This window comes from Thermococcus sp. M36 (assembly GCF_012027355.1).
Lineage (GTDB): Archaea > Methanobacteriota_B > Thermococci > Thermococcales > Thermococcaceae > Thermococcus.
In genome coordinates this window covers 986,531-1,044,201 of the sequence record NZ_SNUH01000001.1, presented here as the reverse complement: position 1 = coordinate 1,044,201, position 57,671 = coordinate 986,531, and the positions used below count along the sequence as shown (strand labels likewise).

General features: G+C 55.0%; 51 protein-coding genes, 1 other RNA gene and 2 pseudogenes (2 of these 54 running past the window's edge). 28 read left to right on the top strand and 26 right to left on the bottom strand.

Annotation, left to right across the window (positions count from 1 at the left end; translation table 11 throughout):
* Positions 1–64, top strand: partial view of a ribonuclease P protein component 2 gene (locus tag E3E36_RS05780; protein WP_167894826.1) — the final stretch only. Its footprint begins 299 nt before the window's first position; 64 of the gene's 363 nt are visible here — the last part of the coding sequence; its start codon lies off the left edge, out of view; it ends in the stop codon at positions 62–64.
* Here the strand turns inward: E3E36_RS05780 and E3E36_RS05775 are convergent.
* The 7 genes from E3E36_RS05775 to trmBL1 all read right to left on the bottom strand — a co-directional run bounded on the left by E3E36_RS05775 (position 61) and on the right by trmBL1 (position 8,193).
* On the bottom strand, positions 61–1,413 hold the full coding sequence (locus tag E3E36_RS05775) for a glycogen/starch synthase (protein ID WP_167894328.1): 1,353 nt from the start codon (positions 1,411–1,413) through the stop codon (positions 61–63). The genes E3E36_RS05780 and E3E36_RS05775 overlap by 4 nt on opposite strands.
* Positions 1,414–1,462: 49 nt before the next feature.
* Positions 1,463–2,503, bottom strand: coding sequence for an HTH-type sugar-sensing transcriptional regulator TrmB (gene trmB, locus E3E36_RS05770; protein ID WP_342764380.1), 1,041 nt, complete (start codon positions 2,501–2,503; stop codon positions 1,463–1,465).
* Between the two features lie 19 nt (positions 2,504–2,522).
* On the bottom strand, positions 2,523–3,767 hold the full coding sequence (treT, locus tag E3E36_RS05765) for a trehalose synthase (protein WP_167894327.1): 1,245 nt from the start codon (positions 3,765–3,767) through the stop codon (positions 2,523–2,525).
* A gap of 9 nt (positions 3,768–3,776) precedes the next feature.
* Positions 3,777–4,613: a trehalose/maltose ABC transporter permease MalG gene (gene malG, locus E3E36_RS05760; protein WP_167894326.1), complete on the bottom strand. Its 837-nt coding sequence runs from the start codon at positions 4,611–4,613 to the stop codon at positions 3,777–3,779.
* Positions 4,610–5,488 carry a trehalose/maltose ABC transporter permease MalF gene (gene malF / locus E3E36_RS05755; RefSeq protein WP_167894325.1) on the bottom strand — a complete coding sequence of 293 codons (879 nt, stop codon included), beginning with the start codon at positions 5,486–5,488 and terminating at the stop codon, positions 4,610–4,612. Before malF ends, malG begins: the two co-directional genes overlap by 4 nt.
* A gap of 63 nt (positions 5,489–5,551) precedes the next feature.
* Entirely contained in the window at positions 5,552–6,904 is a 1,353-nt protein-coding gene (locus E3E36_RS05750; RefSeq protein WP_167894324.1) for an ABC transporter substrate-binding protein, read from the bottom strand.
* A 266-nt stretch (positions 6,905–7,170) separates the two neighbouring features.
* Complete coding sequence (trmBL1, locus tag E3E36_RS05745) at positions 7,171–8,193, bottom strand: HTH-type sugar sensing transcriptional regulator TrmBL1 (protein ID WP_167894323.1); 1,023 nt, start codon at positions 8,191–8,193, stop codon at positions 7,171–7,173.
* Positions 8,194–8,266: 73 nt separating this feature from the next.
* On the opposite strand from trmBL1, the gene E3E36_RS05740 reads away from it, so the two are divergent.
* The 8 genes and pseudogenes from E3E36_RS05740 to glmM all read left to right on the top strand — a co-directional run bounded on the left by E3E36_RS05740 (position 8,267) and on the right by glmM (position 20,907).
* Positions 8,267–10,171 carry a glycoside hydrolase family 13 protein gene (locus E3E36_RS05740; RefSeq protein WP_167894322.1) on the top strand — a complete coding sequence of 635 codons (1,905 nt, stop codon included), beginning with the start codon at positions 8,267–8,269 and terminating at the stop codon, positions 10,169–10,171.
* Between the two features lie 149 nt (positions 10,172–10,320).
* Positions 10,321–11,663 (top strand): annotated as a pseudogene (locus E3E36_RS05735) (extracellular solute-binding protein).
* Between the two features lie 39 nt (positions 11,664–11,702).
* Positions 11,703–12,602 carry a carbohydrate ABC transporter permease gene (locus E3E36_RS05730; protein ID WP_167894321.1) on the top strand — a complete coding sequence of 300 codons (900 nt, stop codon included), beginning with the start codon at positions 11,703–11,705 and terminating at the stop codon, positions 12,600–12,602.
* Positions 12,602–13,843 carry an ABC transporter permease subunit gene (locus tag E3E36_RS05725; protein ID WP_394353050.1) on the top strand — a complete coding sequence of 414 codons (1,242 nt, stop codon included), beginning with the start codon at positions 12,602–12,604 and terminating at the stop codon, positions 13,841–13,843. The genes E3E36_RS05730 and E3E36_RS05725 overlap by 1 nt, the downstream gene beginning before the upstream one ends.
* 9 nt (positions 13,844–13,852) lie before the next feature.
* A complete protein-coding gene (locus E3E36_RS05720; protein WP_167894319.1) occupies positions 13,853–17,926 on the top strand; it encodes a glucodextranase DOMON-like domain-containing protein in 4,074 nt (1,357 codons plus the stop codon).
* Positions 17,927–17,957: 31 nt separating this feature from the next.
* The gene (locus tag E3E36_RS05715) at positions 17,958–19,076 is read left to right on the top strand and encodes an ABC transporter ATP-binding protein (protein ID WP_167894318.1); all 1,119 of its coding nucleotides are present in this window, start codon (positions 17,958–17,960) and stop codon (positions 19,074–19,076) included.
* 32 nt (positions 19,077–19,108) lie between these two features.
* Positions 19,109–19,513 (top strand): UPF0146 family protein, encoded by a 405-nt coding sequence (locus tag E3E36_RS05710; protein ID WP_167894317.1) that lies wholly within the window; start codon positions 19,109–19,111, stop codon positions 19,511–19,513.
* A gap of 29 nt (positions 19,514–19,542) precedes the next feature.
* On the top strand, positions 19,543–20,907 hold the full coding sequence (gene glmM / locus E3E36_RS05705; RefSeq protein ID WP_167894316.1) for a phosphoglucosamine mutase: 1,365 nt from the start codon (positions 19,543–19,545) through the stop codon (positions 20,905–20,907).
* A 17-nt stretch (positions 20,908–20,924) separates the two neighbouring features.
* On the opposite strand, the gene E3E36_RS05700 is transcribed toward glmM, so the two are convergent.
* Both E3E36_RS05700 and E3E36_RS05695 read right to left on the bottom strand, forming a co-directional pair.
* A complete protein-coding gene (locus E3E36_RS05700) occupies positions 20,925–21,146 on the bottom strand; it encodes a hypothetical protein (RefSeq protein ID WP_167894315.1) in 222 nt (73 codons plus the stop codon).
* Positions 21,147–21,156: 10 nt separating this feature from the next.
* Positions 21,157–21,972 carry an MBL fold metallo-hydrolase gene (locus E3E36_RS05695; protein WP_167894314.1) on the bottom strand — a complete coding sequence of 272 codons (816 nt, stop codon included), beginning with the start codon at positions 21,970–21,972 and terminating at the stop codon, positions 21,157–21,159.
* 290 nt (positions 21,973–22,262) lie between these two features.
* Here E3E36_RS05695 and E3E36_RS05690 point away from each other — a divergent pair, with 290 nt between their 5' ends.
* The 5 genes from E3E36_RS05690 to E3E36_RS05670 all read left to right on the top strand — a co-directional run bounded on the left by E3E36_RS05690 (position 22,263) and on the right by E3E36_RS05670 (position 27,955).
* Complete coding sequence (locus tag E3E36_RS05690; protein WP_167894313.1) at positions 22,263–24,137, top strand: OPT family oligopeptide transporter; 1,875 nt, start codon at positions 22,263–22,265, stop codon at positions 24,135–24,137.
* Positions 24,138–24,190: 53 nt separating this feature from the next.
* A complete protein-coding gene (locus E3E36_RS05685) occupies positions 24,191–24,526 on the top strand; it encodes a PqqD family protein (RefSeq protein WP_167894312.1) in 336 nt (111 codons plus the stop codon).
* Between the two features lie 12 nt (positions 24,527–24,538).
* Positions 24,539–25,807: a M20 family metallo-hydrolase gene (locus E3E36_RS05680; protein ID WP_167894824.1), complete on the top strand. Its 1,269-nt coding sequence runs from the start codon at positions 24,539–24,541 to the stop codon at positions 25,805–25,807.
* 85 nt (positions 25,808–25,892) lie between these two features.
* A complete protein-coding gene (locus tag E3E36_RS05675) occupies positions 25,893–27,182 on the top strand; it encodes a serpin family protein (protein WP_167894311.1) in 1,290 nt (429 codons plus the stop codon).
* Between the two features lie 29 nt (positions 27,183–27,211).
* A complete protein-coding gene (locus E3E36_RS05670) occupies positions 27,212–27,955 on the top strand; it encodes an RlmF-related methyltransferase (protein WP_167894310.1) in 744 nt (247 codons plus the stop codon).
* A gap of 74 nt (positions 27,956–28,029) precedes the next feature.
* Here the strand turns inward: E3E36_RS05670 and E3E36_RS05665 are convergent, their stop codons facing one another.
* Positions 28,030–29,220 (bottom strand): class I SAM-dependent rRNA methyltransferase, encoded by a 1,191-nt coding sequence (locus tag E3E36_RS05665; protein ID WP_167894309.1) that lies wholly within the window; start codon positions 29,218–29,220, stop codon positions 28,030–28,032.
* A 70-nt stretch (positions 29,221–29,290) separates the two neighbouring features.
* Between E3E36_RS05665 and E3E36_RS05660 the strand changes: the two genes are divergently transcribed.
* Positions 29,291–29,599, top strand: a complete 309-nt coding sequence (locus tag E3E36_RS05660) for a DUF5748 family protein (protein ID WP_167894308.1) — start codon at positions 29,291–29,293, stop codon at positions 29,597–29,599.
* Positions 29,600–29,610: 11 nt separating this feature from the next.
* Here the strand turns inward: E3E36_RS05660 and E3E36_RS05655 are convergent, their stop codons facing one another.
* From E3E36_RS05655 to E3E36_RS05645, 3 genes are all read right to left on the bottom strand, one after another.
* Positions 29,611–30,738: a tripartite tricarboxylate transporter permease gene (locus tag E3E36_RS05655; protein ID WP_167894307.1), complete on the bottom strand. Its 1,128-nt coding sequence runs from the start codon at positions 30,736–30,738 to the stop codon at positions 29,611–29,613.
* Positions 30,720–31,883: a hypothetical protein gene (locus E3E36_RS05650; protein WP_167894306.1), complete on the bottom strand. Its 1,164-nt coding sequence runs from the start codon at positions 31,881–31,883 to the stop codon at positions 30,720–30,722. The genes E3E36_RS05655 and E3E36_RS05650 overlap by 19 nt, the downstream gene beginning before the upstream one ends.
* Before the next feature lie 75 nt (positions 31,884–31,958).
* Entirely contained in the window at positions 31,959–32,711 is a 753-nt protein-coding gene (locus E3E36_RS05645; RefSeq protein ID WP_167894305.1) for an ATPase domain-containing protein, read from the bottom strand.
* Positions 32,712–32,927: 216 nt separating this feature from the next.
* Here E3E36_RS05645 and priL point away from each other — a divergent pair, with 216 nt between their 5' ends.
* From priL to E3E36_RS05630, 3 genes are read left to right on the top strand one after another with little or no spacing between them, the layout of a single operon-like run.
* Positions 32,928–34,145: a DNA primase large subunit PriL gene (gene priL / locus E3E36_RS05640; protein WP_167894304.1), complete on the top strand. Its 1,218-nt coding sequence runs from the start codon at positions 32,928–32,930 to the stop codon at positions 34,143–34,145.
* The gene (gene priS, locus E3E36_RS05635) at positions 34,138–35,178 is read left to right on the top strand and encodes a DNA primase catalytic subunit PriS (protein WP_167894823.1); all 1,041 of its coding nucleotides are present in this window, start codon (positions 34,138–34,140) and stop codon (positions 35,176–35,178) included. Before priL ends, priS begins: the two co-directional genes overlap by 8 nt.
* On the top strand, positions 35,175–36,020 hold the full coding sequence (locus tag E3E36_RS05630; protein ID WP_167894303.1) for a DMT family transporter: 846 nt from the start codon (positions 35,175–35,177) through the stop codon (positions 36,018–36,020). Before priS ends, E3E36_RS05630 begins: the two co-directional genes overlap by 4 nt.
* A 1-nt stretch (position 36,021) precedes the next feature.
* Here the strand turns inward: E3E36_RS05630 and rnpB are convergent.
* The 4 genes from rnpB to E3E36_RS05610 all read right to left on the bottom strand — a co-directional run bounded on the left by rnpB (position 36,022) and on the right by E3E36_RS05610 (position 38,747).
* An RNA gene (gene rnpB / locus E3E36_RS05625) (RNase P RNA component) lies at positions 36,022–36,343 on the bottom strand.
* A 68-nt stretch (positions 36,344–36,411) separates the two neighbouring features.
* Positions 36,412–38,025, bottom strand: a complete 1,614-nt coding sequence (locus tag E3E36_RS05620; RefSeq protein WP_167894302.1) for a hypothetical protein — start codon at positions 38,023–38,025, stop codon at positions 36,412–36,414.
* Positions 38,026–38,046: 21 nt separating this feature from the next.
* A complete protein-coding gene (locus E3E36_RS05615) occupies positions 38,047–38,334 on the bottom strand; it encodes a hypothetical protein (protein WP_167894301.1) in 288 nt (95 codons plus the stop codon).
* 5 nt (positions 38,335–38,339) lie between these two features.
* A complete protein-coding gene (locus E3E36_RS05610) occupies positions 38,340–38,747 on the bottom strand; it encodes a DUF61 family protein (protein WP_167894300.1) in 408 nt (135 codons plus the stop codon).
* Positions 38,748–38,966: 219 nt separating this feature from the next.
* On the opposite strand from E3E36_RS05610, the gene glnA reads away from it, so the two are divergent.
* Positions 38,967–40,295, top strand: a complete 1,329-nt coding sequence (gene glnA / locus E3E36_RS05605; protein ID WP_167894299.1) for a type I glutamate--ammonia ligase — start codon at positions 38,967–38,969, stop codon at positions 40,293–40,295.
* Here the strand turns inward: glnA and E3E36_RS05600 are convergent.
* The 9 genes from E3E36_RS05600 to E3E36_RS12875 form a co-directional block, all read right to left on the bottom strand.
* Positions 40,292–41,176, bottom strand: a complete 885-nt coding sequence (locus E3E36_RS05600) for an EamA family transporter (RefSeq protein ID WP_167894298.1) — start codon at positions 41,174–41,176, stop codon at positions 40,292–40,294. The two genes, glnA and E3E36_RS05600, sit on opposite strands and share 4 nt — an antisense overlap.
* A gap of 9 nt (positions 41,177–41,185) precedes the next feature.
* Positions 41,186–41,950 (bottom strand): NAD+ synthase, encoded by a 765-nt coding sequence (locus E3E36_RS05595; protein WP_167894297.1) that lies wholly within the window; start codon positions 41,948–41,950, stop codon positions 41,186–41,188.
* A complete protein-coding gene (locus tag E3E36_RS05590) occupies positions 41,947–42,423 on the bottom strand; it encodes a hypothetical protein (protein WP_167894296.1) in 477 nt (158 codons plus the stop codon). The genes E3E36_RS05595 and E3E36_RS05590 overlap by 4 nt, the downstream gene beginning before the upstream one ends.
* A gap of 35 nt (positions 42,424–42,458) precedes the next feature.
* A complete protein-coding gene (locus E3E36_RS05585; protein WP_167894295.1) occupies positions 42,459–43,466 on the bottom strand; it encodes an ABC transporter ATP-binding protein in 1,008 nt (335 codons plus the stop codon).
* Between the two features lie 10 nt (positions 43,467–43,476).
* A complete protein-coding gene (locus tag E3E36_RS05580) occupies positions 43,477–44,436 on the bottom strand; it encodes an ABC transporter ATP-binding protein (protein WP_167894294.1) in 960 nt (319 codons plus the stop codon).
* Positions 44,437–44,446: 10 nt separating this feature from the next.
* Positions 44,447–45,907 (bottom strand): ABC transporter permease, encoded by a 1,461-nt coding sequence (locus tag E3E36_RS05575; protein ID WP_167894293.1) that lies wholly within the window; start codon positions 45,905–45,907, stop codon positions 44,447–44,449.
* A gap of 11 nt (positions 45,908–45,918) precedes the next feature.
* A complete protein-coding gene (locus E3E36_RS05570) occupies positions 45,919–46,974 on the bottom strand; it encodes an ABC transporter permease (protein ID WP_167894292.1) in 1,056 nt (351 codons plus the stop codon).
* 194 nt (positions 46,975–47,168) lie between these two features.
* Positions 47,169–48,407, bottom strand: a complete 1,239-nt coding sequence (locus E3E36_RS12880) for an LPXTG cell wall anchor domain-containing protein (RefSeq protein ID WP_206203482.1) — start codon at positions 48,405–48,407, stop codon at positions 47,169–47,171.
* A gap of 38 nt (positions 48,408–48,445) precedes the next feature.
* On the bottom strand, positions 48,446–49,612 hold the full coding sequence (locus E3E36_RS12875; protein ID WP_240911774.1) for an ABC transporter substrate-binding protein: 1,167 nt from the start codon (positions 49,610–49,612) through the stop codon (positions 48,446–48,448).
* 394 nt (positions 49,613–50,006) lie between these two features.
* Here E3E36_RS12875 and E3E36_RS05560 point away from each other — a divergent pair, with 394 nt between their 5' ends.
* The 9 genes and pseudogenes from E3E36_RS05560 to E3E36_RS05525 form a co-directional block, all read left to right on the top strand.
* The gene (locus tag E3E36_RS05560) at positions 50,007–51,239 is read left to right on the top strand and encodes a dihydroorotase (RefSeq protein WP_167894291.1); all 1,233 of its coding nucleotides are present in this window, start codon (positions 50,007–50,009) and stop codon (positions 51,237–51,239) included.
* Positions 51,217–51,918 carry a dihydroorotate dehydrogenase electron transfer subunit gene (locus tag E3E36_RS05555; RefSeq protein ID WP_167894290.1) on the top strand — a complete coding sequence of 234 codons (702 nt, stop codon included), beginning with the start codon at positions 51,217–51,219 and terminating at the stop codon, positions 51,916–51,918. The genes E3E36_RS05560 and E3E36_RS05555 overlap by 23 nt, the downstream gene beginning before the upstream one ends.
* 47 nt (positions 51,919–51,965) lie before the next feature.
* Positions 51,966–52,862 (top strand): annotated as a pseudogene (locus tag E3E36_RS05550) (radical SAM protein); the annotation flags it as partial.
* Between the two features lie 411 nt (positions 52,863–53,273).
* Positions 53,274–53,648, top strand: coding sequence for a hypothetical protein (locus tag E3E36_RS13195; protein WP_240911773.1), 375 nt, complete (start codon positions 53,274–53,276; stop codon positions 53,646–53,648).
* Positions 53,642–54,277 carry an ABC transporter permease subunit gene (locus E3E36_RS13190; protein ID WP_342764395.1) on the top strand — a complete coding sequence of 212 codons (636 nt, stop codon included), beginning with the start codon at positions 53,642–53,644 and terminating at the stop codon, positions 54,275–54,277. The genes E3E36_RS13195 and E3E36_RS13190 overlap by 7 nt, the downstream gene beginning before the upstream one ends.
* Complete coding sequence (locus E3E36_RS05540) at positions 54,270–55,553, top strand: ABC transporter permease (RefSeq protein ID WP_167894289.1); 1,284 nt, start codon at positions 54,270–54,272, stop codon at positions 55,551–55,553. Before E3E36_RS13190 ends, E3E36_RS05540 begins: the two co-directional genes overlap by 8 nt.
* Positions 55,554–55,599: 46 nt before the next feature.
* A complete protein-coding gene (locus E3E36_RS05535) occupies positions 55,600–56,298 on the top strand; it encodes a hypothetical protein (RefSeq protein WP_240911772.1) in 699 nt (232 codons plus the stop codon).
* 30 nt (positions 56,299–56,328) lie between these two features.
* A complete protein-coding gene (locus tag E3E36_RS05530; protein WP_167894288.1) occupies positions 56,329–57,144 on the top strand; it encodes a 7-cyano-7-deazaguanine synthase in 816 nt (271 codons plus the stop codon).
* Positions 57,145–57,295: 151 nt separating this feature from the next.
* Positions 57,296–57,671 carry the start of an ABC transporter permease subunit gene (locus tag E3E36_RS05525; protein WP_167894287.1) on the top strand. Its footprint extends 692 nt past the window's final position, so 376 of the gene's 1,068 nt are visible here — the first part of the coding sequence; the start codon lies at positions 57,296–57,298; its stop codon lies off the right edge, out of view.

Sequence of the window (57,671 nt, the reverse complement as noted above, 5' to 3'; positions counted from 1 at the left end):
GGGAGTTTCCGGGACGATAAAAAGGTTGAAGAGGAAGTTTCTGGCAGAGTTTGGCTGGCGCTAGCTGATAAAGTGCATCGCCCTGTCAACCGCGCCGCTGTAAACCCTGAGGTACCTCCTGCAGGCGTTCTCCCATGTGAAGTCCTCCCTGCCCCGCCGCCTGCCGTTCTCCCTGAGCCTCTGAAGCGTTTCCCCGTCAAGGTTTTTGGCCCTTATCATGGCCCTTGCCAGGGCGAAGGCATCCCTTGGGGGAACGAGCATGCCCGTCGCATTCTCCGGGTCGGCATCGAGGTCGATTATTGTGTCCTTTATCCCTCCAACGGCGCTGCCTATCGGGACGGCACCGAGGCACATCGCCTCCAGCTGGACTAAACCGAAGGGCTCGAAGTACGACGGTATCAGGACGAAATCAACCGAACCGTAGAGCTCACGCACCGTTTCCCTGCTGAGGAGCTCGGTAATCACCCTGACGTTCTCCGGGAAGCGGTTCCCGACGGCTTTTGCCCAGCGCTCCAGTTCGGGGTCGCCTTTTCCTATGATGATAAAGCGCATGTCCACAAAGGCCGGATCGGTTGAGAGTATCTCGATGGCTCTGAGGAGGGTGTCAACGCCCTTCTGGGCCCTATCAAAGCGGCCTATGAACATGAAGGCCTTCCCGTCAGAGAGGCCGAATCTCTCCAGGATGCGCCTTCTGCGCTCCTCCCTGGGCAGGTTTTTATTCTCAAGGAAATCCTCATTCCAGAAGGAACAGTCTATGCCGTTGAAGACGTGTGTAACCTTGCCCTCAAAGGTGCCGAAAAAGTCCCACTCCTCCAGCAGGTAGCTCCTGCTCACCGTCGTCACCATGTCGGCAATATAGGCCGCGGTGTACTCTGGGTCGATGTCAGGGTAGGGGGCGAGCTCGCCCAGGCTGGCCTCGTGGAAATAGCTGCCGAGTATTTTTGCCTTGTTTAGCCTGTGGACGGTAAAGACGCCCCTAACTCCAAAATACTTCTTCAAAAGGCCGAGGGCAAAGACGGTGTGCCAGTCGTGGGCGTGGACGACGTCGGGGCTGAACTCGTCTATGAGTTCGTTCAGAAGTCCGGCGCTGGCCTTTCCGAAGAGGATGGTCTTCTTCAACAGCCCCTTCCAGCCCGGCCCGTAAACGTCGGGCTCGCTTAAGAGTCCCCCTCCGAAGGAGTAGACCGTAACGCCGTTCTGCTCCCTCCTCCTGACTGTCACCTCGGTGACCTCACCAAAGGCCGAGACCTTGAAGGAGCTAACGGCCTCACCGAGCCCTTTCCCGTGGTCGGGGGTAAAGACCACAACCTCATTGCCGAGCTTCGCCAACCCCTCGGCTATGCTCGTTATCGCCTCGGCCAGACCGCCCACCTTTACTGGCAGGTACTCAAATCCCAGTATCAAAATCCTCATCCAGACACCTCCAGACGTTTTATATCGAATATAATCTCGGATGCCGGAATTACGATGGCTCACCCACTGTAAACCTGACGTCGGTGCTCTCGTAATCCTCAACAACGGCAAACATTCCTCCGATCTTTACTATGCCCCCCTCCGTCTCCACATGGATGTTGTTAATAGCCTCCTTGAGTGAAAATGTATACCCCACTACGAGCCCATTAATCGTCTCATTTTTTCCCGTTTCAATGTGTTTGCCCCTGATCGTGGCCATAATATGCCTGTCTTTCAAGTATCTGGTGACAAAATCAACCGCATGGAACATGGCAAAAAACCGGAGGTCACCGGGATTGTTGATAACTTCCACCCTCAGTGACGACTCCTTGAAGATCTCTATTATGAGGCTGTACTGGGAGAAGATTATCTCAGGATACGTTGATCTGAAAGCTGGGGGATTCCTTGAGTTGAAAGCAACGTTCTGAACCGCTATGACCTCCTTCCCGTCAACCATCCCTATAATATGGTTGAGCTTGTAAAACTCCCTCACAAACAGGTTTCCTCTTCCTTGAAACTTCGAAAGATCTGGAATTTTGTCGGTGTATACCGACAGGGTCACACCCCTCTTAAACGTCCTCAGTAAGTCTTCCTCCACATGTCCAAAGAACTCGCTGGGAATGACAACGATGACCTCCTTCTCAGCGGAATCAATGGCCTCCCGGAACATTTCAAGGGCCTCGTCAAGGCTCCTGCTTCTCCATATTGCAGGCCTGTGATCCTCACGCTTCACATCATTCAGTGCTTTTTCCAGCTGCTCCACTATTGTTTCGAGTTCCTTCTTGAATCGGAGAAACGCTATTCTGGGGGAGTAAGCAGCGTAGACTTTGGGATTGCCCTCTATTTCAGTGACAAATCCCCTCGCCTTTAGGGACGACACCGTATCGTAGACCCTGTTATAGGGCACCCCGCTTTTTGTGGATATCTCTCTCGCAGTGCTGGGCCCGTAGACGAGGAGCGTCCAGTACGTCATAACCTCATACTTTGTGAAGCCTATCTCGCTCAGCGCCTGCGAGAGATGGGACGGAATCTCCATTGCCACCACCTTCACAGTATAACTAAAAATTAAACTAGGGTCTAAAAGAGTTTAGGATGTCGAGGTACCTCTCAAGGTGCCTTGTTATGACGAAGTTCTCCCTGACCCGCTCTTTCGCCCGCGCACCCATCCTCCCCGCGACCTCGGGGTGTTTGAGGAGGTAAAGCACCTTTTCTGAGGCCTCCTCCACGTCCCTCACGAGGAAACCGGTTTCACCGTCAACTATCTGAAGCCGGATTCCCCCAACGGCCCTTCCGACCACGGGCTTCTCCTTCCACATAGCCTCCGTGACCGTCAGCCCAAAGCCCTCCCTTATGGACATCTGCAGGACAACATCGCTGGCCCTCTGGAAGGCGTTAACCTCCCTGGCATGGACTCCGTTGAGGTTTGTCAGCACTTTCACATCGTAGTCCTCGCCTATCTTTCTCAGCGTCTTCTCGAAGTACACCCAGCCCTCCGGGTCGTCGTGGGCCATAACGCCGACCAGCAGCAGCTGGACATCGGGGACTTTCTCCTTGACCTTCCGGTACACGTCGATGACGTCGAAGATTCCCTTCCAGGGGTCAAAGCGGGCAACCTGGGTGAGTATCGGCCTCTCTGGATCGACGTCGAACCTTTCAAGTGTTTTAAGCACCTCCGTCTCGCTGAGCTCCATGTTCTTTTCGCTCAGGGGGTCAATTGACGGGGGCATTATCACGACTTTGCTCCCCTCAAGGTCCCCGCGCACGTATTCCTCCATGTGGAATATGTACGCGTCATACTTCGCCACGAAGCCCCTGAGGAACTCCCAGAACTCCATGTTGGGGTCGCTTAGGTCTATGTGGCACCTCCATATCCACGGCTGTCTCTTGTCGTAGAACTCGATCAGCGGTGCCGGCTGGGGGTCGTGGATGAGCACGTAGTCAAAGGCCCCCAGATCAACGTCGCGGGCGTTCTTCCTGTTGGTCTCAATATAGAGGCGCTTCATCTCGTCAGTTAGCCGGAGCTCTCTGTTCCCCTGGAGGGCGTTGTGAAAGCCCTTGGTCACGTTAAAGAACTCATCACTCCCCTCAATGACGAACCACCTGGCGTCCACCCCAACGTCCCTCATGAGCGGTATGAGGTTGTGGAGTATCTCCGCAACCCCCCCGCCAAACGATGTCGAGTTCACGTTGGCAAAGGCCGCCCCTTTTACCAGTTCGGCCTTCTCCAGTATCCTGTTCAGGGCGTCCTCCCCGATTATTCCCTTGTAGTCCCGGAGCTTCTTCCCCTGCCCTCCAAATTCTGTTACCTCAAACATGCTACCACCTCACTCTCCTTTCAGGGCACCAGCGGTAAGCCCGCTGACTATGTACTTCTGGAAGATGAGCGCCAGTATGACCAGCGGGATTGTCGAGATTGCGGAGGCGGCCATGATGTTGCCCCACGGCACCTCTCCGTGAACCCCCTGGAACAGAGCTATGCCGACGGGTACCGTCCTGGCCCGGTAATCAGTGGTGAAGAGCAGTGCAAACATGAACTCGTTGAAGGCTGCTATGAAGACCAGAAGAGCCGTTGAAAACAGGGCGGGAGCAGACAAGGGCAGTATGACCTTGTAAAGGGTCTGAATCCTCGACGCACCATCTATTAGGGCGGCCTCATCGAGATCTTTGGGGAGCTGGGCAAAATAGCTGAGGAGTATCCAGAGGGCCAGCGGCAGTGTCCACGCCACGTACGGAAAGAACAGGGCCTTGTACGTGTTGATCCATCCGAGCTCTTCGATGAACTTGAACAGGTATCCTACGAGGCTTATCTGCGGAAACATCGAGACTCCCAGGACAAAAACCGGCACTATGAGCCTGCCCCTGAACCGTATCCTTGAGACCGCGTACGCCCCAAAGGCTGATATCATGACGGTTACCACCGTCACGACGGTGGCTATGATAAGGCTGTTCCTAAAATAGTCCATGAAGTGGAGGGTCGGGTCGCTCAGGACCGTCCTGTAGTTGCTCAGTGTGAACTCAAAGCTGACGTAGGGGGAGCCCAGGAAGGTGGCGTCTTTTGTGAAGGATATTATTATCATCCAGATGAAGGGGAAGAGACACACCAATACCATTAAGACTGCCCCAATGGCCAGCAGGATATTTTTAAGGGATTTTTCGTTCATTTCAATCCCTCCTGGAACCTCCCTACCCTCAGATACACCACGGTAAAGCTCAGGACCGTTAGGAAGGTGAGTATTGAGATAGCGGAGCCAACGCCGTAGTCGCCGAGGTTGTAGTAGTTAAACGCCATCAGGGACACAGAGGTGGTCGCCCCGCCCGGCCCTCCACCGGTGAGGACGTATATTATGTCAAACACCCTCAGGGCATCTATCGTCCTCAGGGTAACCGCAACTATCAGAACGGGTTTAAGCAGCGGGAGAGTTATGTGCCTGAACCTCTGGAACATGCTGGCCCCGTCGATTATGGCGGCCTCATAAGTGTCCCCGGGTATAGCCTGAAGGCCCGCCAGGAGAAGAAGGGCCATGAAAGGTGTCGTCTTCCACACGTCCGCAAGAACCACCGCGAAAAACGCGCTCAGAGGAGTACCGAGCCAGTTAACGCCGCTCAGCCCAACTGCGCCCAGTATCCAGTTAAAGAGGCCGTAGCTGTAGTTGTACATCAGCTCCCACGTTCTGGCAGATATTATCGTGGGAACGGCCCAGGGGATCAGCACTATTGCCCTCAAAATTCCCCTTCCCCTTATACGTTCGTTCAATATGAGGGCAAAAGCCAGACCGAGTAAAGTCTCCAGGCTCACGCTCACGAGTGAGAAGGACACGGTGACGAAGAGGGAGTACCAGAACTCTCTCTTTTCAAGCACGGTAATATAATTATCGAGCCCCACGAATTTAAAACCCTGAATAAAAGTTACATCCCGGTGTAAGCTTATCCAGAAGGTTCCAAGGACGGGCACTATGATAAAAAGCACCACAAATGCCAGCATGGGGGACAGCATGCCGTAGGCAAACTTCTCCTCGGTGTACTTCACTCCGCCCATCAGCACCACCCTGTAGTGGGAAGTCATAGATTGCCCGAAAAGAAAAGAAAAACGAGAAGAATGTCAACCGTACTGCTTAACCAGCTCCTCCGCCTCCTTCTGGGCCGCATCAAGGGCCTCCTGCGGGCTCATGCTGCCGGCAAGGGCCGCGTTTACGTACTTCTGTATGATCTGGCTGAGCTGCGGATAGTAAGGAACGATGGGCCTCGGAACCGCGTTCTCAAAGACGCTCCTAAGATCCTTCAGGTAAGGCGCGGCCTTCAGCACATCGGGGTCGTTGTAGACATCGGTTCTTCCGGGGTTCCAGCCGAGTTTTATGGCGAAGTTCTTCTGCTGCTCATAGCTCTCAACGAACTTAACGAACGCCCAAGCGAGCTCTTTGTTGTCCGAATACCTGTTTATGCCTATGTGCCATCCGCCCAGGGTGGCAGCGCTCTTGTGTCCGGGGAAGTGCGGAAGCGGGGCTATCCCGACCTTGCCCCTGACCGGGGAGTCGTTGGCGTTGTGGAGCCCCCACGCGTACGGCCAGTTCCTCTCAAAGACGGCGTTGCCCTGCTGGAACGTAAGCCTGACCGGCTCTTCGGTCATCTCGGTGTATGTGCTCGGCGGCGATATCTTGTACTTGTGTATCAAGTCCACCATAAACTGGAGGGCCTGAACGTTCTCAGGCTTGTTCAGGGTCGGAACCCACTTTCCGTCCTTGAAGTATCCAAGCTCGCCGCCGTTGCTGTATACATACTCAACAAAGTCACAGACGAGGCCTTCGTACTGCTTACCCTGCCACACGAAACCCCAGAAGTTGGGGTTGTCCTTCCTCTCGCCCTGCTGTATCTTCTGGGCCATCTCGACGAGCTGATCCCAAGTCTCGGGGGGCTTGTCATAACCGTACTTCTTGAGGAGGTCCTCCCTGTAGTACAGCAGACCCGCATCAACGTAAACAGGGAGCGCCCAGAGATTGCCGTTCTGCTTGTCAGCCAGGTTGACGACGCTCTGGAAGAAAACGCTGAGGTCGTAGTTATCCTTCTGGACGTAGGAATCAAGGGGTTCCAGCCACCCCGAGGATATGAACTGGCCGAGCCAGGCGACGTCCATCAGGAAAACATCGGGGTCGCTGGACTTGGCCCTCAGCGCGTTTACTAGATCAAGTCTCCTCTGATCCGTATCCGTAGCCTGCCTCTTGAGCTCAACGGTAACCCCTGGATATGCCTTCTCAAACTCGGCGATAACCTGTTTCCAGTACTCAATTTCGTTTGGAGCACCGCCGACCGCGAACACAATCTTCCCTTCAAGCTTGGTGCTCTGTGTGCCTGTGGTGGATTCGGTAGTCCCACCAACGCACCCACTGGCAACAACGCCGAAAACCACCAGACCGACCAGAACTATCCCCCAGAGGGGCTTCCTCAATGCTGTACTCATGTGAGGCACCTCGAAAATTGTGTATACTAAAAGTATATATGCTTTGCGGTACTGACGTGGACATTAGAATCCTCAGACGAACAATAGCAGAATTCCCCTGTTCAAGTGCATTCGCCGATTGTAGGGTTGCCAAAAGGGCAAACCATCCCAACTCTCTGGACCTTAAGTCATATGGAAAAACTAGGAACTATCAAAGACATTGTTTATATTACAATTGTACCATAAGTATACATCACATAATTTAAAGCAGAAGAGGGAGACAGGCGTCATTCCAGGAGGATGAACTTCTCCCCCTCAACGTCCTCGAAGTAGCTGCCTATGCCTCCGACTTTCCAGGAGTTTCCACCGGCCTTCACGGTGATGTTTGCCGTAAGGGGGGTGTACTCGTACTCGACTATTTCCCCGTCCAGCGTTACCGGCTCCTTAGTGTCCACGAGCTTTCCTATTACCTCAGCCCTGCGGGGCAGAGCCGAGAACTTGAGAACGGTTATGAGTGTCCTTATGTTGACGAGCGAGAACGGCTTGGGGAGTTTATCGTAGTTAAGGGGCTTAATGACCTCGCTGTTGTCGAGGTATATTGTGTAGAACCAGTGCATGTAGTTCTGGATTATCTTGGGGCTCTTGGCCCAGAAGGAATAGAACTTCTCCTTCCGCCTGTCCTTGGGCAGGGCGCCGAAAAAGAGGGCGTAGTCAATGTCGCCGATTATCCAGCTTGCCATGAGCCAGGGGGCGCCTCCACTCCTTGCAAGGATTATGTTGTCCCCCCTAAGCCAGTCTGGCACCTCGTCGAAGTTGCTTATTATCACGAATATTATGTCCTTACGGGCCCGGATCTCACTTTTGAGCAGTTTAAGGAACTCGAAGGGGGTGTTGATAAGAACCTCGTGCTTTGCCGTCCTGATTACGTACTCTGCCCTCTCAACGGTGTTGTCAAAGCCCTGTATGGTCCATATCTCCGGGAGGTCCTCCCCGTGAACCTCACGGTACAGATCCAGGAAGGCCTCCTTGAGGTTTTCAATGTCCTCAATGAAGTCCTCCTTTATCTTTTCAAGGACGACCTCTGGGTTGACCGGTTTGTACAGCCTCGGGGAGCCTTGCATCACATCAACGAAGCCCTTCCTGTGAAGGGAACTGAGAACGTCGTAGACGCGCGTATGGGGGATTCCGCTCTCCTTCGTTATGTCCGTCGCCTTGCTGGGCCCAAGCTTAAGAAGGGTTATGTACGCGAGGCTCTCGTACTTTGTAAGGCCGAGCCTCTGGAGCTTCTCGATGATCTCATCTTCCCTCATCCCGATACCTCCAAAGTTTTTAAGTTTCACTCACCACAGTTTATTCATCAGTAGTGATACTAAGGTGATAACGGTGTATAAAATTTTCGGGTTTAAGAGGGACAAGAACCTCGGAAGGGTCGCCCTGGTGGAGTTCTCTACCCCTGCGGAGGGGAGCTACGCGTACCTCTTGGGGAACTTCAACGCCTTCAACGAGGGCTCCCTCAGGATGAGAAAGGACGGGAATCAGTGGGTCATAAGAGTTATCCTCCCCGAAGGAGTCTGGTACTACGGATTTTCCATCGAAGGAGAGTTCAGGGTGGACATCGAAAACCCTAGGAGGGACACCTACAGGCGGCTCTCGTATAAGTTTGAGCGCGAGGTGAGCGTCGCCGTCATAGACTCGGGGGAGCCCGTATTCCATGAGCCAAGCACCGTCCAGTTTTATACTGTCGCAGGAAGGACTCACATCGTGCTCAGGGGGAAGAGGGGGTTTATTAAAAACGCCGTGGTAAACACCCGAGGAGAGACCCTCCCCATGAGGAAAAAGGCCTGCGATGAGCTCTTTGAGTACTTCAAGGCCGTTGTGGACGGGGAGGATGTTATTGAATACTCCTTTAAGGTACTCACCCGTGAAGGAGGGACAGTGGAGCTCGGGCCCTTCAGGGGCAGGCCGTACAGGCTCAGGGCACCGGACTGGGTTTTCGACCGCGTATTTTACCAGATAATGCCGGACAGGTTCAGGGCGGGTGGTCGCGAGGGGCTCCAGAGGAGGGGAAACGCCATTATGCGGCACCACTTCCACGGGGGCGATCTGTGGGGGGTCATAGAGGGGCTCGGCCACGTTGAGGAGCTCGGCGCCAATGCCATCTACCTGACGCCCATATTCGAGTCCATGACCTACCACCGCTACGATGTTACCGACTATTTCCGAGTTGACGGGAAGCTTGGGGGGGAATCCGCCTTCAGGGAGCTCGTCAGGGAGCTCAAAAAGAGGGGAATCAGGCTTATCCTCGATGGAGTCTTTCACCATACGGGCTTCTTCCACCCGTACTTCCAGGACGTGATCAAAAAAGGTGAAGGAAGCAAGTACAGGGATTTTTACAGGGTGACGGGCTTTCCTGTAGTTCCAAAGGAGTTCATAAAAACCCTGCGCTCGGACTTGCCGTGGGCGGAGAAATACCAGAGACTGAAGGAGTTCGACTGGGACTACGAGAGCTTTTACTCCGTGTGGCTGATGCCAAGGCTCAACCACGACAGTCCGGAGGTAAGACGGTTCATAGAGGGGGTAATGAAGTATTGGCTTGAGAAGGGCGCCGACGGCTGGCGTCTTGATGTTGCCCATGGTGTCCCTCCCGAGCTCTGGAGGGAAATACGGAAAGCTATGCCCGAAAAGGCCTACCTTGTAGGGGAGGTTATGGACGACGCGAGGCTCTGGCTCTTCGACAAGTTCCACGGCACCATGAACTACCCCCTGTATGAGCTCATCCTGCGGTTCTTCGTTGAAAGGAGCATGGACGCGAAGGACTTCCTCAACGGGCTGGAGCTCCTGAGCACCTACTACGGGCCGGCCGAGTACACAATGTACAACTTCCTTGACAACCACGATACAGAGCGCTTCATAGACCTCGTGGGCGACAAAAATAGATACCTCTGCGTCCTGGCGTTCCTGATGACGTACAAAGGCGTCCCCTCAATCTTCTACGGAGATGAAGTCGGACTCAGGGGCACAAGGGGTAACGGGCTGGACTCCGGCAGGACGCCTATGATGTGGGACAGGGGGCTGTGGGACTGGGAGATACTAAGAACAACAAAGGCGCTGATACGGCTCAGGAAGGCAAGCAGGGCGCTCCAGGTCGGGGAGTTCATTCCGCTCAAGTTCCAGGGGGATGTCATCGCCTACGACAGGGTTTACAAAGGAGAGCGGGTCAGGGTGGAGATCAGGTACCCAAAAAGCCCGGAGAAGTGCAGCTTCCACATTGAAAGGTCGGTTCTTTAGGGGCCTTCAGAGGCGCTCCACCAGGGCGGTTTCGAGTTCATCGTGGAATAACAATGTTCACGGTGCTCACATGGGACATGGGAGCGCAAGGTATATATATCACTGTCAATGATACTATAACACCCAAGATCAAGGTGGGTGATAAAGCTATGAGAAAAGGACTGTTTGCCCTGCTTTTGGTTGGGGTTCTGGTTTTGAGCGTCGTGGCCAGCGGCTGTATCAGCGGCGGTGGAGAAACCACGAGTTCTCCCAGCCCAACAACTAGCTCCCCGAGCCCAACGGAGACGACCGCTCCGAGCGAGACCACCAGCTCCCCAACTGCCACGGAAACCTCCACTCCCGCCGAGACCGAGTGCGGCAGCGGGAAGGTGGTCATCTGGCACGCCATGCAGCCCAACGAGCTCCAGGTCTTCCAGAGCCTCGCCGAGGAGTACATGGCCATGTGTCCCGACGTCGAGATAGTCTTCGAGCAGAAGCCCAACCTCGAAGACGCCCTCAAGGCCGCGATCCCGGCAGGCCAGGGGCCAGACCTCTTCATCTGGGCCCACGACTGGATAGGGAAGTTCGCTGATGCCGGCCTTCTTGAGCCCATCGACGACTACGTCACCCCTGACATCCTCAACCAGTTCGCCCCGGCGGCCCAGGATGCTATCCAGTACAAGGAACACTTCTACGCCATGCCCTTTGCCGCCGAGACCGTTGCCCTCATCTACAACAAGGACATGATAAGCGAGCCCCCAAGACCTTTGACGAGATGAAGCAGCTAATGGAGAAGTTCAACGACCCCAACAACGAGAAGTACGGCATAGCCTATCCGGTCAATGCATACTTCATATCCGCCTGGGCCCAGGCCTTTGGGGGCTACTACTTTGACGACCAGACGGAACAGCCGGGCCTCGACCAGCCCGAGACAATAGAGGGATTCCAGTTCTTCTTCCAGAACATCTGGCCGTACATGGCCCCAACAGCGGACTACAACACCCAGCAGAGCATCTTCCTTGAGAAGAGGGCACCAATGATGGTCAACGGCCCGTGGAGCATAGCCAGTGTTAAGGACGCGGGCATCAACTTTGGCGTCGCACCGCTTCCGCCCATAAGCAAGGACGGCAAGGAGTACTGGCCCAGGCCCTACGGTGGCGTCAAGGACATCTACTTCGCCGCAGGAATAAAGAACAAGGAGGCCGCCTGGAAGTTCGTCAAGTGGTTCACCACCACCCCCGAGGTCATCAAGGAGCTCTCCCTCCAGCTCGGATACATTCCGGTTCTTACCCCTGTTCTCAACGACCCGGAGATACAGAACGACCCAGTCATCTACGGTTTCGGACAGGCCGTCCAGCACATGTACCTGATGCCCAAGAGCCCGAAGATGGGTTCAGTCTGGGGCGGTGTTGACGGCGCCATAAACGACATCCTCAAGGACCCGGCCAACGCCGACATACCCACCATACTGAAGAAGTACCAGCAGGAGATACTGAACAACATCGGAGGCTGAAGCCCATTTCCCTTTTCCCCACTTTTTGGAGGGATCGGGATGAAGAAGACAACGACCATTGCCCTGTTTCTAATCCTCCCAGGGATGGCGGCGTTTCTGTTCTTCAACCTCTGGCCCATAGTGTACTCCATATACCTGGCATTTACCAACGCCCAGCTAGGGAACTTTCCAATACAGGCGCCGCAGGCTCCCCAGCTCACCTTTGTGGGTCTCGAAAACTTCAGATGGATCCTCGGAGACGAGAAGTTCAGGAGCGCCTTCCTCTGGACATGGTTCTTCGTCCTGACGAGCGTTACCCTCAAGGTCCTTGCGGGGGTTGCACTGAGCCTTCTCTACAACAGCAAATACGTTAAGGGTAAAATGATCTACCGTTCGCTTTTAATAATCCCCTGGGCACTTCCGCTCCTTTTCTCGGTGACCGTGTGGAAGTTCATGTTTGACCCGATTTTTGGCCCCATAAACCAGATGCTCAAATCCTTGGGAGTTCAGACCCTCCCGAACTGGATTAACGACCCTACGTGGGCGTTTCTGGCGCTCAACATAATCGAGGTCTGGCTTGCGTACCCGTTCATGATAACCGTCATAACCGCCGCCCTCCAGTCCGTCCCCGAGACGCTGGTAGAGGCGGCAATAATAGATGGGGCCAGCTACTGGCAGAGGATACGGCACGTGGTTCTTCCCATAGTGGGCAAACCTATAGCCTTCGCAACGATACTCACCAGCGCGGCGAGCTTTCAGTACTTCATGGTGCCCTACATCTACAACGCCGGTCTCTTTGAGGACAAGTTCATCCTGCTCTACGGCTTCAGGAAGGCTTTCGGGTCAACGCCCCACTACGGCAGGGCAGCGGCGGTCATGATAATAGCGACCTTCGTTCTGGCAATCTACATGTACGTAAACGTCAGGATAACCAAGCTTCAGGAGGGTGCTAAGGGATGATGAGGAAAGGGGAGATCCTTAAGAGTTTCATCCTCACCCTGCTGGCGGTCTTCGTAATGTTCATCATACTTTTCCCCGTCTACTACATATTCGTCGTGTCAATAACCCCCGGATCCACGCTTGCAACGACCGAGTTCCACTTCCTGCCGAAGAACGCCACTCTTGACTCATACAGGGAAGTCCTCTTCGGGTTCAAGGGCAGCAAGATAAGCGAGAACTTCACGGGGACAATCGAGGGGAGCGCCCAGATAAGGGACGGCATGCTGTACATAACAGACGGTGTCCTGAGGGGAACCGTAAAATATGGCCCCTTCACGGGTGTGAGGTTCGAAATACCCGTGGCCAAGGCAGTTTTTGAGGTGAGTTCCGGCACGGTCGCTGGCGGAGAATTCAGGGGGGACGTTGAGGGGCTGTTCGTGCTCACGAGGGTCAACGATGACGGCAGCATAGGCTTCGGGATAGTCCGGAACCTGGAGCTGAAGGACGCCATCAAGGGGCCCCTCGTCCAAGGGCCGACGGGGAAGAACTACATAGTCATCAGGAACGACGGAAAGGTGACGTTCACAAGGGTGGGAATGTTCGTCAACTCGGTGTTCTTTGGCTACCTCCGGAACAGCCTGATAATAGCCGGCCTCACAGTGCTGCTGGCGCTTATCTTCGTAGTCCCCGCGGCGTACGCGTTTTCACGCATGAAGTTCTTCGGAAGGGACCACGTCCTGTACTTCTACCTGATGTTCACCCAGGTGGCAGGAGGACTTGGGATAGCGGGGTTGATAGCCCTCTACGGCATGATCGTCAAGCTCGGCCTCTACGACAAGCTGCCGGTTCTCTCGTTCATCTACGCGGCAGGGAGCGTGCCATTCAACACCTGGCTCCTCAAGGGGTACATAGACTCAATAAGCCCGGACTTCGACGAAGCTGCACTCGTTGACGGCGCCAGCTACCTCCAGATAATCAGGTACGTGCTCCTACCGATGGCCCTTCCGGGAATAGCCACCGTAGCCATCTTTGCCTTCATAGGAGGATGGACGGAGTTCATCCTGGCCAGCCTCCTGCTCACGGAGAAGAACCAGCCGCTTTCCGTGTGGATATACCTGCTCATGGGCGGCATCGGCAGGGGCATTGACTGGAGCTACTTCGGGGCCGCTGCCCTGCTCTTCGCCCTACCGGTGTTCATAATGTTCATGCTCGCCCAGAACTACATAAGGAGCGGCCTCACGGTCGGAGGCCTGAAGGAATGAGGTGATAGCATGAAAAGGTGGATTGCCCTGCTGTTGGCAATACTCGTTGTCGGGAGCATTTTTGGAGCAAACGCTAAAACGGTCGGAGCGGCGGAGCCGAAGCCGCTGAACGTGATAATAGTCTGGCACCAGCACCAGCCATACTACTACGACCCGGTTCAGGACATCTATACCAGACCGTGGGTCAGGCTTCACGCGGCAAACAACTACTGGAAGATGGCATACTACCTCAGCCAGTATCCGGACGTTCACGCCACCATCGACCTCTCCGGCTCGCTCATAGCCCAGCTCGCCGACTACATGAACGGGAAGAAGGACACCTATCAGATTGTGACAGAGAAGATAGCCAACGGCGAGCCCTTAACCGTTGACGAGAAGTGGTTCATGCTTCAGGCCCCCGGAGGGTTCTTCGACCACACCATCCCCTGGAACGGTGAGCCGATAACCGACCCCAACGGCAACCCGATAAGGGACTTCTGGAACCGCTACACCGAGCTGAAGAACAAGATGATGCAGGCAAAGGCCAAGTACGCCAATCTGCCACTTGAGGAGCAGAAGGTTGCGGTAACCAACGAGTTCACCGAGCAGGACTACATAGACCTCGCTGTGCTCTTCAACCTCGCCTGGATAGACTACAACTACATCATGACCCACCCCGAGCTCAAGGCCCTCTACGACAAGGTTGACGAGGGCGGTTACACGAGGGAGGACGTTAGAACCGTTCTCGACGCCCAGATGTGGCTTCTCAACCACACTTTCGAGGAGCACGAGAAGGTAAACCTTCTCCTCGGAAACGGCAACGTTGAGGTTACGGTCGTTCCCTACGCCCATCCGATAGGGCCGATACTCAACGACTTCGGCTGGGAGAGCGACTTTGATGAGCACGTCAAAAAGGCTGACGAACTGTACAGGCAGTACTTGGGCAACGGGACTGCCGTCCCAGTCGGCGGATGGGCGGCTGAGAGTGCCCTAAACGACAAGACCCTCGAAATACTGGCCGACAACGGCTGGACGTGGGTCATGACCGACCAGCTGGTTCTCCAGAAGCTCGGCATTGAGGGCACCGTCGAGAACTACTACAAGCCATGGGTGGCTGAATTCAACGGAAAGAAGATCTACCTCTTCCCGCGCGACCACGCGCTGAGCGACAGGGTTGGTTTCACGTACTCTGGAATGAACCAGTACCAGGCCGTTGAGGACTTCGTCAACGAGCTCCTCAAGCTCCAGAAGCAGAACTACGATGGCAGCCTCGTCTACGTCGTCACCCTTGACGGCGAGAACCCGTGGGAGCACTACCCCTACGACGGCAAGCTCTTCCTTGAGACCCTCTACAAGCGCCTCACCGAGCTCCAGGAACAGGGGCTCATAAGGACCCTCACGCCAAGCGAGTACATCCAGCTCTACGGCGATAAGGCCAACAAGCTCACACCGCAGATGATGGAGCGCCTTGATTTGACCGGCGACAACGTTAACGCCCTCCTCAAGGCCCAGAGCCTGGGGGAGCTCTACGACATGGCCGGTGTCAAGGAGGAGATGCAGTGGCCCGAGTCGAGCTGGATAGACGGAACCCTCTCCACATGGATAGGCGAACCCCAGGAGAACTACGGCTGGTACTGGCTTTATATGGCCAGAAAAGCCCTCATTGAGAACAAAGACAAAATGAGCCAGACGGACTGGGAGAAAGCCCAGGAGTACCTGCTCCGTGCTGAGGCAAGCGACTGGTTCTGGTGGTACGGAAGCGACCAGGACAGCGGTCAGGACTACACCTTCGACCGCTACCTGAAGACCTACCTCTACGAGATGTACAAGTTAGCGGGAGTCGAGCCGCCGAGCTACCTCTTCGGAAACTACTTCCCCGACGGGGAGCCCTACACCACAAGGGCCCTTGACGGCCTCAAGGAAGGCGAGACCAAGAGCTACTCAAGCCAGTCCCCAATGGCAGAGGGCGTTAGCGTCTACTTCGACGGGGACGGAGTGCACTTCGTCGTTAAGGGCAACCTTGAGAAGTTCGAGGTGAGCATCTGGGAGAAGGGTAAGCGCGTCGGAAACACCTTCACGCTTCTCCAGGGGAAGCCGAGCGAGCTCAGGTACTCGATGTTCCCGTTCTCGAAGGACAGCGTCGGGCTGATGATAACCAAGCACATCGTGTACGAGAACGGCAAGGCGGAAATCTACGGTGCAACTGACTACGAGAAGAGCGAGAAGCTCGGAGAGGCGACCGTCAAGGAGACGAGCGAGGGAATCGAGGTTGTTGTCCCCTTCGATTACATAGAGAGTCCCGACGACTTCTACTTCGCGGTCTCAACCGTCAAGGATGGAAACCTTGAGGTAATCAGCAGCCCGGTGGAGCTCAGACTTCCGACGGAGGTCAAGGGAGTTGCCATCGTGGACATAGCCGATCCTGAGGGGGACGACTACGGCCCGGGAACCTACACATATCCAACGGACAAGGTCTTCGTTGAGGGTGCCTTTGATCTCCTCCGCTTCAGGATACTTGAGCAGACAGACAGCTACGTTATGGAGTTCTACTTCAAGGATCTTGGAGGCAACCCGTGGAACGGGCCCAACGGCTTCAGCCTCCAGATCATAGAGGTCTATCTCGACTTTAGTGACGGAGGCAACAGTTCTGCTATAAAGATGTTCCCGGACGGGCCCGGGGCCAATGTAAACCTCGACCCCGACCATCCGTGGGACGTTGCCTTCAGGATAGCCGGATGGGACTACGGCAACCTGATAGTTCTTCCAAACGGAACGGCCCTCCAGGGCGAGATGCAGATAAGCGCAGACCCCGTCAAGAACGCGGTAATAGTCAAGGTCCCGAAGAAGTACATCCAGATAAACGAGGACTACGGTCTCTGGGGCGTTGTTCTCACAGGGAGCCAGGACGGCTTCGGGCCGGACAAGTGGAGGCCCGTCGCAGTCGAAGCCGAGCAGTGGAAGGTCGGAGGTGCCGACCCGCAGGCGGTCATCAACAACGTTGCCCCGCGCGTCATGGACCTCCTCGCTCCAGCCGACTTTAAGCCGACCCAGGAGGAGCAGCTCAGCTCCTACGACGCCAACGGAATGAAGCTTGCGACGGTCAAGGCGCTTCCGCTGCTCAAGCAGGGCATAGTCGTGAACGACCCGGAGGGAGACGATCACGGACCGGGAACCTATACCTACGCCACAGACAAGGTCTTCGTTCCGGGCCACTTAGACCTGCTCAAGTTCAAGATGGTTGAGGACAGCGACTACTGGACGCTGGAGTTCTACTTCAAGGATCTCGGCGGCAACCCGTGGAACGGGCCCAACGGCTTCAGCCTCCAGATAATCGAGGCGTACTTTGACTTCAAGGACGGTGGGAACACCAGCGCAATCAAGATGTTCCCCGACGGGCCCGGAAGCAACGTAAACCTCGACCCAGCCCACCCGTGGGACCTCGCGCTGAGAATAGCCGGCTGGGACTACGGCAACCTCATCGTCCTGCCCAACGGAACCTCAATACAGGGAGAGCTCCAGATATCCGCGGATCCCACAAGGAACGCTATAGTGGTCAAAGTTCCGAAGAAGTACCTCAGCATCACAGACTACGGCCTCTACACGGCGGTGCTCGTTGGCTCCCAGGACGGCTTCGGGCCGGACAAGTGGAGGCCCGTCGCCGTTGAGGCGGAGCAGTGGAAGCTCGGCGGAGCCGATCCGAACGCTGTCATAGACAACCTCGCCCCGAGAGTTGTTGATGAGCTCGTCCCGGAGGGCTTCAAGCCAACCCAGGAGGAGCAGCTCAGCTCCTACGACCTTGAGAAGAAGACACTCGCGACAGTGCTCATGATACCCCTCGTCGAAGGCTCCGGCGGGGAGCAGCCGGCACCGACCGAGACCGCGACCGAGACCGCAACACCGACCGGAACCACCTCCAGCCAGAGCGAAACTACAACTACCACTCCGAGCCAGACGGCCACTCCGTCCACCACCTCACCGAGTCCAACCACCACCCCAACCACCAGCGAGTCCACCACGCCCACCGGAGAAGGCGGAGGAATCTGCGGTCCGGGACTGATAGCCGCGCTCGCAGTGGCGCCGCTCCTCCTCATGAGGAGGCGCTGACGCCTTCCTTCTCTTTTTGAGGGGTGATACCATGGCAGAAGTGAAGCTCGTAAACGTCTGGAAGATGTTTGGGGACTTCACGGCAGTGAAGGATATGAACCTCCACATCAAGGACGGTGAATTCCTTGTCCTCCTCGGGCCGAGTGGCTGTGGAAAGACGACCACGCTCAGGATGATATCCGGGCTGGAAGAACCAACGAAAGGGCAGATCTACATCGGTGACAGGCTCGTCGCCGACCCTGAGAAGGGGGTATTCATCCCGCCAAAGGACAGGGACATAGCCATGGTCTTCCAGAGCTACGCCCTCTACCCCCACATGACAGTCTACGACAACATAGCCTTCCCCCTCAAGCTCAGAAAGGTTCCGAAACAGGAGATAGACCAGCGCGTCAGGGAAGTGGCCGAGCTCCTCGGCCTGACAGAGCTCCTCAAAAGAAAGCCCAGGGAGCTCTCCGGCGGCCAGAGGCAACGCGTCGCTCTCGGCAGGGCAATAGTCAGAAAGCCACAGGTCTTCTTAATGGACGAGCCGCTGAGCAACCTCGACGCAAAGCTTCGTGTGAAAATGCGTGCGGAGCTCAAGAGGCTCCAGAGACAGCTCGGCGTTACCACTATCTACGTCACCCACGACCAGGTCGAGGCAATGACCATGGGCGACAGGATAGCGGTAATAAACGCCGGAGTTCTGCAGCAGCTCGGAACACCGGAGGAGGTCTACGACAGGCCGGCCAACACCTTCGTGGCGGGCTTCATAGGTGCACCGCCGATGAACTTCATAGATACGACAATAACAGAGGACGGCTTTGCGGACTTCGGTGAGTTCAAGCTCAAACTCCTGCCCGACCAGGTCGAGGTGCTTGAAGAGAGGAACCTGGTCGGAAAAGAGGTCATCTTCGGCATAAGGCCCGAAGACCTCTACGATGCAATGTTCGCCCAGGTAAAGATCCCCGGCGAAAACATGGTGCGTGCAAGGGTGGACATTATCGAGAACCTCGGAAGCGAGAAGATCGTCCACCTGCACGTCGGAAACGTGGCCTTCCTTGGAGCGTTCAGGTCGGAGTCCAAAGTGAAGGAAGGCCAGGAGATAGACGTCGTCTTCGACATGCGCAAGGCCCACGTCTTTGAGAAGGGGAGCGGAAAGGCAGTGTTCTGAATCTTTTTAAATTCCCCTCCCCATTTTCTCCCATGCCCGTTGAAGACTTCGCCGACTTCATGGCCCAGAACGTTCCGAAGGGGAAAGTGGCAGAACTTGGTATAGGCTTTCAGTTCAAGGTGGCGCTGAGGCTCAAAGGGCTCGGCTATGATGTCCTGGCAGTTGACTGGAACCCATCATCCGTGGAAAGGGCTAGGGAGCTGGGCATCAACGCCGTGAGGGACGACCTCTTCAGCCCGAACCTTGAGCTCTACCGTGGGGTAAAGGCGCTCTACTCGGTAAGGCCGACCCCGGAGATAGTGAGGCCCATTCTGGAGCTCGGGAGAAAACTCAACGCCCCCGTCTATATCCTCCCCCTGACGGGGGACACTATGCCCCGAACGATGAGGCTTGTAAGCTTCAGAGGGTTGCCCATATACGTCGCCAAACATATTTAAAGCCCTCTCCAAGTAGTTACGGTGGTGCTATGAAGCTCTTCGGAACGGCTGGAATACGTGGGACTCTGTGGAAGAAGGTTACCCCAGAACTCGCGATGGACATTGGAAAGGCTGTTGGTACCTACGTTGATGGAAAAACAGCAGCAGTTGCAAGGGACGGGAGGACGTCGAGCGTAATGCTCCAGAACGCCCTTATCTCCGGGCTTCTCTCGACGGGAATGGAGGTTCTCGACTTTGGACTCATACCAACGCCAGCCCTTGCCTGGGGAACGCGGGAATACGGGGACGCCGGAGTCATGATTACAGCGAGCCACAACCCCCCCACTGACAACGGCATAAAGGTCTTCAACGGGGACGGGACTGAGTTCTACGTCGAACAGGAGAGGGAGCTGGAAGGGCTTGTTTTCTCCGGAAACTTCAGGAAAGCCCATTGGGACGAGATAAAAACGGTGAAACCCATTGACATCATAGATGGCTACATCGAGGCCGTTCTTGACTTCGTGAACCACGAGACTAACCTGAAAGTTCTGTACGACGGCGCCAACGGTGCCGGAAGCGTTTTAGCGCCTTACCTGCTCCGCGAGATGGGAGCGAAAGTTATAAGCGTCAACGCCCACGTGGACGGCCACTTCCCGGGAAGGAAACCTGAGCCGAGGTACGAGAACATAGCCTACCTCGGGGAGCTGGCGAGGGAGCTTGGAGTTGACCTAGTCATCGCCCAGGACGGCGACGCCGACAGGATAGCTGTCTTCGACGAAAAGGGCAACTACGTCGGGGAGGACACCCTTATAGCGCTCTTCGCTAAGAGGTACGTCGAGGAGCACAGCGGCGGAACGGTCGTCGTCTCAATAGACACGGGTTCAAGGATAGACTACGTCGTTGAAAATGCCGGTGGAAGGGTCGTTAGGGTGCCGCTCGGCCAGCCCCATGACGGAATAAAGAGGTACGGTGCAATCTTTGCCGCCGAACCCTGGAAGCTCGTGCACCCGAGGTTCGGCCCGTGGATAGACAGCTTCGTCACGATGGGACTTCTGCTGAAGATGATAGACGAGGAGGGGAAACCCCTGTCGAGGATAATCGAGGAGAACATCCCCCAGTTCTATCTCACCAAGAAGAACGTCCCCTGCCCGGACGAGCATAAGAGGGCCGTTATGGAGCGTGCTAAGGTGGTTCTGGACGAGAAGCTCGGGGAGGAGACTAAGGAGCTCCTCACGATCTCAGGCTTCCGCTTCAACCTCCGGGACGGTTCCTGGGTTCTCGTCAGGCCCAGCGGGACAGAGCCAAAGATAAGGGTCGTCGTCGAGGCACCCAGCGAGAGGAGGAGGGATGAGCTGTTTGAGCTCGCCTACGGAACTGTCAGAAAGGCTGTTGAGGAAGCCATGAAAAAGGGCTGAGTTCCAATTTTCCACTTTTAGGCATGGGTTCCGAGCATCCAGCCCGCCGTACCGGCCAGGAAGATTATTCCAAAATCCCTGGCGAGGATCCTTGCGTGGGGCTTTTCCTCCATCCCTACAAGGTAGAGCCAGTAGATGAACACCGGAACCAGGAGGTCGAGCGATAGATGGGACTCGCCAAAGAACAGGTTGAGCAGAAATGAGAAAATTGAAACCGGAGCGAGAGCCTTTCTGCCCATCAAAACCCCCTCAGACAAACCTCGCGGGCCGCAGAGTCCTAACCGATATCTCGTTCTTTTCCATCATCACCCTGAAGCCTTCCTTGGCCACGTAGGTCTTCACTCCCGTCACCGTCTCTATGTATTTGGCCTCCTTGTAGGGGTTGGCAAAGTGCATCTTCATCCCGATGTGACTCATTACTAGAGCCTCTGGTCTGCTCTCCATCTTTTTGAGCATCATGACGATGTCGTCGGTGCTGAGGTGGTAGGATATCCCCATGTCCCTCGGCCTCGTTACTGCGGCTATGAGCAGCCTCGCGCCGTCGTGCCACTCGATAAGGCCGTCGAAGTAGGCAGTGTCCGGTATGTAGGATATGTCACCATAGCGGCTCTTCATCCGGAAGCCTATGGTCGTGGGGTCGGAATGAAGGGTGGGAGTTATTATCATCTCCTCCTCACCTATTGCTATCTTGCTCCCCGGCTCGGGGATGTGGATGCTCTCGAGGACGTCCATGTGGTACTTGCTCACCGCAGGAGTGTGCGTCTCATCGCCGTACACGACGCTCTTGGAGGCTATCAGCATGCCCCTCTTTTTTAGTGCGCCGCCCGTCATGGCCTCTATCATTACCTCGACGTCGTTGCAGTGGTCGACGTGCCTGTGGGATACAAAGATGGCGTCTAGCTTCCGGGGGTCGAGCTTGTACCGCCAGCTCCTCACGAGTGCTCCCGGCCCGGGGTCAACGTAGATGTTCCTGCTGGCCCTGATGTGGAAACCGCCGGTGGAGCGGAACTGCGTTATGGTGATGAACCTTCCACCACCGCTGCCAAGGAAAGTGATCTCTATCAAACCGCCACCCCCGTTTCTTTTGCAGACGTAGGAGTATCACTCCAGGAGTATATAAGGCATTGCCCCGCATCCCATGTGCCCCGATGACCGCCAGACATATGACGGCAGTTTCATACAAACCAACTGGAACACAACGCTCATCAAAAGGGGGCATGCCGGAAGTCCATATAACCTAACGTAATAGAAAAAACGTAAAGGTTCGACTTTAAAATCTTAAAAACTGGAACTCGGCAAAATGTTTTTAATTTGGTAGTAATTAGTTACTATGCTCAACCCATGGGGGTGCAGCCATGGAGTTCAAGCCGTACATACCACCCGAAAAGTCCCTGCCGGAGTACACCATCAAGGCCTTTGTTCTGGGTGTTATTTTATCGATAGTGATGGGTGCAGCGAACGCATACCTCGGCATGTACGCCGGTATGACCGTCAGTGCCAGCATCCCGGCGGCGGTCATCTCGATGGCGATACTCTTCGCCTTCAAGGACAGGAACATCCTTGAGAACAACATGGTTCAGACGGCGGCATCGGCCGGTGAGTCCCTAGCGGCTGGAGTCATCTTCACCTTCCCAGCCCTGGTAGTCCTCGGGTACTACACGACCTTCCCGTACTACCTGGTGACCATAATAGCGGCCCTTGGAGGTTCCCTCGGCGCCCTCTTCACAGTCGTACTCAGGAGGGCGTTCATAGTCGAGGAGAAGCTCCCGTACCCAGAGGGTACCGCCTGTGCCGAGGTGCTCATAGCCGGAGACAAAGGCGGAAGCCACGCAAAGCCCATTCTCTACGGTGGAATCTTCGGAGGCCTCTTCAAGCTCCTCGGAAGCTCGGGCCTCTGGAAGGGCACGGTTGAGGCCGCCAAGATGGTGGGCTCACGCGTCTACTACTTCGGAAGCGACCTCTCGGCGGCGCTTATTGCTGTTGGCTACATCGTCGGGCTCAACATAGCCTTCCTCGTCTTCCTCGGCGGTGCAATAGCCTGGTTCATAGCCATACCCATATACGCGGGCCAGATGGGCGCCACCGACCTCAGCCCGGTTGATATGGCGTGGGTAATATGGAGCACCAAGATCAGGTACATGGGCGTTGGTGCAATGGTCGTCGGTGGAATCTGGAGCCTCATCAAGCTCAGGAACCCGATAAAGAGGGGCATCAAGGCGGGCCTTGAGGTCGCCAAGAAGAGGCAGGCGGGAGAGGCAGTCCTCAGAACCGAGGAGGACCTTCCGCTCAACTACGTGCTGATACTCATAGCGGCCTTCGTAATACCACTCTTCCTGCTGTACTTCCACATAATCGGCTCGATAGGGATCGCGGCAGTTATGGCAGTGATACTCCTTATCGTCGGCTTCCTCGGAAGCTCGATAGCCGGCTACCTCGCGGGTGTCGTCGGTTCCTCCAACAACCCGGTCTCAGGAATCACCATCATGAGCCTGCTCTTCACGGCCTTCGTGCTCAAGGCCCTAGGCCTCAGCGGGATGGAGGGAATGGCGGCGACCATCCTCGTCGCGGCGGTCATCTGTACGGCAGCAGCAATAGCAGGTGACACCATGCAGGACCTCGCCACCGGTTACCTCGTCGGCGCGACTCCGAAGAGACAGCAGGTCTTCGAGATAGTCGGCACCTTCTTCGCGGCCCTCGTCATGGCCCCCGTGCTCAACCTCCTCATCCAGGCCTACGGTATAGCCGGAACTCCAACCGCCAAAGAGAACGCTTTGGCTGCCCCGCAGGCCTTCCTCATGGCCAAGGTCACCGAGGGCGTCTTCACCGGCAACCTGGAGTGGAACATGATATACATCGGAGCCGGCATAGCGATCGCCCTCATAGTTCTTGACGAGATACTCGCCATGAAGGGCTCCAAGTTCAGAACCCCGGTCATGCCCGTCGCCGTCGGCATCTACCTGCCCCTCAGCCTCGGCGTGCCGATATTCATAGGCGGCCTCATCAAGCACTTCGTCACCAAGGCCAGGGGAGGCGGTGCAGAGAAGCCGACCGACCCGGGTGTCCTCGGTGCGGCAGGACTCATAGCCGGTGAGGCCCTCATGGGCATATTCTTCGCGGCGCTTATCGTCGCTGGCGTCGCACCGAGCGCTGGCTTCAGCAGCAACGTCCTTGGAATCCTCATCCTGGCCGGAATAGCCGTCTGGCTCTACATGACGGGTAGAAAGGAGTGACCCTCTCCCTTTTTCTTCCCAACCTTTAAATTTTGGACACCGGAGGAATGACCATGGAAGAGTACCTGAACCTTGTCCCAGTGCGCAATGAAAAGGTCGAGCTCAGGAAAGTGGAGGGTAAGTACTACCTCCTCATCCCGATGGACTCGAAGCTCGACTTTCTCGCGAGGAAGCTCCACGGGGACTACAGGAGGATCGAGCTCGACGAAATAGGCGCCTACACGTGGGAGCTCTGCGACGGAAGGAGAACCGTGAGGGAAATAGGAAAGGCCCTGAGGGCCCGCTTTGGGGATGAAGTCGAGCCCCTCTACGAGCGCCTTGTGACGTTTCTCATTGAACTTGGGAAGAGGTACCTGGTTGAGTTTAAAAGGACGGACGAGATAGTTTAGGTGGTGGTCGAAATGAGCGAAACCCTCGAAAGAGTCTCTCAAGAAATCGAGAACCTGCGCAACGATATGGTGGAAACCCTCGTGGAGCTCATCAAAATCCCGGCAATAAGTCCGAACTACGGCTACGAGGGTGAATACGACAAGGCCCAGAAGCTTCTCGAGATAATAAAGGACTGGCCCTTTGACAAGGTTGAGGTCTACAACGCCCCCGACGAGAGGGCCAAGAACGGTGTGAGGCCAAACATTTTGGCATATTACTACGGCGAAAAGGGCGAGGAGAGCGAGAGGCTCTGGATTCTGACGCACATAGACGTCGTCCCGCCCGGAGACCTGAGCAGGTGGACTGTCACCGAGCCCTTCAAGCCCCTCGTGAAGGACGGGAAGGTCTACGGGCGCGGAAGCGAGGACAACGGGCAGAGCCTGGTTGCTTCGCTTTACGCGGTCAGGGCCATGATGAACCTCGGAATAAGGCCGAAGAGGACAGTGATCCTCGCCTTCGTCAGCGACGAGGAGACAGGGAGTAAATACGGAATAGAGTGGCTCATGAAGGAGCATCCGGAGCTCTTCAGGGATAATGACTTGGTTCTCGTTCCGGACGGCGGGAACGAGGAAGGCACTTTCATCGAGGTTGCCGAGAAGAGCATCCTCTGGATGAAGGTCAAGATCCACGGCAGGCAGGTTCACGCCAGCATGCCCGATAAAGGATTAAACGCCCACCGCGTCGCCCTTGACTTCGCCTACCACCTCGACAAGTTGCTCCACGAGAAGTACTCCAAAAAGGATGAGCTCTTCGACCCGCCGGAGAGCACCTTCGAGCCGACGATGGTTCACGGTCCGGCCGACAGCCCGAACATAGCACCGGGCGAGCACGAGGTCGTCTTCGACTGCAGGATTCTGCCGAGGTACAGCATAGACGATATCCTTGCCGACGCCGAGAGGCTTGCCGAGGAGGTCAAGGAGAAGTACAGGAAGGAGTTCGATGGAAAAGTTCTGCCGGAGATCGAGATTGAAGTCCTCCAGCGCCTCGACGCTCCAGAGCCGACCGACCCCAACAGCGAGATAGTGAAGCTCCTCCAGGAGGCCCTGAGGAGACTCCGTGGAAAGGAGGCGAAGGTCGGCGGAATAGGCGGCGGAACCTTCGCGGCCTACTTCAGGAAGCTCGGAATCCCTGCGGTTGTCTGGGCAACCCTCGACGAGACCGCCCACCAGCCCAACGAGTACGCCTGGATAAAGAACCTGGTGGAAGACGCCAAGGTCATGGCGACCCTGGCTCTTCTCTGACCCTTCTTCCCATTTTGTTTCAAACTCGATTGAAACTATCGCTATGTATTTATATTTTCCCGCCGAGAGTAATTCGGTGACGGGAATGAGGCGGCTTTTGGCGCTTGCACTCGTCTTTGTGGTCATCGCGTCCGGCTGCATAGCCGGCGGGGGCAACGGAACATCAACCGTCCCCCAGAACCCCCCAAGCGGGACGCCTACACCTCCGATGACCAAAAACGACGTTCTCGATCCAACCCAGACCGAGGAGGCGGGGGACGTTGTCGGAGCCAGCAACCTCTTCGGTATCGAACTCTACCGCGAGCTGTCGAAGGGGAACGGGAACCTCTTCATCTCGCCCTTCAGCGTCTTCACGGCGATGGCAATGGCCTACGAGGGCGCACGCGGCGAGACCGCTGAGGAAATGGGGTCAGTCCTCCACCTTCCCGAGAACGAAACCCTGCGCAGGGAAGCGTTCAGGACACTCCTGCTCGACGCCGGGAGACCCTCCGGGATAGAGCTTAGGATAGCCAATGCCCTCTGGGTTCAGAAGGACTATCCCGTGAGGGAGGACTACCTCGACACCATAAGGCGGTACTATCTGGGCGAGGTGAGGGAACTCGACTTCAGGGGGGATTCCAAGGGTGCGGAGAGAACGATCAACGAATGGGCGGAGGAAACAACCAACGGCAGGATAAAGAACCTCGTGAGCGGCCTGACACCAGACACGAGACTGATAATAACCAACACCGTATACTTCAAGGCTAACTGGACGCTCCGCTTCAGTCCGGATGCCACTCACAACGGCACCTTTACCCTCCCCTCCGGTGAAAGGGTAACGGTTCCAATGATGAACAGGGTTGGAAAGTTCAACTACGCTGAGACCGACGAGCTTCAGGCCCTTGAGATGCCCTACGAGGGCTCCAGATTCAGCAACTTCAGCATGGTGATAATCCTCCCGAAGAAGACGGACGGCCTGGGAAAAATAGAGGAAAAGCTGAGCCCGCGGTTCCTGAAGGGGCTCCTAGGCTCCCTCAAGCCGGAGGAAGTTGACGTGACGGTACCGAAGTTCAGGTTCGAGGGCGAATACCAGCTGGGCGGGACACTCCGGGGAATGGGCATGAGAAAAGCCTTCACAGACCGTGCGGACTTCTCGGGCATCTCAGAGGAGCCCATCGCCATAAGCGAGGTCGTCCACAAGACCTTCATAAGCGTCGCCGAGAACGGCACCGAGGCGACCGCGGCGACGGCGGTGATATTCACGGCGGTTTCGGCTCCCGTGGAAACCCCGGAGTACAAGGTCTTCAGGGCAGACCATCCCTTCCTGTTCCTCATAGTCGACAGGGACAGCGGGCTCGTGCTCTTCATCGGCAGGCTGGTTGACCCGAGGGGTTGAGCTTTTAAGCCCCTCCCCCAACTCTTTTCATGCCAGCCTGGAAGGACGGAAAGCTTGGTCTTCCGATAAGTGAAGCCGTAAAGCTCTTCCCAGAGCTTGAAGAGTATGTGGACAAGAGAGGGAGGCTGGATTTCTCCAGCAGGGAAGCGCGAATTCTTTACAACAGGGCAATAGCCAAGGCCGTCTTCGGGCTGGATATCAAATATCACCCAAGAGGCTTGGTAACCACCCCCGTCTCGCGCTACATCTTCCTCAAAACCTTCCTCCGCGGCGGCGAGAGAGTTCTGGAGATAGGAACCGGGCATACTGCCATGATGGCGCTCATGGCGGCCAAGCTCTTCAACTGCAAAGTAACCGCGACGGAACTTGACGACGAGTTCTTCGCCTACGCGAGGGGGAACATCGAGAGAAACGGAGCGAAGGTCAGGCTAATCAAGAGCGACGGGGGGATAATCAGGGGAGTCGTCCCCGAAGGCGAGAGGTTCGACGTTATCTTTTCGGCCCCGCCCTACTACGAGAGGCCGACGAGGGGTGTTTTGACCGAGAGGGAAGGCGTTGGAGGTGGAAAGTACGGTGAGGCCTTCTCGGTGATGCTCATCGAGGAGGCCCTCGACTACCTGAAGCCCGGAGGGAAGGTGGCTCTCTTTCTCCCGGACAAGGAGCCCCTGATTAAGGCGATAGAAGAAAAAGGGGAGGAGCTGGGCTATTCGGTGAAAGACGTCCGTTTCAAGGTCGGAACGAGATGGAGGCACAACCTGATTTTAGCGCTTTAGGGACTCAGGCCGTGGGCGTCTCAGCACTCACGCCGGTCTCAGAGGAGGTGCTTTCTCCTCATCGTCCCCCAGGCTCACTTCATGTCCTCAACGTAGAGGAAGAGCGCCTTGAGGTACTCCGTATCTTTCGAGGCCATGAGTATCGGGTGATCCGGCGCCTGCGTCCTGTACGGTTCGAGGAGCTTGAGGAACTTGCCGGCTTTAGCTGCAGCTGCAATAACCATGTCCTTGAACGCCTGCATATCAACGTGCTGGGAGCAGGAGGCAGTAACAAGGATTCCACCCTCTTTGACGAGCTGAAGGCCGGCGTAGTTCACGTTGAAGTAAGCGCGGAGGCCTCTCTTAAGATCCTTCTCGTGCTGGACAAAGGCCGGAGGATCGAGGATAACGATGTCAAATTTCTCACCGCGCTTTATCATCTCTTCCATCACAGGGAAGGCGGAACCAACTATGTATTTCATCCTGTCCTCGACGCCGTTGAGCTTGGCGTTCTCCTTGACCATGTTTATCGCCCAGGGGGACTTGTCAACGGCGACAACTTCATCGGCCCCCGCCACCGCCGCGTGTATCGCAAAGCCACCGGTGTATGTGAAAACATCGAGAACCCTCATTCCCGGCTTGACGTACTTCTCAAGGGCTATCCTGTTCTCCCTCTGGTCGAGGAAGAAGCCGGTCTTCTGGCCGCGCATATCAACGATGAACTTGGCTTTGCCTTCCTCGATTACCGTCCGGTACTTCTCCTTGCCGAGGAGAACGCGCTCGATTTCGGGCAAACCCTCCCTTCTCCTTGAGCGCCCGGTGTTTTTCTCGAAGACCGTCTCGATTTCCGGCTCGGCCTCCATTATTGCCTCCGCAAGGTCGAGCTTGAACTTTTCCATCCCTATGCTCGAAATCTGGATCGAGGCTATCTCGTTGAAGCGGTCAACTATAAGGCCAGGCAGATAATCCGCCTCGCCGTATACCATGCGGTAGGCCCTGTCGTAGCCGAGAACCTTCTTGCGGTACTCGTTGGCCTTCCTGATCCTCTCACGGAAGAGTTCCTTGTTTATCTCGGTGTCCCTGTCCTTGGTTACGAGCCTAATCATGATGTTGGAGTTGGGATTGACAAAGCCCTTTCCGAGGAACTTGCCGCCCCGTGTGTAGACCTCAACTACATCTCCCGGCTCAAACTCGCCCTCTGTTCTCACGACACCCTTTTTGAAGACTATCATCGCGCCCTTTCCTATGGCTCTCGCGGCCTGAGCGTCAACGATTACCCTCGCCATCTCTCACCACCGATGGAAGTTCGGCGATAGGTATATAACCCTTAGCGTCCTATATTATGCCGGTGATTCTATGAACTTCGAGGTAGTGAAAGAGTTTCTTGAAGAAATCGGGGCGGATTGGACAGAAATTGAAGGCGAAATCCACCTCGAACCGGAGGTCTTCTATGAGGTCTGGAAGTATGTCGGCCAGCCGGACCTCGAAACCTACACCTTCGAGGACGAGGTCGTCGAACCCGGTTCTTACGATCCGCCCGAGATGAAGTACGCCGACGTTAAGACCATCAAAAGGAAGAAGGCATATTTCACGACGCTTGACGGCAGAAGAATCGTTACGGACTACGTTGAACTTCAGAAGATTCTAAAGGAGAAGTCTGTTTGATTCTTCTCTTCTTATCCGATTATTATTGGGAGCATCAGAACCCCCATGCAGTTCGTTCTTTTCATCCCCAGAACCGGAGGGAGCAGGCCTATCATAGCAGAGCCGGCGAGAATTAGCAGGCCAGCGGGCCCGTCAAAGAGAAAGGAGAGACATGCCAGGAGCAGGAGCACAGACGCGTTCAGGAGCCGGTAGGGGACGAGCGTCAGCGCACTGAGGATCAGCCTGGCGAGGGGCTCCCCGTAAAGCAGAATCACCGCGGCCACGAATACCGCTGCCGACAGGTACACCAATAAAGCATCTGCACTCATGGGTGCCATAAGGGATACTATACCGTTTCTTCTCCGCCCTGTTTCTACAAAATTGACGAACGAAAAGATGAAGTTGGCCGTGTTCACAGAGAACACCACAGTAAGAAATGAACGCTCATCCCTCGAAATGAAAGACCCCATCAGAGCCGCCTGGGACGCCGTAAAGGCAGGAATCAGCGACGCCGCCATTCCCAGAATCGTCCCCAGAAACGAAAACTTGAGGAAGCGGCCCCTCTCCATCAAAACCTCGCCGCTGCCAGGGGAGATGTCCCCTGTCCCTCCAAAGAGGGCCCCGATCAGGACAGGCACCCCAAAGAGGCCCGTGAAGAGATGGTAGTACGGGTGTGTCAGCGGAAGCCTGAATACAAAAACGCCGAGCACACCGGACAGCAGGAACACGAACACGGCATAGACCCTCCTCCAGCCGCGCTCGGTAACCACGAGCACCGCAAAGAGCAGCAGAACCGCAGCCCTGCCTATGTCTGCCCGGTAGTGGGAGGCCAGCACCGTGTAGACCGGGATCAGGGGGAAGGCCATAAGGATCGCCAGAAAGCTCGCCCAGAGCGCCATCCTTACGACCTCCATCGCCCTTCCCTGGAGCACCAGCCTGTGGGCGGGGAGAATTCCAAGGGCCGTGCCTTCATCGGGGACACCCAGGAACGCAGAGGGAACGACGTCAAGAAAGGTGTGGGTCAAACCCATGGAAAAGAGAAGCAGGTTGTTACTCATCCCGAGCGCCGACAGGAAAGCCGCGAGGGTGTTGACGTGTATCCCCGGCGATATGCCGCTCAGGGTCCCCCCAGCTATTCCCGTCAGCAGTTCCCGGAACATAGGTCATCACCGGACTGAACCTCGAACGCTGGCATTCCTCTGTATGTTGTGAAAAAGCCGTAAGCCGTTACCGTCTGGTTGTTATGGATAGTGACACCAAGGGACTTTCTGATCTTTAGGAGAACCCAGCAGTCGCCATCGGTCACGTTTGCAATGCCAAACCCATTTTTGTAAACCCTCACCCACCGCACCCGGCCGGATATCCTGCGGGCCCCCTCCCCGTCCGGGTCACATATCGAATTGGGGAGCAGCTCACGGGGCCGAACAACCGAGCAGGCGAGGCAGTACAGGGAGGAGCGCCTCACAAGGGCCCTGATGCTCACCGTGTCCCCCACCCTTGCCCGGAAATTGTAGACCCTCCTGCCGGTGCAGTCCAGTCTGAGGGAACGGCCGGCCTCTATCACCGTGCAGTTACCCACGGCTATCTCGCCCACGCGGGCGGCAGCCACATCCCCCTCCGGGGCATCGCCCAGAACATCAACGTCATCCTCAGAGTCCACCAGCAACGTCAGCTTTGAGTACTCCCTGACTAGGCCCAGAACCCGCACCCTCTCCCCCGGTTCGACCGAAACCCCGTACGGGAGGTACAGGACTATCTCCTCGCTCCCGTTCCAGAGAACCGTCCGGGAGCCACTGTAAAGCACCGTCCCCTCAACGGACCACGGCATGCCGTCCCTGGGATGCTTCGGGAGGCCAAGGGGCTCCGCGATCAGAGGGTAGAACCTCCTGCCGTACCACACGCCCTTTACCAGAACCAGCTCCCCTTTTTCGGCGGACAGTGGAAACGCGAGCTTCACCCTCTCGGGGGTCAGGAGGTAATACCCTCTGGAAGGCCAGTACGCACCGCTCACAGTCTCCAGCTCAAAGTCCGGCTCGGCAGGTTCTGCACTGGCTACCTCCATCTTCAGACCGGTGGCATTGTAGAGCCTGCCCAGAACTCGGTACACCCTCCCCTCCTCCAGCGGAATATAAACGACAACCTGCACCTTTCCATCGGTCAGCACGGAAAAAGAACCCGATGAATAAACACAGAGCCCCGTGAACTCATCGAACTCCCGGCTTTCCTGGGTAAGATACTCTGCTGAACCCAAAACAACTATTGATCCTATAACTAGGACTACCGCAAATCGCCAATTATTAACCATGGTTGATAGTAAGAAATGAACCTTAAAAATTTTGTGGCCGGAGGACTGCAGGGACACGAGAAGGGGAAGGAGGGGTCAGTATACTTCACCGCTCGGGTAGACGACTACGCCCTCCTCCGTAATCTCGAAGGGATATTTTTTCATGGAATGCCTGGTCTCACGCATCTTTCTTATGAGGAGGTAGCGCTTGAGCTCCACCTCTTTCTCGACGAAGTCGAGGAGGATGACACCCCTCGCAATGTACTCCTCGATGCCGTATCTGCTTATCTTCCCCCTCCCTGGATCAGGGGCCTCGGTCGTAAGGATGGAAGTAACACCCATCTCCAAGAGAATGGTGTTCAGTTGGAGGAGAACCTCCCTTATCTCATCCTCTTTCCTCAGCCGGAACGCTATCGAGGGAATGGAGTCTATAACAACCCTCTTAGCGTCAATGGCCTTAACAACACGGTAAAGATACCGGAGAAAGTCCTCGGCATTGAGGTTGCCCTCAAGAACATACTGTTCCTCGGAGGGGAGTCCGACAACGGCACTTACACCATCAATGATGGCAAGTTTCCTTTCCCGCTCGTACTTCTCCAGATCCCATCCGAACGCTTTCATCTCTCTCCTGAGATCCTGGGCCCTTTCTTCGAGGGTGACTATAACGCCCGGCTCTCCATACTGCTCAACGCCTTTATAGACAAACTGGACGCCGAAGGTCGTTTTGCCGCTCCCCGTCGGGCCGGTAACTAGGATGGTAGTGCCTACAGGGAACCCTCCCGCGATCAGATCATCGAAACCGGGAATCCCGCTGGAAACCCGCTTAACGTCATACATCATCGTGACCATACAAATCACCCTTTAATGTCTTTACGAAATTATAGCTCTCCCTCTAGTATACACTGTTGAACAGACAAGATATAAAACTTTTGGATGAAAATTGGATATCCAAAAGTACAGGTGAAGCTCACCTGAAAAGATTCCAAATCTTCGTTATCTTTTTGAAATATTCAAGGAAAATTGTTTTATCTCCCAAAGGCAACACTACCCACAAGAGGTGGAACTATGATTGACCCCTTTGGAGAAGAGGCAAGGAGGGCTGTAGAGGAAGAGTTTGGTGGGGTAGTCGAACTCCTCCAGCTCATACCCTCATACGTTGGAGTTGATCAGGCCCTGGAGAGGGTATCATGGATAACGTCCGGAAAGATTCCCGACGAGATCCTCGAACTCCAGGGGGCCCGCGATCTTCTGACTTTCTACGCTCTGCTCGGGGCCCTCGCATTCTCACCCTACGGAGTGGAGATGGAGCTGGTAAAGGAAGCCAGTCTGGCGGTGTACTCTGCGAGAATCAGAAAGACGGGGAGCCTTGAGGGGGCATCCCTACCCATCGAGCCGGTAGGGAGCGACGAAGTGCCCCCCCGGGACAGGGCCATAATGGAAAGGACACACCACGAAGAGCTTCCACAGGAGGAAAGGGAAAAGATCATGCTCAAGTACAGGCTGCACATTGGAAGGTTCCTCGAACTTTGGAACGGGAGCCTCAAGGAGGTCTACATCCGGAACGGATACGCCTATCTAACAGAGGAACAGGCCCTCACCCTCTGGAAGCGCGCTTTTGAGAGGAACTTTGAAAGGGCGGTAAATCTGCTTTATGATGTCCGGGACGAGCTCCCCGGGTATTACCTCCAGCTCTATGAAAGGCTTGCGGAAGTTGCCAGGGAGTACTTCAAGGGGAGGCTTGAGAGACTGGGGAGTGCTGAGGCCCAGCCGCTGCGCTTCGACCTCTTTCCGCCGTGCGTTAAAATCGCCCTCGGGGGAGTTCCCGCGGGCCTCAGAAACTACGCCATAACCGTGCTCTTGACCAGCTTTCTGAGCTATGCACGGATCTGCCCAAACCCGCCGCGGAGGGACATCAGGATCAGGGACTGCATCAGCGACCTCAGCGTGATAGAGAAGGAGATACTTCCCGTCATCATAGAGGCCGGCAACCGGTGCAGTCCTCCTCTTTTTGAGGACCAGCCCCACGAGATAAAGAATATCTGGTACCACCTCGGGTTCGGGCTGACGGACAAACCAGGCATGGAGGACAGCGGGAACTCCACCTGGTACTTCCCTCCCAACTGCTCAAAGATACGCGCAAACGCCCCCCAGCTCTGCAGGCCCGACGCCCACTGCAAAAACATCAAGAACCCCCTCACATACTACCTCAGAAGGCTCTACCTCGAAAACAAAAAGAAGGCCCGTGAGGGCATAGGTTCCGCACAGGGTGATGGGAATGACTGAACTCTTCAGGGAAGCCACTCCCAGGGAAAGGGCACAGTACTACAGGACGGAGTGGAGTGCTAAGAGGCTCCCGGATTTTATAACAGACACACTAGAAAACAGGGAGTTCGGATTCGATCACACCGGGGACGGACCAAGCGACAGGAAGAACGTCTTCATGGACGTCCGCGATCTGGAGGACTATATAAAGGCCACCGCGCCCTATGCCGTCTACTCCAGCGTCGCACTATACGAAAGCCCAAAGGACATGGGAGGGTGGCTTGGAGCCGAGCTTGTCTTTGACATAGACGCCAAAGACCTCCCTCTGAGGAGGTGCCACCACATACACGGACACGGGGAAGTCTGTCCGGTGTGCCTTGAGGACGCCAAGGAGCTTGCCAGGGACACCCTGATAGTGCTGAAGGAGGACTTCGGCTTTGAAGACGTCTATGTGGTCTACTCCGGCAGGGGATACCACATAAGGGTTCTCGACGATTGGGCTCTCCGGCTCGACTCAAAGACCAGAGAAAGGATACTCGCATACGTCTCCGCCGCTGAGGAGGTCGGCTTCGAGGACATAATGAGCAGGAAGGTCATGCTGTCTTCCGGGTATTTCCGCGTGTTCAGGCTCCGCTTTGGGTATTTTATAAGGCGCGTCAGCGGAAACCACCTGCTCAATGCGGGACTTAGAAAAGCACAGGCGGACAGAATACTCAGAAACAGGGAGCGTATATATGAGGACTTTGTCAGGAAAGGCCTTCTCACCGCGTTTCCCCCAGGTGTCGGATACAAGACCCTGACGAGGCTCTTCGCACTTTCGAGCACATTCTCAAAGGCCTACTTCGATGGCCGCGTTACGGTAGACGTCAAGAGGATTCTAAGGCTTCCCTCCAGCCTGCACTCCAAGGTAGGACTGGTGACCACCTACATCGGCTCCGACGAGAGAAAACTGGAACGCTTCAACCCATTCGAGGACGCAGTCCCCAAGTTCAGGCGGGACGAGGTGAGAGAGGCGTACAAACTGTGGCTCGAAGAACACGGGGATGAAATATGAACGGGCGTCTTAAGATAGGTGTTTCCATGCTCATCTGGGGCAGCGTGGGGATTTTCGCGAGGTTTTCAGGGCTGTCAGGACTTGGAGTGGCCTTCGCAAGGGTCTCGCTGGGCTCACTCATCTTAATTACCGTTATTGGTCTGCTGGAGAGGAACAGGTTCACGTCACTCCCAAACCTGGCCAGGGAAAAGTGGAAGCCCCTTTTAGCCCTCGGAGTTTCCCTCGCCATGAACTGGGTGTTCCTGTTCACGGCATTCAGCTACACAACTATTGCGAACGCGGTTCTTGTATACTATACTGCCCCGATTCTGGCGACCATAATCTCATGGCGCTTCCTTGGGGAAGAGATGAACCCAAGAAGAATAGGCCTCATAGGCCTAGCCTTCCTCGGGCTGGTGCTGATAGTGAGCGGCCAGAGTCTGGACTTTCACAACAAAGACTTTTTGGGAATAATCCTTGCACTCACGGCGGCCCTCTTCTACGCCCTCATCCCCAACCTCGGAAGGTTCCTCAAAGAGGTGGATGGAAAGGTCCTAACTTTCCTCCAGCTGGCGATAGCTTCGCTGGTTTTGGCGCCATTTGTGGCAGTCCGCGGGGCAGGAAAGCCCGTCTGGTGGGCGGTTCTGATCCTCGTGGCCGTTCACACCGTCCTGGCCCTGTTTCTCTACATGGATGGCCTGAGGGAAGTCGAGGTGAACGAGGCCGCACTCCTTAGCTACCTCGATCCGGTGAGCGCCGTCATCTACGCTTTCCTGGTCTTCGGAGAAGTGCCAGGATTGAGAACAGTCCTCGGCGGGGCCCTAATACTGCTGGCTTCGGCTCTCGACATCGTGAGAAGGTGAGGCGAGGGGGCCGTAGCCCGCCTTCTGTGTCAAGGGGGCATTCGACTGAGCGGCCTACCACGGGGCTCCCACCGGGAACTCATCGCCCCTTCCTCGGCCTTGCACCCCGCGGGACGGCCGTTTCACCGCTCCCCGGCAGGTCGTCTGCGGGTTAGCTCGGGCACCGTCGCCGGCCCCTTCGCCGCTTTCATCCCCATACCTGCCGGGACGTGTCGTTTCTGCGCCGTTGCCCTCCCTCTCGGGAGGTGCCTTGCGGCACCGCGGCCCCGGTGCGGTGGGCGGAACTTCCTCGGGAGCACCCCGAGGGCCCCCGACCCCCTCGCCAGGAAGGGTTAGTGGGACAGGGATAAAAAGGTTTAGGGGTATAGAAGGCAGAGAAGCAGAGGAAATATCACTTCTTTCTGGGGAGCTCCCCCCTCTCCTGGAACTTCGGTGTCTTCGGTCGCTTGAACCTGCCCAGGGGGGATCTCCTCTTCGGTCTGGGCCGGGATCTCTTTCTGCCCCTCTCACCCCTGCCATAGAGAACCGCTGCCACCAGGATTGCAGACACCATGAGAACCGCCAGCCCCAGAACCCACCTGGAGGAGCCGTTCTCCCCGCTGCTGGTAACGGACGCGTTCTCCGCCCCAGGGGTCTGGGTCACGGGCTGTTCCACAGACTCGTTCTGGGGTGCCAAGTACAGCTGGCCGCTGGAAGTACTCGTGATGCCCATCGCGCTGAGGGTGAACTCATAAGAGACCCGCTCCCCAAGGGGAAGCCCGATGGTCATCGTTACCTCGTTTACCCCAGGGTTTAGAACCTCCCTGATGGCATCTTTGTAGATTATCCTGTCTCCCGTGTAAAACTTGTAGGTTAGCGTTCCCTCAACGGCATCTCCTTGATTTACAATAACTATTCTAAAGGCGACCCTATCCTCCGAGACCCTCTTGTATGAAACCTCCCGTATCTCCGGGGGTGCCACAACCTGGTAAGCGACACGGCCCTTCCCCACCAGCCTTCCCCCAACGGAGACCGAGATCTCGGTAACTGCTATTCCTGAAACGTTGGTGGGGAGGGGAACCTCTATAACCGACGTCCCCTCACCGACCACGGCAGACATCTCCAACCGCGAGACACTCTCATTGCGAACGAAGGTGTTGACAGCGATCCGGACCGCCACCCTCCTCTCGGAGGTTATCGTTACGTATGCGGTGTCTTCCTCCCCCACCATGACCCTATCAGACTTAAGAGAAATGCCGATTATGCCGATGCCCAGCTTCACTGGGAACTCACTGGTGTATACCCTCTCCCCATCGGAGTACCTCAGGACATACCTCAATGTGTACACTCCCTCCGGATACTGGTAGGACACAGGCACCCTGAATTTGAGCACGTTTTCTCCAGGAGTCAGTTCAACCCTCTCAGTCCGGGCAAAGTATACTTTTCCCCCCATCGAGAGCGATACCGCGGCCTCAGCAGCAACCGTAGAGTGCCCCATGTTTGTCACATAGTCCACAACGGATATGTTCTCCCCGTTCAGGACATAGGACGATCCGGGCCTTTCCGCAACGTATGCCCTGACGGCTCCGAATTTGAGGGCCTGTCCCGTTACCTCTACGGGGATTTTAGCATATATGATGGACATCTTTCCTCCCGACAGGGCCAGAAACCTCAGATACAGGGTGTAGTTTCCCGCCTTAACGGTGTCCTCACAGGTCACGTTGTATGAAACAACCCGGATCTCCCCGTATCCCCAATCACTGAAGTACTCGGGGGACATTGTAAAGTTTATCCCCGAAACCCCGTTCCCTGCAGAGTCCCTCACCCAGAAGGACTGATATCTTACGACGGAGTACTTATTCCCAGTGTTCCTCAACTCCAGCTGGCCGACGGCGTAGTCTCCCCTGAGCACCGTTATCTTGCCCTCCACTGCGATTGTATTCGGCTGTCCCGCCGTTATTGGGACAATAAACGAGAGGATCAGCAGCGACATCAAAAGGGAGATGCCCTTTTTCATGAGTCTCACCGTGTCTAGATTGAGAATCCTTTACATATAAACCCTATCCCCCGCAAGCAGGATAAAGAGCCCTCCAGCGAGCAGGACTGCAAAAAGCAGCATCAAAAGCTGGTACCACAACATGCCGGAGACATGGGGCCGTATAATAAGCCCAAGGACTATGAGCATCAGCGAGTAGAACACCATAAAAACCCCCAGGGCGGTAACCACAGGGATGCCAAGGACTAGGAGTATTCCGAACACCGCTCCTGCCAAGACGGTCACATGGGGTACCGTAAAGAGCAGGTAGTCCCTGAGAACCTTTAGATCCTCGTCCATACCCATCACTCCGTTATGAACGCATACGTCGTTGTCGTCGGAAGGACTTTTCTGATTTTCGGAAGGAGGTATCTTGGATAAAGTTCCTCCATTTTTTCATCCAGAATATCGTAGGTGCCGAGAATCTTCTCAATGATCTTAACCTCTGTCCTCCCCCTCACCCTGAAGTAGCCCCGGTACAGGGTACTTATTTCAAGTACTATCGGTATCCTTAGACGTTCTTCCTCCCCACCCTCAAGGAGGGAAAGGAGATACTCCAGCTCGGAGCGCTTAAAGTAGTGATAGCTCCCATCACGCAGCCTGACCTTTGGCTCCTCTTCCTTCAGCAGCTGTTCCAGCGTTGGCCTGCTCGCCGGAAGGTGGAGGTTTACCCGGGCTATCTCCCGGTTGAGTATGTCCTCAGCTTTCGGCATGTTCTTCACTATGCCCTTAACCAATAAACCTTTGCTTAACATGGAAATGTCATTCGCGAAGTATCAGGCCCCAGAAAAAAGCATGATTTTGACAATTCAGGATAAATCCCGCTCCTCTCCGTCATTGTGACAAAAATCTATGGAAAAGGCTTTTATCTACGTATATGTTCATTTATTTGGCAATTAAACTGAACATAAAACCAATAAAAGGTGATAAAAATGAACGAAATTGGGGCCGTGGGACTCAGGGAACCAGAGACCAGACCTCCCAGGTTCATCCAGCTGGTGTTCGTGGACATCAACGGGGTTCCAAAAGGCATGGAGGTTCCAGCGGACAGGTACGGAGAGGTCATCGAGGACGGAGTATCCTTCGATGGGTCGTCAATACCAGGGTTCCAGGGCATAGAGGATAGCGATCTGGTGTTCAAGGGGGACCCCTCCACGTATTCAGAAATACCATGGGAAGGCATAGGCCGGCTATATGGCTATATTTACAGGAACGGAAAACCCTACCACGCCGATCCGAGAGGGGTGCTAAAAAGGGCACTTGAGAACCTTGAAAAAGAGGGGTTCAGGGCGTACATAGGGCCGGAGCCAGAATTCTACCTCTTCAGGAAGAACGGTTCCTGGGAGCTCCAGATACCTGACAGTGGGGGATACTTTGACCTAGTAACCCTTGATAAAGCCAGAGGTATACGCAGGGAGATAGCCCTCCACATGCCCGCCCTCGGACTCGTCCCCGAGGTTCTCCACCACGAGGTCGGAAAGGCACAGCACGAGATAGACTTCCGCTATGATGAAGCGCTCAAGACAGCCGACAACATAGTCAGCTTCAAGTACATCGTAAAGGCCATATCGGAGATTCACGGACTTTACGCTACGTTCATGCCAAAGCCCCTCTATGGCTTTCCTGGAAACGGAATGCACCTCCACATAAGCCTCTGGAAAGACGGGGAGAACGCGTTCATCGGAGAGGAGGAACTCAGTGAGACGGCGCTTTACTTCCTCGGAGGCATACTTGCCCATGCAAAAGCTCTAACCACCGTAACAAACCCGACGGTAAACAGCTACAAGCGTCTCGTCCCGGGTTATGAGGCTCCAGTATACATAAGCTGGGGCTACAGGAACAGAAGTGCGCTGATAAGGGTTCCGGCCTTCTGGGGCAACGGTGCCAGGATAGAGTACCGGTGCCCGGATCCAAGCGCTAATCCATATCTGGCCTTTGCGGCGATACTGATGGCGGGACTGGACGGAATAAAGAGAAAAATCGAGCCCGGGGCATACGTGGAGGAAAACGTCTATGAGATGGGCGATTCCAAGCGGAAAAGCCTGGGCATAGACACACTACCTGAAAGCCTTGGCGAAGCCCTCGAAGAGCTGAAGAAGGACAAGGTCGTCAGGGAAGCCCTGGGCGGTGCGTATAGGAACTTCCTCACCTACAAGGAGCGTGAGTGGGAGGGGTATCTCGAATACCTGGGCGCTAAAGGTCTTCCCGAGTATACGAAGAAGGTAACTGAATGGGAGCTGGAGAGATACTTCCACGTCTAATGAACTTCTTCAAGCACCTCTTCAATAATGCTCTCTCCCGGCTTTTCTTCCTCTTTTAGATGTACTAGGGCCGAGCCCCCAATTATGAGCGCCGCCCCAAACAGCTGTTCGGCAGCAAGGGTCTCCCCAAAGAGCAGGAACGCCAGTGTTATCGCCACGACCGGTTCGATAGTGGCAACTATGCTGGCCCTGCTCACCTCAATCTCCTTCAGGGCGTGATTGTAGAGTATGTATCCCAGGAAAGTCGGGAAGAACGCCAGGGCAAAGAGATACGGAACCGCGCCTGATGGCACCGAGAAGTCCGTGAACGGCAGGAGGTAAAGCATACCGAAGAGGAGCGTGTAGAAGAGCGCTTTCTCGGGCTCGTCGTCCCTAACGGCGAACTTCGCCAGAACACCGTAAAGCGCATAGGTCAAACCAGTCAGCAGTCCGAAGAGGAGAGCCTTCGTAGAAAACTGCACATCCCCCCAGTTCACGAGAAGAACACCCACCATGACCATCGCCAGGGCGGTGATCTTCTCCCTCACCAATGGCTCGTTGAACACCAGTCTGCCAAGAATTATTGAATATATCGGGGCAGTGTAGAGGAGCAGAACAGCAAAGGAGACCGATGATATCGTTACCGTATAGAAGTAGAGGGTGTAAAAGAGGAAGATGCTGAAGAAGCCGTAGAGGGCGTAAAATCTGAGGCGGGAGCGCTCAAGGGAGAAACTTATACCCCTTAGATGGAGGTATATGGCCAGGAGGACTATGGCGAAAAAAACCCTGTAGAACACCATCGTAAAGGGTGTCAACCCGAAGCCGTCGAGGTACTTGGCGAATATGCCCAGTGTCCCCCACATGGAGGCGGCTAAAAAAACGAAGATGTAGCCGCGTTTCATGGACTCACCTCAGAAGACCGGGCCGACTGGAAGGCGCCTCTTGTGCTCGCTGCCCTTTATCAGCCTCTCGACGTACTCAACCCTCTCCAGAGGTATTTTAAGCTCCTCTGCGATTTCAGCCTTTTCCTTCCCGAGGTCAACCATGCGCCAGAGAATCTCATCAAGGAGGCGGTAGCTTATTCCAAGCTCGTCCTCGTCGGTCTGCCCCTCCCACAGACCGGCCGACGGCTTCTTTTTGATTACCCTCTCCGGGACGCCCAGGAGTTTGGCTATCTCCCAGACCTCGGTCTTGTAAAGGTTTATGAGCGGCGCGTAGTCGCTCGCACCGTCGCCCCACTTGGTGAAGTATCCCGTGAGAACCTCGCTCCTGTTGCTGGTTCCGAGGACGAGGCGGTTCATGGCGTTGGCGTGCGCGTACAGCAAAACCATCCTGGTTCTTGCCATTATGTTGCCGAGGGAGCGCTTGTCTGGCTTGAAGCCAAGGGCAGCGACAAACGAATCCACGATGGGCCTTATGTTGACGACCTTATACTCTATCCCCAGGCTCTCACAGACAAGTTTTGCGTCCTCAAGGTCGCTGTTCTCATAGTATGGCATTATCAAACCGAGAACACCTCCCTTTCCGAGGGCCCTGACGGCGAGGTGAGCGACAGTAGCGCTGTCTATCCCACCGCTTACCCCAACGACAACCCCGTCAACACTAGCTTCCTCAACCTTCTCACGGATGAACTGCGTTATCCTCTCAACGGCAGCACTATAATCCAACTCCCTCATTTCTTACCCTCCTTCACGTCCCTCAGGAACTGGGTGTAACCGATGAAGGAAAGCACTATTCCCACGAGCATCAGCACGAATGCCACGAGGGAGTAGACGGCGTAGGGATAATCCTGCGCCGTGACCGTGTAGTTATACTCCACCTCCCCCTTAAAAACATATATCACTGGCCTCTGAGCCGGGTGGAGTGTAAGGGAGTCGTCCATGAGGGTATAATTGTACATCTCACTCCCCTGGAGAAGTGAAAAGGTGGCATTGTGAGCAGAGATAACCAGTGTCCTGTTGTGGTACACGTACTCATTTTCGAACTTCTGGTCTCCAAGGTAGTGCATACCCTCCCCGAGGGTTCCGCTGGCGGAATAGGACTTATCAACGCGGTAGAATCCCGCCGCGGATATAATCAGGGCCAGAACAAGCATTATCATACCAGCCCTCAGAACTGGATAGCCCATTGCCTCTCGCAGTGTCCCCATGCGGCATCACCCAAACGGAGAAAGAAAAGGGGAAGTCAGTACTTGCCAACGAGGTGGCACTCGGCCCAGTGGTTGTGCTCGTACTCGACGAGCTGCGGGTGCTTGGTGTCGCAGAGTCCCTTCTGGGCGTAGATACACCTCGGGTGGAAGCGGCATCCGGGCGGTATGTCGACGGCGTTGGGCACCTCACCCCTGATCGGCAGCTCCTTGATGACGTTTCTTCTTTCTGGCTTCGGCTCGGGAACTGCCGCCAGCAGCGCTCTGGTGTACGGGTGGAGCGGGTTGTCAATGACCTTCTCGACCGGCCCCATCTCGACTATCCTTCCGAGGTACATGACCGCCATCCAGTCGGCGAAGTACCTGGCCGTAGACATGTCGTGGGTGATGTAGAGGTAGGTGACGCCCATCTTCTCCTTGAGCTCCTTCATGAGTTCAAGGATCTCCGCACGGATGGACACGTCGAGCATCGAGACAGGCTCGTCGGCGACGATGAACGTCGGGTTCAGGATGAGGGCCCTTGCAATAGCGACACGCTGCCTCTGACCGCCGGACAGCATGTGCGGGAACCTGCCGACATAGTCCTCGGGCGGGGTTATTTTGACCATCTCAAGTGCCTTGTAGATGAGCTCCTCGCGCTCGGCCTTTGTTTCACCGATGCCGTGGATGAGGAGAGGCTCCTCAAGGATGTCGAATATCCTGAATCTCGGGTTCATTGAGCTGAACGGATCCTGAAAGATCATCTGGACATGCCTGCGGTAGTTGAGTATTTCCTCCCTGGTCTTAATGTGGGTAACGTCGTTGCCTTCAAGGTAGATCTTGCCGTCGGTAGGCTCGAGGAGTTTGACTATGAGCTTTCCGGTGGTGGACTTTCCACACCCGCTCTCACCAACGAGGGCAAAGACCTGCTGCCTGTATATTTCAAAGCTGATACCGTCCACGGCGTGAACCTTCTTCTGGGGTGCACCCTTTATTGTGTCTACGAAGCTCCTCTTGATCGGGAAGTACTTTTTGAGGTTTTCAACTTTAAGTATCGGCTCCGCCATTTCTCACACCTCACAGCAGCCAGCATGCGGCGTAGTGATCCTTATCAACTTCTTTCAGTTCGGGTTCCTGCTCCTTACAGACCTGCATGGCGTACGGGCACCTCGGGTGGAAGCGGCATCCCTTCGGTGGGTTGATGAGGTTGGGCGGCTGTCCTGGGATGAATTCAAGCTTCTCGACGTCCTCATGGAGCCTCGGTATTGCGGCGAGGAGCTTCTGGGTGTACGGGTGGGCGGGTTCGTAGTAGACCTTCTCGCTGTCTCCAATTTCGACAATCTTACCTGCGTACATGATGGCAACGCGGTCGCTGATCTCGGCGAGGATGCTGAGGTCGTGCGTGATGAATATCATCGAGAGGCCGAGCTCCTTCTTGAGCTTTTTCATAAGGTTGATTATCTGGGCCTGAACGACGACGTCAAGTGCCGTCGTCGGCTCGTCGGCTATGACCACGTCGGGCTCAAGGAGGAGAGCAGTAGCTATGATGACACGCTGCTTCATACCACCGGAGAGCTCGTGGGGATAGCGGTAGACTATCTCGGGGTCGAGACCTACGAGCTCAAGGTACTTCTGAGCCCTGTCCAGGGCCTCGTCCTTGCTCATCCCCTTGTGGAGTATCAGCGGTTCAGTCATCTGATAGCCGACGGTGTAGACCGGATTGAGGGCGTTCATTGCACCCTGGAAGATCATAGATATCTTCTGCCAGCGGATCTCCTTCCTCAGCACGTCCTCGGGAAGGCCAACTATTTCCCTTCCGTCGATCTTAACGCTGCCCCCGACTATTTTGCCCGGTGGGGTCGGCATGCCCATAAGGGTAAAACCAAGGGAGGACTTGCCGCAGCCGCTCTCGCCGGCAAGTCCCAGGACCTCACCTTTTTTGAGATTGAAGGAGATGTTGTCAACAGCCTTGACAACGCCCTTGGTTGTGAAGTAGTACATCTTAAGATCCTTAACTTCGAGTACGTTCTTGGCCATTTATACCACCTCACAGCCTCCTGAGCCTCGGGTTGAGTATCTTATCCAGGGCCGTACCTATAAGCACGAAGGTAAGGCCGACGACAGCGATTCCCAGCCCGGGCGGGAGGACCCACCACCAGTAGCCCTTGGTCGTTGCCGCCTGATTCTGGGCCGCGTTGAGTATCTGCCCCCAAGTAACGGCAGTGGGGTCACCGATTCCAAGGAAGCTCAGGGAGGCCTCCGCAATAACCGCACCGGGGACGCTGAGGGCTATAACCGCAAAGGCATAGGGGAGGAGCTGTGGCAGTATGTGTTTGAAGATTATTCTTCCATTGCCCGCACCCAGAGCCCTGGCGGCCTCAATGTAGGTCTGCTCTTTGATCTGCAGTGCCATACTCCTCGAAATCCTGGCTATTCCCATCCATCCGAAGATGACCAACAGGAGCACTATGAACATGAGGGTCACGTGTCCTGCAGTGGCACCTATGAGGATGAGGATCGGCAGGCTGGGGATTGAGGCGAATATTTCGTTGATACGCATCATGAACTCGTCGGCGTTCCCACCGAGGTAGGCACTGGTAACTCCGTAGACGAGGCCTATGAGAGTACTCAGAACGGAGACGAGGATACCGATTGTAAGTGAAACCCTGCTACCCCAGATTATTCCTGCCCAGAGGTCCCTGCCGAGGTAGTCTGTACCCATGGTTCCATAGCTCCTTCCAAGGAAGGTCATCTTTATGTTGTCGAGGACTACCTTGTTCTTGTCGGGTGCCGGGTTGTTGATGTCAAGGATAAGCTTGTAGGTGCCCCAGAGAGGCTCGGGGCTCTCTATTATCTTGGTGGCGTTCATGCCGGGCTCCACCTTGGCAAACATCGGGGCAACCATGTCGCTGATCAGGACCGTCTGGAGCGGAACCTCAAACATCGTCAGCTCCTTGCCCTCAGTGACGTTGACCAGCCAGATGTATACATTGGTGGAAATTGCGCTGTCTCTGCCAACGGCTATAACCGAGCCGCCGCTGAGCGGCTTGTTCTTGAGGAGGGGTATCTTCTTGCCGTCGGGCCGGAGGAGGTAGAGGCCAAAGGTCGGGGCGTTCATTGGATCCTCTAAAGAGACGTTCAGCCCCCTGATTATTATACCCTGCGGTCCGCCGTAGTAGCCAGAGGGGAACTCATAGTCAGCCTCAATTACGATCTCGGTGTCTTTTGGATGGCCAACCTTCAGGTCGTTAATACCGTAGACCATCTGGGGCACGAGCTTCTGCGACGTAAACATGTTGTACCATGTCGGCGGGACGTTCTTGGGGTTGTCCTCCCAGTAGGCCGAGCTCCTCCACTTATCTGGGAGGTCTGGTATGGTGGTGTACGGGGCAGTGAGTGCAACAAGGACAAGGATAATGAGGAGAATAACACCGGCAATGCCGGTCTTCTCCCGTTTAAATTCCTCAAGGAATTCCTTAAACCCTTCTTTGACGTCGACCCATCTCATCGTGAATCACCTCACATCTTGGCGGAAGCACCGACCTTGACACGCGGGTCGAGGAATCCGTAGATCATGTCCGCGAGCACAACTCCCGTCAGGTAGAGCACTGTGAAGAAGTACGTGAGTCCTATGAGGAGGTTGGTCTCGTTCTGCTGGAGGGCAACCCAGTAGAGCCTGCCCATTCCCGGGTAGTTGAAGACGAGCTCACTGATGATGGCACCGCCGAGCGAACCGAGGAGGGCGAAGATGATCATGGTGACTATCGGCGGAGCGGCAGCACGGAGGGCGTGGCCGTAGATGATCTTGTGCTCCGGGACACCCTTGGCCTTAGCGGCCATGATGAAGTCCTCCTGGAGGGTGCCGATCATGATGTTCCTAGTTGTCCATGCCCAGCCGCCGAAAACGACGAAGACGTATGTGAACACAGGAAGGGCAAGCTTCCACAGGACGTCCTTGACGTGGGCCCAGCCGGTGAGCTGCGGGTCAAACATCGAGCTCAGCGGGAACCAGCCGAGCTTGTAGGCGAATATCAGAAGGAACATCATTCCGGTCCACCACATGGGCAGACTGTATGTGAGCAGCGCAAAAATGGAGAGCCCCCTGTCGAAGGCGCTACCCGCGTGCCTTGCCGCCCTAACTCCAAGGAATATACCGAGTATAATAACGATTATCGTCGCTGTAGTGAACAGCAGGATGCTCCTCGGGACGGCGACCTTAATGATATCGGAGACGTTGTTCGTACCGAAAATGGGCATGCTTGTTGTCCCGAAGTCAAGCTTCAAAGTACGGAGCGCCTTTTTGTACACCTTCTGCCAGTAGGGGATGTTCAGCTCGTACTTGTCCTCAAGCGAGGCCTGTTTTGCGGCCTTCGCCTGTTCAAAGGCTTCCAGACCCTGGCTCTGCTTGATTTTAGCACCCTCGGTTCTTTCCCATTGCATCAGTTCCTCGTACATCTTGGACCTGTTGCTCTCCTCGGCGACCTTAACGAAGAGCGCCGAGATAATGAACGTCACTATCAGCAGAACAAGAATTGCGTTCACAATCCTAAAGGCGAGGTACTTTAGGTATCCCATTTTTTCACCCCCAAGCAGGTTGCTCGTGTTTGATGTATCTTTTTCAGCATTGTAAAACTGGCTTTATATATCTTACTGCATCAATGTACACATTTTCATTCAATGCACAGAAAAGGGACCCCGGTACGATGGGGAGAACATCCCGGTACAGCAAAAGGGGGACAACAGAAACAAAAAGAAGGGGAAGAACGAAATCACTTCTTCTTGGTGAAGTACCAAGCGGCTCCGGCGATGACGATTATCACCAGGCCGACGACGACGTAGGTGGTGGTGCTAGTGCCTCCCTCGGTGGTCGGCTGGGTCGGTGACTCGGTCTGGGTCGGGCTCTGGGTCTCGGTTCCGGTCGGAGTCTCGGTTGGGCTCTGGGTCTCGGTCGGGGTCTTCTTGAGGTCCTCGATGCTTATTCCTGAGATCTTCTCAATGACCTTGGCGAGGTCGTCAACGTGCTCCTTGGTGAGGAGGTCGAGCCAGAGGACTCCCTCGGCACCGCTGCTGAAGGAGTAGGTCTTGTCAATGCCGTACTCCTTGCTCTTGGCGACGAGCTCGCCCATGGCCCAGTAGAGCTCCCACGGGAGGGTCGGGTAGAACACGTAGAAGCCGGCGGTCATGTCGTCGGCGAGCGGGTGCTCGTAGGTACCATAGATGACGTAGCCGTCGTTAGTCCACTGCCAGCCGAGGATGTTGCTGAGCGTTCCAGCGGTTCCACCGAGACTCTCGTCGTAGTACGGGTCGTCGGCACCGTCCTTGTAAGCCCAGGTGTAGAGGAACGCGATGTAGTACTTGAGGTCGTCGATGTTGCCCTTAACGCCGTTGTGCCACTCGCCGAAGTCACAGGTGACCTTGACCTTGACGACGGCCTTCTGGCCGGCGTTGGCGGCGATCCAGCCCTGGGTCTGGTTGTAGATAACCGCATCGTCCGGAACGGTGAACTCACCGCGCTCAAGGGTCCACTTGCACCTGTACGGGGTGACTATACCGTCGAAGTTGGTGGTCGCGCCGTAGTCCCTGATGAGGTTCCAGACGCGGACGCTGTAAACGTCGCTCAGACCGCCAATCGGGTTGAAGGCGCTCATGAACATGGCACCGGTTGAGGCGAACTGGGCGATCTTGAGGTGCTTGTCCGGGGTCTGGGCGGTCATGATGCTCCAGCGCTGGCCGATACCGGTGCTGGCCTCAGGAACGATCTTGGTGACCCTCTGCTTGTTGGCCGGGTAGAACTCCCAGGTCTCAATCATGAAGACCCTGGCGCTCTCCATGACACCGATGAGCATGCTTATCTTCTGGAGGTCCCAGTACTGCTCCTTGGTGGTGATCTTGATCGGGTCGGTCGGAACAAGGTCAGCGTTGATGTGCTGGGTTCCCTCGACGGCGTCCCTGCTGATGACGAAGTAGGTCAGCAGGTAGGTGAGCTCCTCCTCAGTCCACTTGAGCATCGGGCCGAGCTTGTCGGCGCTGGTGTAGTACTCGGCACCTATCTTCTGAGACCGGCGTTAACATCGCCGTTGCCTATGTACTTGAGGGCCTCCTCGACAGTGACGGTGTTGACGTGCTTCGGCTCAACGGCACCCGGAACGTATCCGTACCAGGAGGCGTAGAACCAGGCGGTGTAGTCGTCAATCCAGACGCTCGGGATACCGCTGGTACCCCATCCACCGGTGTAGATGTTCCACTCATAGTTGCTCGGCGGCTTGGCGAAGACGACCTGACCGGCCTTCTGCCTGTCCCAGAGGAGCCTGTCAACCTTGAATCCGACCTTCTTCTCAAGCAGGTCGGCAACGTAGAGACCGATCTCCTTCCTCTCGTCCTCGATACGGATGATGAACTTGACGGTAATCTGCTGGCCGTCGAAGTACCAGTAGCCATCGGCCTTCTTCTCAAGGGTGTGGCCGTAGTTGGCAACCTCCTGAGCGGCCTTCTGCATGGCCTGGTCGATCAGCTGGAGGGCAAACTGCTCGTTGCCGGCGCCGGTTATTCCAAGGGCCTTGTAAACTGGCTCGAAGTACTTGTCGGCCGGGTGGCTCGGCCTGATGCAGCCGAGCATCGGAGCACCGCTACCCTGGTAGATGTTCTGGACGATGTAGTCCCTGCTGACGAGGAAGTTCATGGCGAACCTGACTTCCCTGATGGCGAACGGGTTGAAGTAGACCTGGTCACCAACGGTGACGATCGGAGCGTCCTTGTCCGGGTCGTGGTAGGTGTTGAAGGTCAGCTCGTTGTAGGAGCTGGCACTCTTGTAGAGGTTGAGGTTCGCGAGAACGTCGGCACCAAGACCCTGGTACTTACCGGCCGGGAAGGAGAACATACCAAGGTCATACTCGCCCTTAGCGATCTGGAGGATAACGTTCTCAGGGTTCTGGACACCCTGGTACTCGATAACATCGGCATAACCGTCCTTCGGGAGGGTGTTGGTGTAGATGGTCCTCGCACCGGTGAACTTCTCAAGCTTGAGGTAGAGGTTCTCTGGGGAGTACATGACGAGGATGTACGGACCGTTGCTGATGACAAAGTGGCCGTAGTTGAGGTACCACTGGAGGTCAGCCTTGAACCTGGCCGTGGCCTCGTCGCTGTTCAGCGGGATGTCCTTCGGAGTGTAGTCTACCGCACTAACAGGGCGGACGGCAAAAATACTAAACAGCATCAAACCCATTATAAACAATCCCAAAGCCTTCCTCATATTCCACTGCCTCCTTCACTTTTTGGCAATGCTGCCATATGTGGCGTATAATGGCATGACAATATACATTGAAAGCCTATTTAAGGGTTACGTTCTTGTAAAACTGGCACCAATGGAAAACGGTGGTTTCTGCCGGAGAGAAACACTGGAGAAGCTCCACAACCCGTAAACGCACATGCGATTTAAAACTTCCCCAAAAGCACCTGTACACCGATTAGCTACCAGCAATTACAAAAAAGACCCCAGATCTTTTTGGGGAAAGCTGGAAAAATCATTAGATAGGCGTTTTGGCAACCCCCCCGGAAGAGATAAAACAAAAAACTTAAAATCCCGTACCGTCAATCCAAGTGCGGGCACTATGTACGACCTTGTTTTAAAAGGGAAGTTCATGAAGGGTAAGAAACTGATTGAGGGGAGCATAGGAGTTTCTGACGGCAAAATCTTCCGCATCTCTACGGGGGAATTGAAGGGCGAGAAAGTCCTCCAAATTGGCCATGGAAAAGTTATACTTCCGGGACTCATTGACACACATGTCCACCTAAGGGACTTCGAGCAGGGCGATAAGGAAACCGTTGAGAGCGGGACGAAGGCAGCCCTGCACGGAGGGATAACAACGGTCTTTGACATGCCCAACACGAAACCGCCCGTTATGGACTCCAAGACGTTCGAGAGGAGGCTGGAAATCTTTGAGAGGAGGGCCTACTCCAACTACGCGCTGGGTTTTCTCGTAAGCGGGAACTGTGAAGAAGCCAAAAGCGTGGATGCAGACTTCTACAAGATGTTCATAGGTGCCTCAACCGGAGGTATCTTCTCCACGGATTTCGAAGGGGACTATGCCTGCGCACCTGGAATAGTGAGCGTCCACGCGGAAGATCCGGAGACAATAGCCAAAAATCCTGAGAGGCCGCCGGAAGCAGAGATAAAGGCCATAAAACTTGTCCTTGATGCCGCAAGGAGGCTGCAAAAGCCTCTCAACATCTGCCACGTCTCCACTGGGGGCGGGATAAACTCCATACTTGGAGCCAGCCTGCCGTGGGTCAGCTTCGAGGTCACACCACACCACCTGTTCCTGACGAAGAAGGACTACGAAAGGAACTCTCTCCTAAAGGTCTATCCCCCGCTGAGGGACGAAAGCGAGAGGATGGCTCTTTGGAGAAAGTTTTCAGAGATCCCGATCATAGCAAGCGACCACGCGCCTCACACCCTGGAGGACAAGGAAAACGGAGCCGCAGGAATTCCTGGACTGGAGACCGAGGTGGCCCTACTGCTCGATGCCGTGAACAGGGGGTTTATGAGCCTCCACGATATCGTCGAGAAGATGCACACGAACCCGATTAGGATATTTGGAATAACCAACAAGGGCTTCGAGGTCGGCAAAGACGCGGACTTCGCCGTAGTTGACCTCAAAAGGGAGTGGGTCGTAAAGCCGGAGGAGTTCTACACCAAAACAAAATGGAGCCCCTGGGAGGGACGGAAACTGAAGGGGAAGGTCGTCATGACGGTTCTCCATGGAAAGGTCGTTATGGAGGACGATGAAATCCTCGGAAAGCCTCAGGGGGTTAGAATTCATGCTGGAAAGGGCAACGCTTAAGGAAATCTGGGACGTTGCAAAGGACGTTAAAGCCTTCAGGCTCGATAAAAGGTTCGAATTCAAAGCGGGACAGTTTATAATGGCCTGGCTTCCCAGAGTCGGTGAGAAGCCCTTCAGCCTGGCGTGGAAAGACCTGATAGTGGTCAAGCGCGTCGGCCCGTTCACATCAAGGCTCTTCGAGCTCGAGGAAGGTGACCACGTCTGGATCCGTGGTCCCTATGGGAGGGGCTTTGAGCCGAAAGGAGATAACATCGCCCTCGTTGGGGGCGGCATCGGAATTCCACCACTATATGCCTTCGCAAGGCAGAATAGGAAAAAGTTCGAACACATCACGCTTATTTATGGCGCCCGCTCAAAGGACGAGCTGGCACTGATGGACGTTGAGGATTATGTTGACGAGGTCGTCATAACCACAGACGACGGCTCGGCGGGAAGGAGGGGCTTTCCAACCGAAGTCCTGGCCGGGAGAAGGGGGGAGTTCGATCAGGTCTATGCCTGTGGCCCAGAGCCCATGCTGGGGGCGGTTCTTAGGGCTATGGATTACAGGAACGTTCAGGTTTCAGCGGAAAGGTACATGAAGTGCGGAATAGGCGTCTGCGGTTCCTGCAACCTAGGGAAATACCTCGTCTGCAGAGATGGCCCTGTCTTCGACGGCTTCCAGCTGAGGGGACTGCTCTGACCAATTACGTTTTTAAACCCATTTTCTCCGCCTCCCCCGGTGAGAGAATGAAACGGATGAGCTGGGAGGCGTTCGCGAGGAGCATGGGGGTCGAGCCCCAGATACTGAAAAACGAAGAGGCAAGGCTCTTAAAGGAGTTCGTGATGGATTTAAAGTTCCCCACCCACTGCTAGGGCTGTCAGGGGCTAGATTTGAGCAATCCCAACCCCGTCCACCACCCGAGCTACGAGCTCACCCCGGCGTGCAATCACGACTGCATATTCTGCTATTCGAACGTCGCGGTCAAGCTCGGGAAGGCCCCAAAGCCGGGCTACTACGGCTGGGACAGGCCGTACGCCATAACGGTCTCCCAGTACGGTGAGCCATTGCTCAGCAAAAGGATAATCGAAGTAAACAGGATGCTCCGCGAACGCTTTCCTGAGGCGAGGCTGGATTTGCAGACCAACGGTTCCCTGCTGACGGAAGAACTGTGGAGCAAACTCGACTTTGATCTGGTCATGATAAGCCTTGACGCGGCCTCTCGGGAAAAGCATTTGATGATAACTAACGCCGACACGTTTGAAAACGTCGTAAATGCGCTGAGAATAGTCGGAAGGGACAAAAGCGTCCGCTCGATTGTCAGGACGATATTCATGCCCGGGATAAACGATGAGGACATTCCAAAGATAGCCGAGCTCGCCGCTTCCCTCGGGATAGACGAGATGATGCTCCAGCCTCTCACGGTTCACGAGCTGAACATCGAGAGGCTGAAAAATGCCGGCCTCGATTTCGAACGGGCAGAGAGCATAAGGGAGTACCTGAAAACGGCCATGGAGGCAAGACAATATATCGATGTCCGCATAAGCGGCTGTCAGCTGGCGGTATACAGGACGATGGACCCGCTGACACTCTTCAGCGCGAGGCGCGTTGCCAGGGATGTTGTCCCCATAGTGAAGAGGAAGAGGACAAGGATTGAGGAGACCTGTGATGGGGGCTTTAGAATCAGCAAAGAGGACGAGATAGACTTGGATGAACTCGCAGGAAGGCTAAAGGCCAGGGGGATTACATACACCCTGAAGGGAGGCCGTATAAGGTTCACGGATGGCAAAGCGAGTGTCATAGTTTTCAGAGATGGGAAAGTGCTGATAAAGGGCGTTGGTGAGGAGAAAGCGAGGGAGCTTTACAGGAAGTACTTTGAGAGATAGCGTCGTGTCCCCCAGGGTATCTTAGAACACTTCAGGAAGGATTGAAGAAAGCCCCTAAGTGTTGGAAGTTCTGCGGGACAATCGGGCATAATATCAGATAGTGAGTACCATTATTACCCTTGACAGAGAAAAGTTTAAATTTCAAACCTGCGTATTGAGTTAGGTGATAGAATGTCACGGGCTATTAAATACATAGCTCGTAACATCGTTGTACTGTTTCTTGCCCTCATCATAACCGGGATAATAATTGCCGGAGCAGAGCACAGGGTATGGGAGTGGAAAAGCAGGCACACGTTTATCATGATAAAGCCGTTCACACTTAGAGAAGGCTTGGACAGAACCAAGGAGTACCTCGAATATTCCATCTCCCTGTTCAGGGAGAGTGAAGCCAGGGAGCAGTTTATAGAGATTTACAAGATAAGTCCCGAGGGGGCTATTCTCACGACGATGGTTATACTTGCCCTCACAATGGCGCTCGTGTTCGTCTCGGCCTCTACTGGGGCCTCAAGGCTGGATACAATGGAAGGTGGTCGGACAGAATCCTGACCACTCTAGCTCCGATGTTCTCTGCGATTCCTGGCTGGTTTTGGGGAGTATTTCTTATTTGGATTCTTTGGTGGCGAATCGGCTTATCGACCATAGACTACATGACGTATATAGCGAGGGCAAGGCTCAATGACAAGCTGGGATTCGGAACGTATCTCAACGCCATGCTGATTCCCGTCCTCACACTGACCTTTGCCAACGTCGTGATTTACGCGTTCAATGTGAGAACGCTCGTGAAAAAGGAGATGCACGAAGAACACTTCTTCGCGGACGTGCTGAAGGGACTTCCAGACAGGAAAATAATGAAAAAGCCCCTGAGGACGGTCTTCCCATCGTTTTTGACCTTCACAAGCTACAACTTCCTGAACCTGCTGGTAAACGGAATGGCGGTTGAAAAGTTATTCAACGTCAACGGCATAGGCTACGTCTTTGCAACGTCAGCGGGGAGGCAGTATGACTACGTGTGGAGCTATCTGAGGGGAATTCACGTTGTTGCCTTCTCCTTTGTCTTCAGACCCAAACTCCTCTTTTTTGTGGCATTAGTCATGGTGTTCCTGTACTTCATAAACTCGTCCGTAATGGAGATTCTCTACTCAAAACTTGATCCGAGGGTGAGGAGAGATGCTTAAAAATAAGGCTCTCCTGTTCTCCGTAATAGTGATCACAACAATGATAGCGGTCTCTCTGATAGGGCCCAGCCGGGTAAATCCCGAGGATATAGAGAACTGGGACAACATTCTTTACTGGCACCTTAATCCCAAGAACGTGCCGCCCGAGTGGTACGGGAAACTGACAAATCTTCCCAAAACCGAATGGCTGACCGCAACCGAGGAAAACGGCTCCTACGTTTTCAAATACGACTTCCACTATAAGGTTGCCCCTAAGGACATAATAATCGTTCTTGATAAGTTCGAGAGCTATCGTGTAACTATAAAAGACCCAGAGGGAAACGAGTACATTATGTGGAACACCCTCATACCCAAGGAGTTGAACCTCCGAAATTCAATAGCCCTCAGGGAGATCGCAAGAGAAAAGTGTGGAGTTGAAACTACTTCCGGTCAACTCCTCTTCTGGAACGGTCTTAACGTAATCTTTTCCAAGCCCAAAAAGGACTGCATTCTAAACCCAGAACCCGTTAAAGGCACGTACCTGATAGTGCTCACTCCCCTGGGACAGTACAACTCGACTCCAAAGGTGTATATCCAAGGGGAAAGCTATGGAGTCATGGGAACGGATAATTTTGGAAGGGACTTATGGGCGGGATATCTGTGGGGTATGAGGGAAACAATTGCGATAGCCGTTATTGGAGCCCTCTTCGCAATGGGCTTGGCAATGATATTCGGAATGCTCAGCGTTCTATCGAGTGGGCTTGGAAAGGCTCTCAACTTTGTCTCGAACCTCTTAACTGTCATGCCACTCCTTCCGGTAGCAATAGGACTCATCATAATAATCTCCGACATCAACGACTACACGTACACAATATCAACAGACCCTCTCCTCTTGGCAGTGGTGCTCGGAATTCTCAGCGTCGGTGACCTCTCCCGCAACATACGCTCAATAGTGGATGAAGAGCTCAGAAAAGAGTACATCGAGTCTTCTAAGGCCCTAGGTGGAAGCTCACGGTGGATACTAACGAGGCATGTCTCAAAGGTGCTGATTCCCTACACACTCTACCAATTCGCCCTCGCCGTCCCGGGAATAATAGCTTTGATAACACTTCTCGGCTTTTTCAACGTCGTTCCAGGATTCAATTGGGGAACGCTGATGAGCCAGAGCATAAGGGAGAACACCGTTTACAGGCTCTCATGGTGGCACATCCTACCCGTTGGCATCTCAATAGGCCTGATGGCACTCTCCTTCGTCGCAATAGCCAGGGACATAGAAAGGCGTTTCTTGGAGCGCTGAGAAGGGAAGCGTTAAATATTCCATCACCTACTTTTTATAGCTGGGGATGGCAATGATACGTGAGATATTGGCCCTCGTGTTTCTGACGGCCTTCCTCTTCATCAACCTGGTTCTAATGCTTATGCGGACTTTTGGAAGCTTGGCCGGAATGACCTGGAGGAAGGTTCTCCGCCTCAACATTCCAGAGAACGAGAAGAGGGGCTGGGAAAGACTCTTTACACTCTTGTGGCTGGCAATCGGGGCATGGGCCGTTCTAAAACTTTGGAACTGGAGTTTAGTGGGCTTAACCGCGTCCCTCTTTGGTTTCTTGGCCTTCAGGAGCGGGGCCAACATCACAAGAACCCTCGTCTACGGCCTCCACGACCAGAGGATAATAGAGGAGCATACCGACGACAGCGCCGTTCTTGGGATAATCGGGATGGCCACGAAGCTGTCGATACTGCTAGAAACGATCTTCGTCGTCGCCTTTGCCCTCGCCTACAAAGCCCTGTCAGTAACGCTGAGTCCAAACGGCATGAGCGCGAACACCATCATCCTCTCCCTCTGGCTCGCCGGGCTGGCCTTTGGACTGCTCTTCGGCTGGTTTATCGCCAGAAACAACTGCGGCATACTGCTGAGGAACGCCATAGCTACGGTGGGCTTTTTCGCCACCAGAAAGGGCAAGAAGAAAACCGAAGAGGCCGTTAAAAAGGTCAAGAAAGCTCCCAAAAAGTTCAAACCGAAGTCCCCAAGGCTGGGCAAATAATCTTTTAAACCGCACCTCTTTTCTCTAACCATGCTCAAGTGCTCGCTCTGCATACACGACGAGAGGACGGCAAAGATAGACATCATTGACGGAAAACCGGTCTGCCGGGAATGCCAGGTCTATCTAAGGCATCCCGTCGACAGGGAAAAAATCCGCGCCGAACTTGAGGAACTCATGAAAGACGTTGACCGGGCAATACTGGCATATTCTGGCGGAAAAGACAGCACCGTTGCACTCTACTTGGCAAAGGAAGTATACAGGGTTCCCGAGCTTGAGGCGGTCATGGTCGACCACGGGCTTATGGCCGAGGAGGCTATAGAAAACGCCCGCAGGGTCGCTGAGGCCCTGGGAGTTCCGTTCACTCTCCTCCGCTACGACTACTCAGACATATTCCGCGAGGCCCTCCTTAAAGGCCAGAGCCCCTGCAGGGCCTGCTCAAGGAGGACGATGAAGAAGCTCAGGAAGTACGCGGTGAAGAACGGCTACCGCTACATCATAACCGGCCATGAGCTGCCCTTCGGCCATCACCCATACAGACGGATGAGCGGTGGGATAACCCAGATAAGGCTCCTCTCCATGATGCCAGAGGAGGAAAGGTTCAACATCCTCAAAGGCCTGCCCTTTAAGCTCCCGGAGCTTCCCGGCTATACCACCAACTGCCTGGTTCTTGGACCGGCACTGGAGCGCTACTGGGAGGTTCACGGCCACAGCTTCGAGCACAGGCGTATAGCGGCGCTGGTACGCTACGGCCTGATGGACAGGAGGAAAGCCGAAAGGGAACTGTCAAAACCCAGTGTCCCGGAGCTCCAGAGAAAGATTGTAATGCAACGTTTGGGTCTTGAATAAGCCCTTTAATCCCTAGCCACATGCACATCATTTGTAACCTCTTGTTACGAGTTATTTTAGGTTTGTTCTTCGAATATCCATTGTTATAACTTTAATACTTTTATGCATTAGATTTTTAAAAGTTTACACCAACGTAAAACGGGGGGTACCAATGCGCAGAAGGTGGCATCTGTACCTTCAGGTGCTCATCAAAAACATGACCCTGTTTATAATCGGCGTACTGATTCTCGACTACATGGCCGTCCTCGGACACATCAACGCGGAGCTGTACAACAGCGATGTCTACGGGGACTACCTCGACATGGTCAGCCACCTCCCAGAGAGCGTCAAGGAGGTTATAGAAAAGCACGTCAGCCTCGAACAGCTGGCTAGAGAGATGGCAATCAATGCCCTGGGCTTATCCAGCAAAAAGCAGCTCATGAAGGACCACCTTCAGGTTGTATACGATTTCCTCACCCATCCCCTTGAGAAAACACGGGGCGGATACGAGTACTACACCTACATCCTGAAAAGTCTTCTGCTCGTAG

Excerpts from the sequence above, each read along its gene's own strand:
- E3E36_RS05775 (WP_167894328.1), bottom strand. The coding sequence starts at position 1,413 with ATGAGGATTTTGATACTGGGATTTGAGTACCTGCCAGTAAAGGTGGGC.
- treT (WP_167894327.1), bottom strand. The coding sequence starts at position 3,767 with ATGTTTGAGGTAACAGAATTTGGAGGGCAGGGGAAGAAGCTCCGGGAC.
- malG (WP_167894326.1), bottom strand. The coding sequence starts at position 4,613 with ATGAACGAAAAATCCCTTAAAAATATCCTGCTGGCCATTGGGGCAGTC.
- malF (WP_167894325.1), bottom strand. The coding sequence starts at position 5,488 with ATGGGCGGAGTGAAGTACACCGAGGAGAAGTTTGCCTACGGCATGCTG.
- E3E36_RS05750 (WP_167894324.1), bottom strand. The coding sequence starts at position 6,904 with ATGAGTACAGCATTGAGGAAGCCCCTCTGGGGGATAGTTCTGGTCGGT.
- trmBL1 (WP_167894323.1), bottom strand. The coding sequence starts at position 8,193 with ATGAGGGAAGATGAGATCATCGAGAAGCTCCAGAGGCTCGGCCTTACA.
- E3E36_RS05730 (WP_167894321.1), top strand. The coding sequence starts at position 11,703 with ATGAAGAAGACAACGACCATTGCCCTGTTTCTAATCCTCCCAGGGATG.
- E3E36_RS05725 (WP_394353050.1), top strand. The coding sequence starts at position 12,602 with ATGAGGAAAGGGGAGATCCTTAAGAGTTTCATCCTCACCCTGCTGGCG.
- E3E36_RS05720 (WP_167894319.1), top strand. The coding sequence starts at position 13,853 with ATGAAAAGGTGGATTGCCCTGCTGTTGGCAATACTCGTTGTCGGGAGC.
- E3E36_RS05715 (WP_167894318.1), top strand. The coding sequence starts at position 17,958 with ATGGCAGAAGTGAAGCTCGTAAACGTCTGGAAGATGTTTGGGGACTTC.
- E3E36_RS05710 (WP_167894317.1), top strand. The coding sequence starts at position 19,109 with ATGCCCGTTGAAGACTTCGCCGACTTCATGGCCCAGAACGTTCCGAAG.
- glmM (WP_167894316.1), top strand. The coding sequence starts at position 19,543 with ATGAAGCTCTTCGGAACGGCTGGAATACGTGGGACTCTGTGGAAGAAG.
- E3E36_RS05700 (WP_167894315.1), bottom strand. The coding sequence starts at position 21,146 with ATGGGCAGAAAGGCTCTCGCTCCGGTTTCAATTTTCTCATTTCTGCTC.
- E3E36_RS05690 (WP_167894313.1), top strand. The coding sequence starts at position 22,263 with ATGGAGTTCAAGCCGTACATACCACCCGAAAAGTCCCTGCCGGAGTAC.
- E3E36_RS05685 (WP_167894312.1), top strand. The coding sequence starts at position 24,191 with ATGGAAGAGTACCTGAACCTTGTCCCAGTGCGCAATGAAAAGGTCGAG.
- E3E36_RS05680 (WP_167894824.1), top strand. The coding sequence starts at position 24,539 with ATGAGCGAAACCCTCGAAAGAGTCTCTCAAGAAATCGAGAACCTGCGC.
- E3E36_RS05675 (WP_167894311.1), top strand. The coding sequence starts at position 25,893 with ATGAGGCGGCTTTTGGCGCTTGCACTCGTCTTTGTGGTCATCGCGTCC.
- E3E36_RS05670 (WP_167894310.1), top strand. The coding sequence starts at position 27,212 with ATGCCAGCCTGGAAGGACGGAAAGCTTGGTCTTCCGATAAGTGAAGCC.
- E3E36_RS05665 (WP_167894309.1), bottom strand. The coding sequence starts at position 29,220 with ATGGCGAGGGTAATCGTTGACGCTCAGGCCGCGAGAGCCATAGGAAAG.
- E3E36_RS05660 (WP_167894308.1), top strand. The coding sequence starts at position 29,291 with ATGAACTTCGAGGTAGTGAAAGAGTTTCTTGAAGAAATCGGGGCGGAT.
- E3E36_RS05655 (WP_167894307.1), bottom strand. The coding sequence starts at position 30,738 with ATGTTCCGGGAACTGCTGACGGGAATAGCTGGGGGGACCCTGAGCGGC.
- E3E36_RS05650 (WP_167894306.1), bottom strand. The coding sequence starts at position 31,883 with ATGGTTAATAATTGGCGATTTGCGGTAGTCCTAGTTATAGGATCAATA.
- E3E36_RS05645 (WP_167894305.1), bottom strand. The coding sequence starts at position 32,711 with ATGGTCACGATGATGTATGACGTTAAGCGGGTTTCCAGCGGGATTCCC.
- priL (WP_167894304.1), top strand. The coding sequence starts at position 32,928 with ATGATTGACCCCTTTGGAGAAGAGGCAAGGAGGGCTGTAGAGGAAGAG.
- priS (WP_167894823.1), top strand. The coding sequence starts at position 34,138 with ATGACTGAACTCTTCAGGGAAGCCACTCCCAGGGAAAGGGCACAGTAC.
- E3E36_RS05630 (WP_167894303.1), top strand. The coding sequence starts at position 35,175 with ATGAACGGGCGTCTTAAGATAGGTGTTTCCATGCTCATCTGGGGCAGC.
- E3E36_RS05615 (WP_167894301.1), bottom strand. The coding sequence starts at position 38,334 with ATGGACGAGGATCTAAAGGTTCTCAGGGACTACCTGCTCTTTACGGTA.
- E3E36_RS05610 (WP_167894300.1), bottom strand. The coding sequence starts at position 38,747 with ATGCCGAAAGCTGAGGACATACTCAACCGGGAGATAGCCCGGGTAAAC.
- glnA (WP_167894299.1), top strand. The coding sequence starts at position 38,967 with ATGAACGAAATTGGGGCCGTGGGACTCAGGGAACCAGAGACCAGACCT.
- E3E36_RS05600 (WP_167894298.1), bottom strand. The coding sequence starts at position 41,176 with ATGAAACGCGGCTACATCTTCGTTTTTTTAGCCGCCTCCATGTGGGGG.
- E3E36_RS05595 (WP_167894297.1), bottom strand. The coding sequence starts at position 41,950 with ATGAGGGAGTTGGATTATAGTGCTGCCGTTGAGAGGATAACGCAGTTC.
- E3E36_RS05590 (WP_167894296.1), bottom strand. The coding sequence starts at position 42,423 with ATGGGGACACTGCGAGAGGCAATGGGCTATCCAGTTCTGAGGGCTGGT.
- E3E36_RS05585 (WP_167894295.1), bottom strand. The coding sequence starts at position 43,466 with ATGGCGGAGCCGATACTTAAAGTTGAAAACCTCAAAAAGTACTTCCCG.
- E3E36_RS05580 (WP_167894294.1), bottom strand. The coding sequence starts at position 44,436 with ATGGCCAAGAACGTACTCGAAGTTAAGGATCTTAAGATGTACTACTTC.
- E3E36_RS05575 (WP_167894293.1), bottom strand. The coding sequence starts at position 45,907 with ATGAGATGGGTCGACGTCAAAGAAGGGTTTAAGGAATTCCTTGAGGAA.
- E3E36_RS05570 (WP_167894292.1), bottom strand. The coding sequence starts at position 46,974 with ATGGGATACCTAAAGTACCTCGCCTTTAGGATTGTGAACGCAATTCTT.
- E3E36_RS12880 (WP_206203482.1), bottom strand. The coding sequence starts at position 48,407 with ATGCTCAAGTGGACTGAGGAGGAGCTCACCTACCTGCTGACCTACTTC.
- E3E36_RS12875 (WP_240911774.1), bottom strand. The coding sequence starts at position 49,612 with ATGCTGTTTAGTATTTTTGCCGTCCGCCCTGTTAGTGCGGTAGACTAC.
- E3E36_RS05560 (WP_167894291.1), top strand. The coding sequence starts at position 50,007 with ATGTACGACCTTGTTTTAAAAGGGAAGTTCATGAAGGGTAAGAAACTG.
- E3E36_RS05555 (WP_167894290.1), top strand. The coding sequence starts at position 51,217 with ATGCTGGAAAGGGCAACGCTTAAGGAAATCTGGGACGTTGCAAAGGAC.
- E3E36_RS13195 (WP_240911773.1), top strand. The coding sequence starts at position 53,274 with ATGTCACGGGCTATTAAATACATAGCTCGTAACATCGTTGTACTGTTT.
- E3E36_RS05540 (WP_167894289.1), top strand. The coding sequence starts at position 54,270 with ATGCTTAAAAATAAGGCTCTCCTGTTCTCCGTAATAGTGATCACAACA.
- E3E36_RS05535 (WP_240911772.1), top strand. The coding sequence starts at position 55,600 with ATGGCAATGATACGTGAGATATTGGCCCTCGTGTTTCTGACGGCCTTC.
- E3E36_RS05530 (WP_167894288.1), top strand. The coding sequence starts at position 56,329 with ATGCTCAAGTGCTCGCTCTGCATACACGACGAGAGGACGGCAAAGATA.